The 57,184-nt window shown below is 71.7% G+C and carries 53 protein-coding genes and 3 pseudogenes (2 of these 56 cut by a window edge); 41 read left to right on the forward strand and 15 right to left on the reverse strand.

Translation table 11 applies throughout. The features are described 5' to 3' along the window. The 8 genes and pseudogenes from hemL to JK361_RS12850 form a co-directional block, all read left to right on the forward strand. On the forward strand, positions 1-912 hold the 3' portion of the coding sequence (gene hemL, locus JK361_RS12815) for a glutamate-1-semialdehyde 2,1-aminomutase (protein ID WP_201816350.1). The gene continues 405 nt to the left of window position 1, outside the view; only the last 912 of its 1,317 coding nucleotides appear in the window; its start codon lies beyond the left edge, outside the window; the stop codon is at positions 910-912. Continuing rightward, on the forward strand, positions 912-1,607 hold the full coding sequence (locus JK361_RS12820; protein ID WP_201816352.1) for a histidine phosphatase family protein: 696 nt from the start codon (positions 912-914) through the stop codon (positions 1,605-1,607). Before hemL ends, JK361_RS12820 begins: the two co-directional genes overlap by 1 nt. Before the next feature lie 167 nt (positions 1,608-1,774). Continuing rightward, positions 1,775-3,064 (forward strand): polysaccharide deacetylase family protein, encoded by a 1,290-nt coding sequence (locus JK361_RS12825; protein WP_201816354.1) that lies wholly within the window; start codon positions 1,775-1,777, stop codon positions 3,062-3,064. A gap of 119 nt (positions 3,065-3,183) precedes the next feature. Next, positions 3,184-3,774: a TlpA family protein disulfide reductase gene (locus JK361_RS12830; protein WP_201816357.1), complete on the forward strand. Its 591-nt coding sequence runs from the start codon at positions 3,184-3,186 to the stop codon at positions 3,772-3,774. 1 nt (position 3,775) lies between these two features. Continuing rightward, entirely contained in the window at positions 3,776-4,555 is a 780-nt protein-coding gene (locus JK361_RS12835) for a cytochrome c biogenesis CcdA family protein (protein ID WP_201816359.1), read from the forward strand. A 3-nt stretch (positions 4,556-4,558) separates the two neighbouring features. Continuing rightward, positions 4,559-6,280, forward strand: coding sequence for a cytochrome c biogenesis protein ResB (gene resB, locus JK361_RS12840; RefSeq protein ID WP_201816361.1), 1,722 nt, complete (start codon positions 4,559-4,561; stop codon positions 6,278-6,280). Beyond that, entirely contained in the window at positions 6,277-7,389 is a 1,113-nt protein-coding gene (gene ccsB, locus JK361_RS12845; protein WP_201816364.1) for a c-type cytochrome biogenesis protein CcsB, read from the forward strand. The genes resB and ccsB overlap by 4 nt, the downstream gene beginning before the upstream one ends. Positions 7,390-7,556: 167 nt before the next feature. Next, positions 7,557-7,940, forward strand: a pseudogene (locus JK361_RS12850) (SRPBCC domain-containing protein); the annotation flags it as partial. A gap of 309 nt (positions 7,941-8,249) precedes the next feature. On the opposite strand, the gene JK361_RS12855 reads toward JK361_RS12850, so the two are convergent. The 6 genes and pseudogenes from JK361_RS12855 to JK361_RS12880 form a co-directional block, all read right to left on the reverse strand. Then, positions 8,250-9,812 carry an ABC transporter substrate-binding protein gene (locus JK361_RS12855; protein ID WP_201816366.1) on the reverse strand — a complete coding sequence of 521 codons (1,563 nt, stop codon included), beginning with the start codon at positions 9,810-9,812 and terminating at the stop codon, positions 8,250-8,252. Further along, positions 9,812-11,929 carry a hypothetical protein gene (locus tag JK361_RS12860; protein WP_201816369.1) on the reverse strand — a complete coding sequence of 706 codons (2,118 nt, stop codon included), beginning with the start codon at positions 11,927-11,929 and terminating at the stop codon, positions 9,812-9,814. The genes JK361_RS12855 and JK361_RS12860 overlap by 1 nt, the downstream gene beginning before the upstream one ends. A gap of 71 nt (positions 11,930-12,000) precedes the next feature. Continuing rightward, positions 12,001-12,372, reverse strand: a pseudogene (locus JK361_RS12865) (condensation domain-containing protein); the annotation flags it as partial. Positions 12,373-12,742: 370 nt separating this feature from the next. After that, positions 12,743-13,735 (reverse strand): isopenicillin N synthase family dioxygenase, encoded by a 993-nt coding sequence (locus JK361_RS12870; protein ID WP_201816372.1) that lies wholly within the window; start codon positions 13,733-13,735, stop codon positions 12,743-12,745. Further along, a complete protein-coding gene (locus JK361_RS12875; protein WP_201816375.1) occupies positions 13,728-14,177 on the reverse strand; it encodes a nucleoside deaminase in 450 nt (149 codons plus the stop codon). Before JK361_RS12875 ends, JK361_RS12870 begins: the two co-directional genes overlap by 8 nt. Positions 14,178-14,245: 68 nt before the next feature. Next, positions 14,246-14,506: a hypothetical protein gene (locus JK361_RS12880; RefSeq protein WP_201816377.1), complete on the reverse strand. Its 261-nt coding sequence runs from the start codon at positions 14,504-14,506 to the stop codon at positions 14,246-14,248. Positions 14,507-14,667: 161 nt separating this feature from the next. Here JK361_RS12880 and JK361_RS12885 point away from each other — a divergent pair, with 161 nt between their 5' ends. The 11 genes and pseudogenes from JK361_RS12885 (at position 14,668) to JK361_RS12930 (ending at position 24,481) form a co-directional block, all read left to right on the forward strand. Continuing rightward, positions 14,668-16,917: a hypothetical protein gene (locus tag JK361_RS12885; RefSeq protein WP_201816378.1), complete on the forward strand. Its 2,250-nt coding sequence runs from the start codon at positions 14,668-14,670 to the stop codon at positions 16,915-16,917. 161 nt (positions 16,918-17,078) lie between these two features. Continuing rightward, positions 17,079-17,144 (forward strand): annotated as a pseudogene (locus tag JK361_RS42620) (pentapeptide repeat-containing protein); the annotation flags it as partial. A 139-nt stretch (positions 17,145-17,283) separates the two neighbouring features. Then, entirely contained in the window at positions 17,284-18,741 is a 1,458-nt protein-coding gene (locus JK361_RS12890; RefSeq protein ID WP_201816389.1) for a menaquinone biosynthesis decarboxylase, read from the forward strand. After that, entirely contained in the window at positions 18,738-19,640 is a 903-nt protein-coding gene (gene mqnP / locus JK361_RS12895; RefSeq protein ID WP_201816392.1) for a menaquinone biosynthesis prenyltransferase MqnP, read from the forward strand. Before JK361_RS12890 ends, mqnP begins: the two co-directional genes overlap by 4 nt. Positions 19,641-19,719: 79 nt before the next feature. Continuing rightward, a complete protein-coding gene (locus JK361_RS12900; RefSeq protein ID WP_201817581.1) occupies positions 19,720-20,370 on the forward strand; it encodes a UbiX family flavin prenyltransferase in 651 nt (216 codons plus the stop codon). Positions 20,371-20,418: 48 nt separating this feature from the next. Continuing rightward, positions 20,419-20,874, forward strand: a complete 456-nt coding sequence (locus JK361_RS12905; RefSeq protein WP_061928809.1) for an Lrp/AsnC family transcriptional regulator — start codon at positions 20,419-20,421, stop codon at positions 20,872-20,874. 38 nt (positions 20,875-20,912) lie between these two features. Then, on the forward strand, positions 20,913-22,076 hold the full coding sequence (mqnE, locus tag JK361_RS12910; RefSeq protein WP_201816402.1) for an aminofutalosine synthase MqnE: 1,164 nt from the start codon (positions 20,913-20,915) through the stop codon (positions 22,074-22,076). Positions 22,077-22,233: 157 nt separating this feature from the next. Continuing rightward, the gene (locus JK361_RS12915) at positions 22,234-22,896 is read left to right on the forward strand and encodes a UdgX family uracil-DNA binding protein (RefSeq protein WP_201816414.1); all 663 of its coding nucleotides are present in this window, start codon (positions 22,234-22,236) and stop codon (positions 22,894-22,896) included. 16 nt (positions 22,897-22,912) lie between these two features. Next, complete coding sequence (locus JK361_RS12920) at positions 22,913-23,437, forward strand: GNAT family N-acetyltransferase (RefSeq protein ID WP_201816417.1); 525 nt, start codon at positions 22,913-22,915, stop codon at positions 23,435-23,437. A gap of 75 nt (positions 23,438-23,512) precedes the next feature. Further along, complete coding sequence (locus tag JK361_RS12925) at positions 23,513-23,821, forward strand: DUF4229 domain-containing protein (protein ID WP_201816419.1); 309 nt, start codon at positions 23,513-23,515, stop codon at positions 23,819-23,821. A gap of 9 nt (positions 23,822-23,830) precedes the next feature. Continuing rightward, entirely contained in the window at positions 23,831-24,481 is a 651-nt protein-coding gene (locus JK361_RS12930; protein ID WP_201816422.1) for a TetR/AcrR family transcriptional regulator, read from the forward strand. Positions 24,482-24,626: 145 nt separating this feature from the next. Here the strand turns inward: JK361_RS12930 and JK361_RS41210 are convergent, their stop codons facing one another. Then, a complete protein-coding gene (locus JK361_RS41210) occupies positions 24,627-25,742 on the reverse strand; it encodes a MaoC/PaaZ C-terminal domain-containing protein (RefSeq protein WP_236052906.1) in 1,116 nt (371 codons plus the stop codon). A 295-nt stretch (positions 25,743-26,037) separates the two neighbouring features. Here JK361_RS41210 and JK361_RS12945 point away from each other — a divergent pair, with 295 nt between their 5' ends. Both JK361_RS12945 and JK361_RS12950 read left to right on the forward strand, forming a co-directional pair. Further along, on the forward strand, positions 26,038-27,978 hold the full coding sequence (locus tag JK361_RS12945; RefSeq protein WP_201816425.1) for an AMP-dependent synthetase/ligase: 1,941 nt from the start codon (positions 26,038-26,040) through the stop codon (positions 27,976-27,978). A 354-nt stretch (positions 27,979-28,332) separates the two neighbouring features. After that, positions 28,333-29,229: a LysR family transcriptional regulator gene (locus JK361_RS12950; protein WP_201816427.1), complete on the forward strand. Its 897-nt coding sequence runs from the start codon at positions 28,333-28,335 to the stop codon at positions 29,227-29,229. Here the strand turns inward: JK361_RS12950 and JK361_RS12955 are convergent. After that, positions 29,165-29,644, reverse strand: coding sequence for an ATP-binding protein (locus JK361_RS12955; protein WP_201816430.1), 480 nt, complete (start codon positions 29,642-29,644; stop codon positions 29,165-29,167). The two genes, JK361_RS12950 and JK361_RS12955, sit on opposite strands and share 65 nt — an antisense overlap. A gap of 107 nt (positions 29,645-29,751) precedes the next feature. Between JK361_RS12955 and JK361_RS12960 the strand changes: the two genes are divergently transcribed. From JK361_RS12960 to JK361_RS12975, 4 genes are all read left to right on the forward strand, one after another. After that, the gene (locus JK361_RS12960) at positions 29,752-30,609 is read left to right on the forward strand and encodes a helix-turn-helix domain-containing protein (RefSeq protein ID WP_372448708.1); all 858 of its coding nucleotides are present in this window, start codon (positions 29,752-29,754) and stop codon (positions 30,607-30,609) included. Further along, entirely contained in the window at positions 30,606-30,860 is a 255-nt protein-coding gene (locus tag JK361_RS12965) for a DUF397 domain-containing protein (protein WP_201816433.1), read from the forward strand. Before JK361_RS12960 ends, JK361_RS12965 begins: the two co-directional genes overlap by 4 nt. 397 nt (positions 30,861-31,257) lie before the next feature. Further along, complete coding sequence (locus tag JK361_RS12970; protein ID WP_201816435.1) at positions 31,258-32,910, forward strand: serine/threonine-protein kinase; 1,653 nt, start codon at positions 31,258-31,260, stop codon at positions 32,908-32,910. A gap of 124 nt (positions 32,911-33,034) precedes the next feature. Further along, positions 33,035-33,703: a DUF998 domain-containing protein gene (locus tag JK361_RS12975; protein ID WP_201816437.1), complete on the forward strand. Its 669-nt coding sequence runs from the start codon at positions 33,035-33,037 to the stop codon at positions 33,701-33,703. Between the two features lie 175 nt (positions 33,704-33,878). Here JK361_RS12975 and JK361_RS12980 read toward each other — a convergent pair whose 3' ends face one another. After that, on the reverse strand, positions 33,879-34,193 hold the full coding sequence (locus tag JK361_RS12980; protein WP_201816438.1) for an AzlD domain-containing protein: 315 nt from the start codon (positions 34,191-34,193) through the stop codon (positions 33,879-33,881). After that, the gene (locus JK361_RS12985) at positions 34,190-34,894 is read right to left on the reverse strand and encodes an AzlC family ABC transporter permease (protein WP_201816440.1); all 705 of its coding nucleotides are present in this window, start codon (positions 34,892-34,894) and stop codon (positions 34,190-34,192) included. The genes JK361_RS12980 and JK361_RS12985 overlap by 4 nt, the downstream gene beginning before the upstream one ends. Positions 34,895-34,963: 69 nt before the next feature. Between JK361_RS12985 and JK361_RS12990 the strand changes: the two genes are divergently transcribed. Beyond that, on the forward strand, positions 34,964-35,527 hold the full coding sequence (locus JK361_RS12990) for a helix-turn-helix domain-containing protein (RefSeq protein ID WP_201817584.1): 564 nt from the start codon (positions 34,964-34,966) through the stop codon (positions 35,525-35,527). Positions 35,528-35,619: 92 nt separating this feature from the next. Here JK361_RS12990 and JK361_RS12995 read toward each other — a convergent pair whose 3' ends face one another. Next, positions 35,620-35,823 (reverse strand): cold-shock protein, encoded by a 204-nt coding sequence (locus tag JK361_RS12995; RefSeq protein WP_004984723.1) that lies wholly within the window; start codon positions 35,821-35,823, stop codon positions 35,620-35,622. Between the two features lie 286 nt (positions 35,824-36,109). Here JK361_RS12995 and JK361_RS13000 point away from each other — a divergent pair, with 286 nt between their 5' ends. The 7 genes from JK361_RS13000 to JK361_RS13030 all read left to right on the forward strand — a co-directional run bounded on the left by JK361_RS13000 (position 36,110) and on the right by JK361_RS13030 (position 45,896). Next, positions 36,110-36,958 (forward strand): menaquinone biosynthetic enzyme MqnA/MqnD family protein, encoded by an 849-nt coding sequence (locus JK361_RS13000; RefSeq protein ID WP_201816444.1) that lies wholly within the window; start codon positions 36,110-36,112, stop codon positions 36,956-36,958. 50 nt (positions 36,959-37,008) lie between these two features. Further along, positions 37,009-39,084 (forward strand): serine/threonine-protein kinase, encoded by a 2,076-nt coding sequence (locus JK361_RS13005; protein WP_201816446.1) that lies wholly within the window; start codon positions 37,009-37,011, stop codon positions 39,082-39,084. A gap of 133 nt (positions 39,085-39,217) precedes the next feature. Continuing rightward, positions 39,218-41,782: an outer membrane protein assembly factor BamB family protein gene (locus JK361_RS13010; protein WP_201816448.1), complete on the forward strand. Its 2,565-nt coding sequence runs from the start codon at positions 39,218-39,220 to the stop codon at positions 41,780-41,782. Between the two features lie 441 nt (positions 41,783-42,223). After that, entirely contained in the window at positions 42,224-43,147 is a 924-nt protein-coding gene (locus JK361_RS13015; RefSeq protein WP_236052953.1) for a prepilin peptidase, read from the forward strand. A gap of 71 nt (positions 43,148-43,218) precedes the next feature. Beyond that, positions 43,219-44,418: a cyclic dehypoxanthinyl futalosine synthase gene (gene mqnC, locus JK361_RS13020; protein WP_201816460.1), complete on the forward strand. Its 1,200-nt coding sequence runs from the start codon at positions 43,219-43,221 to the stop codon at positions 44,416-44,418. Positions 44,419-44,425: 7 nt separating this feature from the next. Continuing rightward, entirely contained in the window at positions 44,426-45,091 is a 666-nt protein-coding gene (locus JK361_RS13025) for an imidazolonepropionase-like domain-containing protein (RefSeq protein ID WP_201816463.1), read from the forward strand. A 109-nt stretch (positions 45,092-45,200) separates the two neighbouring features. Continuing rightward, positions 45,201-45,896, forward strand: coding sequence for a demethylmenaquinone methyltransferase (locus tag JK361_RS13030; protein WP_201816466.1), 696 nt, complete (start codon positions 45,201-45,203; stop codon positions 45,894-45,896). On the opposite strand, the gene JK361_RS13035 is transcribed toward JK361_RS13030, so the two are convergent. Beyond that, positions 45,883-46,200: a PASTA domain-containing protein gene (locus JK361_RS13035; RefSeq protein ID WP_201816469.1), complete on the reverse strand. Its 318-nt coding sequence runs from the start codon at positions 46,198-46,200 to the stop codon at positions 45,883-45,885. The genes JK361_RS13030 and JK361_RS13035 overlap by 14 nt on opposite strands. Before the next feature lie 109 nt (positions 46,201-46,309). After that, positions 46,310-46,828, reverse strand: a complete 519-nt coding sequence (locus tag JK361_RS13040; RefSeq protein WP_201816472.1) for a GNAT family N-acetyltransferase — start codon at positions 46,826-46,828, stop codon at positions 46,310-46,312. A 47-nt stretch (positions 46,829-46,875) separates the two neighbouring features. Between JK361_RS13040 and JK361_RS13045 the strand changes: the two genes are divergently transcribed. Then, entirely contained in the window at positions 46,876-48,210 is a 1,335-nt protein-coding gene (locus tag JK361_RS13045) for a geranylgeranyl reductase family protein (RefSeq protein ID WP_201816475.1), read from the forward strand. Positions 48,211-48,476: 266 nt separating this feature from the next. On the opposite strand, the gene def is transcribed toward JK361_RS13045, so the two are convergent. Then, entirely contained in the window at positions 48,477-49,100 is a 624-nt protein-coding gene (gene def / locus JK361_RS13050; protein WP_201816478.1) for a peptide deformylase, read from the reverse strand. 270 nt (positions 49,101-49,370) lie between these two features. Further along, positions 49,371-50,219, reverse strand: coding sequence for a C40 family peptidase (locus tag JK361_RS13055; RefSeq protein ID WP_201816481.1), 849 nt, complete (start codon positions 50,217-50,219; stop codon positions 49,371-49,373). Positions 50,220-50,963: 744 nt separating this feature from the next. Between JK361_RS13055 and JK361_RS13060 the strand changes: the two genes are divergently transcribed. The 7 genes in view from JK361_RS13060 to JK361_RS13090 are tightly spaced (at most 15 nt apart) and all read left to right on the forward strand, a layout consistent with a single transcriptional unit that may run on beyond the window. Then, positions 50,964-51,323: an NADH-quinone oxidoreductase subunit A gene (locus JK361_RS13060; protein ID WP_003992243.1), complete on the forward strand. Its 360-nt coding sequence runs from the start codon at positions 50,964-50,966 to the stop codon at positions 51,321-51,323. A 15-nt stretch (positions 51,324-51,338) separates the two neighbouring features. After that, on the forward strand, positions 51,339-51,893 hold the full coding sequence (locus JK361_RS13065; RefSeq protein ID WP_007383964.1) for a NuoB/complex I 20 kDa subunit family protein: 555 nt from the start codon (positions 51,339-51,341) through the stop codon (positions 51,891-51,893). Continuing rightward, entirely contained in the window at positions 51,890-52,654 is a 765-nt protein-coding gene (locus JK361_RS13070) for an NADH-quinone oxidoreductase subunit C (RefSeq protein WP_201816484.1), read from the forward strand. The genes JK361_RS13065 and JK361_RS13070 overlap by 4 nt, the downstream gene beginning before the upstream one ends. Next, entirely contained in the window at positions 52,651-53,991 is a 1,341-nt protein-coding gene (locus JK361_RS13075) for an NADH-quinone oxidoreductase subunit D (RefSeq protein WP_201816487.1), read from the forward strand. Before JK361_RS13070 ends, JK361_RS13075 begins: the two co-directional genes overlap by 4 nt. Then, complete coding sequence (gene nuoE, locus JK361_RS13080) at positions 53,988-54,854, forward strand: NADH-quinone oxidoreductase subunit NuoE (protein WP_201816490.1); 867 nt, start codon at positions 53,988-53,990, stop codon at positions 54,852-54,854. The genes JK361_RS13075 and nuoE overlap by 4 nt, the downstream gene beginning before the upstream one ends. Then, the gene (gene nuoF / locus JK361_RS13085; RefSeq protein ID WP_236052908.1) at positions 54,854-56,200 is read left to right on the forward strand and encodes an NADH-quinone oxidoreductase subunit NuoF; all 1,347 of its coding nucleotides are present in this window, start codon (positions 54,854-54,856) and stop codon (positions 56,198-56,200) included. Before nuoE ends, nuoF begins: the two co-directional genes overlap by 1 nt. Next, positions 56,197-57,184, forward strand: the 5' portion of a protein-coding gene (locus JK361_RS13090; RefSeq protein ID WP_201816496.1) for an NADH-quinone oxidoreductase subunit G. 1,517 nt of this gene lie beyond the right edge of the window; 988 of the gene's 2,505 nt are visible here — the first part of the coding sequence; its start codon is at positions 56,197-56,199; its stop codon lies off the right edge, out of view. Before nuoF ends, JK361_RS13090 begins: the two co-directional genes overlap by 4 nt.

Consider the following 57,184-nt stretch of genomic DNA (forward strand, 5'->3'; position numbering starts at 1 on the left):
CGCGGCTTCACCCGGCGCTCCAAGGTGATCAAGTTCGCCGGGTGCTACCACGGGCACGTCGACTCGCTGCTCGCCGCGGCCGGGTCCGGCGTCGCCACGTTCGCGCTGCCCGACACCCCCGGCGTCACCGGCGCCCAGGCGGGCGACACGATCGTGCTGCCGTACAACGACCTGGAGGCCGTGCAGGAGGCCTTCCACCGGCACCCCGGTGAGATCGCGTGCGTGATCACCGAGGCCTCGCCCGGCAACATGGGCGTCGTGCCGCCGGACCCCGGCTTCAACCAGGGCCTGAAGGACGCCTGCGGCAAGAACGGCGCCCTCTTCATCTCCGACGAGGTCATGACCGGGTTCCGTACCAGCCGGGCCGGCTGGTACGGCGTGGAGGGCGTCAAGCCGGACCTCATGACCTTCGGGAAGGTCATGGGCGGCGGTTTCCCCGCCGCCGCCTTCGGCGGCCGCGCCGACGTGATGGCCCATCTCGCGCCCGCCGGTCCCGTGTACCAGGCCGGCACCCTCTCCGGCAATCCCGTCGCCACCGCCGCCGGTCTCGCCCAGCTGCGGCTGCTCGACGACGCCGCGTACGACACCGTCGACGCCGTCTCCGCGCAGATCCAGGGCCTCGTGACCGAGGCGCTGTCCAAGGAGGGCGTCGCGCACCGGCTCCAGACCGCCTCGAACATGTTCTCCGTGTTCTTCACGGACCGGCAGGTGCGCACCTACGAGGACGCCAAGCGGCAGGAGTCGTACCGCTTCACCGCGTTCTTCCACTCGTTGCTGGCGAACGGCGTCTACCTGCCGCCGTCGTCCTTCGAGTCCTGGTTCGTGTCCACGGCCCATGACGAGCGGGCCATCCAGAAGATCGCCGACGCCCTTCCGGCGGCGGCCCGGGCGGCTGCGGAGGCCACGGCGTAATGAGCCACGACAAGGACATCACCGTCGTCCACCTCATGCGGCACGGCGAGGTCGAGAACCCGGACGGGATCCTGTACGGGCGGCTGCCCGGCTACCACCTGTCCGAGCTGGGCCGGCAGATGGCCGAGCGGGTCGCCGAGCACCTCGCCTCGCGGGACGTGACCCACGTCTGCGCCTCCCCGCTGGAGCGCGCGCAGGAGACCGCCACCCCGATCGCCAAGGTCCACGGGCTGGACCTCGACACCGACGAGCGGCTGATCGAGGCCGACAACGTCTTCCAGGGCAAGACGTTCGGCGTCGGGGACGGCGCGCTGCGCAATCCGGACAACTGGAAGCACCTCGTCAACCCGTTCCGGCCGTCCTGGGGCGAGCCGTACGTGGACCAGGTCGTGCGGATGATGGGCGCGCTGAACGCGGCCAGGGACCGGGCGCGCGGGCACGAGGCGGTGCTGGTCAGCCATCAGCTGCCGATCTGGATCGTGCGGTCGTACGTCGAGCGCCGCCGGCTGTGGCACGACCCGCGCAAGCGGCAGTGCACCCTCGCCTCCCTGACGACTTTCACATATCAGGGCGACAGGATCGTGTCCGTGGGCTATAGCGAGCCCGCCATCGACCTCGTCCCGGTCCATCTGCGCGCCGGTGCCAAGCCCCAGAAGGGCAAGGGCACGGCCCAGGGGAAGGCCTTCGGGGCCTGACCGGTCGTCACCGGCGGCCCTGACCGGCCGTTACGGGCAGTCCGTTTACGGTGGCTTGGCGCGCCTTCGCGGCGTTCATTACGAAAAGCACACAAATCCACGGAACCTCCCCGATCGTCCCGCCCTCTGTCTGGGTGACCAGCAGGAAGCGACGATCGGGGATTTCCATGCGCACCTACTCGCGGACCCTCTCCCGGAGGGGAGTACTCGGCCTCGGCGCGGGCGCGGCCGCCGCCTCGCTCGCCGGCTGCGGAAGCCTCACGTCCTCGGACGGCAAGGGGCACGGGAACGGTTCCGGCGGCGGCAGGTCCGGGCGTGACGGCGGGAGCGGTGCGCACCCGGCGCGGCCCATCGGCGACGGCTCCACCTCCTTCACCGGCAGGCAGCCGCACCAGCCGGCCAAGCCCGAGCGGCTGGAGCCGGGACAGACCCCGCCGCAGTTCGTGATCTTCTCCTGGGACGGCGCCGGCGAGGTCGGCAACGGCCTCTTCCCGCGCTTCCTGGACCTGGCCAAGGAGCACGGCGCGAGCATGACCTTCTTCCTCTCGGGGCTGTATCTGCTGCCCGAGTCGAAGAAGCGGCTCTACGCGCCCCCGAACAACCCGCGCGGCGCCTCCGACATCGGCTACCTCAGTGACCCGCACATCAAGGCCACGCTGAAGAACGTGCGCCGGGCCTGGCTGGAGGGGCACGAGATCGGCACCCACTTCAACGGGCACTTCTGCGCGGGCACCGGCACGGTCGGCAACTGGACCCCGCAGCAGTGGGGCAGCGAGATCCAGCAGGCCAAGGCGTTCGTGAAGGAGTGGCGGACCAACTCCGGCTGGACCGATCTGCCGTCGCTGCCGTTCGACTACGACAAGGAGCTGGTCGGCGGCCGTACGCCGTGTCTGCTCGGCCAGAACAACCTGCTGCCCAAGGCCCGCGAGCTGGGCTGGCGCTACGACGCCTCCTCGCCGGGCGGCCGTCAGGTCTGGCCGGAGAAGCGCATGGGGATATGGGACCTGCCCCTCCAGCAGATACCTTTCCCCGGACGTTCCTTCGAGGTCCTGTCCATGGACTACAACATGCTCGCCAACCAGTCGGTCAACTCGACCAAGGCGCCCTCGTACAACTACCCGGGCTGGCGCAAGCAGTCCGCGCAGGCGTACATCCAGGGATTCCAGCGGGCATACGAGACAAACCGGGCACCGTTCTTCATCGGCAACCACTTCGAGCAGTGGAACGGCGGCATCTACATGGACGCCGTCGAGGAGGCCTTCAAGCACATCGCGCGCGAGAAGGAGAAGGGCGCCGACGTACGGCTGGTCTCCTTCCGGCAGTTCGTGGACTGGATGGACGTCCAGAAGCCCGAGGTGCTGGCCAAGCTGCGCACGCTCGGCGTCGGACAGCGGCCGGCCGGGGACTGGAAGCAGTTCCTGCGGGACACGAAATCGGCTTCCTCGGACGCGGCCTGAGCCGGCCGGCGCCGGGACGGATGCCGGAAATGTCCCAAGTAAATACGCCCTGAAATGCGGTTTTCCGCCCGGCAGGGGGGTGGGCGAAATCCCCGGAACAGGCATGCGAAACTTTTCACATGAGTACCCGTAGCCGCGCCGTCCTGCTCACCGCTGTGGCCGCCACCGCGGCCCTGACCCTGTCCGGGTGCGGCAAGGGCGGCATCTCCGGCGGCGGTGGCGACACCCACTTCGTCACCGGCGACAACGGCATCGACACCGTCCCGGCCGGCAAGCGCGCCGCGGCCCCGGACCTGTCCGGCAAGACCATCGACGGCAAGTCCCTCGACGTCGCCGACTACAAGGGCAAGGTCGTCGTCATCAACGTCTGGGGCTCTTGGTGCGGACCGTGCCGGGGCGAGGCCCGGTACTTCGCCGAGGTCTCCAAGCGGTACGAGGGCAAGGGCGTCCAGTTCGTCGGCATCAACACCCGGGACTCCAGCACCACCCCCGCGGTCGCCTTCGAGAAGGAGCACGGCGTCGAGTACCCGAGCCTGTACGATCCCACGGGCAAGCTGATGCTCCGCTTCAAGAAGGGCACGCTCAACCCGCAGCTCGTCCCCTCGACACTCGTCATCGACCGGCACGGCAAGGTCGCCTCGCGGGCCCTGGAGGCGCTCGACGACAAGGGCCTGCAAGACATGATCAAGCCGGTCCTCGCGGAGAAGTGACGTGAGCGCACTGCTGACGCTGGCCGCGGAGACGGGGCCGGGACGCAACCAGACCGTCCTGCACGGAGCCCTGCTGGTCGCCCTGCCGATCTCGCTGCTCGCCGGGCTCGTCTCCTTCTTCTCGCCCTGCGTGCTGCCGCTGGTCCCCGGCTACCTCTCCTATGTGACGGGCGTCGCGGGCACCGACCTGGCCGAGGCCAAACGCGGGCGGATGATCGCCGGCGCCTCCCTGTTCGTGCTCGGCTTCAGCGCCGTGTTCGTCTCCACCGGCGCGCTGTTCGGCTACTTCGGCTCCAACCTGCTCGAGTACCAGGAGACCCTGTCCCGGGTACTCGGCCTGCTCATGATCGCCATGGGCGTGTTCTTCATGGGGCTGATGCCCTGGTTCACCATGCGCGAGTTCCGCTTCCACAAGCGGCCGACGGGCGGCCTGCTGGGCGCGCCCGTCCTCGGCGCCCTCTTCGGCGTCGGCTGGACGCCCTGCATGGGCCCGACGCTCTCCTCGGTGAACTTCCTCTCCTTCCAGGAGTCCAGCGCCGCGCGCGGTTCGCTGTTGATGGTCGTCTACTGCCTCGGTCTCGGTGTGCCCTTCGTCATCACCGCGATCGCCTTCCGCAAGGCCCTCGGTGCCTTCGCCTGGGTCAAGCGTCACTATGTGTGGGTGATGCGCATCGGCGGCTCGATGATGATCGTGACCGGTGTGCTGCTGCTGACCGGCGCCTGGAGCGGCCTGATCCAGCAGATGCAGACCTGGTCCGACGGCTTCAATGTGGGGATCTGACCGATGAGCAAGACCGACACCGACAACAGCCGGGAGCAGGAGGACCTGGGAGCGGCCGGTTCCCAGCTGTCCACCGCCCCGCGGGAGGAACCGGCGAACCTGCCGGGCCTCGGTGTCATCGGCTGGACACGCTGGTTCTGGCGGCAGCTGACCTCCATGCGGGTCGCCCTGCTGCTGCTCCTGCTGCTCTCGCTCGGCGCGATCCCCGGCTCGCTGATCCCGCAGACCGGCGCGGACGCGGGCAAGGTCGAGGACTTCCGCGCCGCCCACACGACGCTGGCGCCGGTCTACGACAAGCTCGGCCTGTTCCACGTGTACAGCTCGGTGTGGTTCTCGGCGATCTACATCCTGCTGTTCGTCTCCCTCATCGGCTGCATCGTGCCGCGCACCTGGCAGTTCGTCGGCCAGCTGCGCGGCCGTCCGCCGGCCGCGCCCAAGCGGCTGACCCGGCTGCCCGCGTACACGACCTGGCGTACGGAGGCCGACCCGGAGCAGGTCCGCGAGGCCGCGCTCGCGCTGCTGAAGAAGCGCCGCTTCCGGGCCCATGCCGCCGGTGACGCCGTCGCCGCCGAGAAGGGCTATCTGCGCGAGCTGGGCAACCTGGCCTTCCACGTCGCCCTGATCGTGCTGCTGGTCGCCTTCGCCTCCGGCCAGCTGTACAAGTCGGACGGCACCAAGCTGATGGTGGAGGGCGACGGCTTCTCGAACGCGCTGCCGATGTACGACGACTTCAAGTCCGGCAGCCTGTTCCAGACCGACGACCTGGTCCCGTTCAGCTTCGACCTGACGGACTTCCGGGGCACCTACGAGGTCAGCGGCCCGAACAAGGGCACCCCGCGCACCTACGAGGCGAAGATCAAGTACAGCGAGGGCGCCTACGGCAAGGAGAAGGCGACCACCGTCAAGGTCAACGAGCCGCTGAAGATCGACGACGCCAAGGTCTACCTCGTCAGTCACGGCTACGCGCCCGTCATCACCGTCCGGGACGGCAAGGGCAAGGTCGTGTACCGCGACGCCGTGCCGCTGCTGCCGCTCGACGGCAACGTCACCTCGCAGGGCGTCGTCAAGGTCATGGACGGCTACCGCGACGCCAAGGGCGCGAAGGACCAGCTCGGCATCAAGGCCTTCTTCCTGCCGACCTACGGCGGGCCCGGCATGGAGATCGCCTCGGCTTTCCCCGCGCTGCTGAACCCGATGCTGAACCTGGAGCCCTACCACGGCGACCTCGGCGTCGACTCGGGTCTTCCGCAGAGCGTGTACCAGCTCGACAAGACCCACATGAAGGACTTCAAGGACGCCAAGGGCGCGCAGCTGAGGGTGAACCTCCAGCCCGGCGAGACCATGAAGCTGCCGGACGGCGCCGGGACCGTGACCTTCGAGAAGAACATCAAGGAATGGGCCGGCTTCGAGATCGTCCAGGAGCGGGGCAGCGGCTGGGCGCTCGGCGGTGCGGTCACCGCGATCTTCGGGCTCGCCGGGTCCCTGTTCATCCAGCGCCGCCGTGTGTGGGTGCGCGCGGTGCGTGGTGCCGACGGCGTCACGGTCGTCGAGATGGCCGGGCTCGGCCGCAGCGAATCCGCGAAGGTGCCCGAGGAACTGGGCGTCCTCGCCGGACACCTCTACGACCGGGCGCCGGGCGCCCCCGACTCCGGTGCCGCCTCCGACGCCGACCCCGCAGAAACCCCCGACCCTCAAGTCGTACCTGCCGAAGGGGCTGAGAAGTGACTCTCGCCGCCGCCACCAACGAACATCTCGCGAGCCTCAGCAACACGCTGATCTACTCGTCGATGGCCGTCTACACCCTGGCCTTCTTCGCCTACATCGCCGAGTGGCTGTTCGGCAGCCGCAGCAAGGTCGCCCGTACGGCCGCCGCGCTCACCGCCGACGCCGCGCGGACGGCGAGCGCGCCCGCCGTCACGGTGAAGCAGGCGGGGGGCACCACCGTGCTGGAGCGGCCCAAGGTCGTCGTCCGCTCGGCGTCCGGTGCCCGGGACGTGCCGGACGGCCCCGGCGCGCACGGCGGTGACGAGCAGGGCGACCTCTACGGGCGGATCGCCGTCTCTCTCACCGTGCTCGCGTTCCTGGTGGAGCTGGGCGGTGTCGTCACCCGCGCGGCCTCCGTGCAGCGGGCGCCGTGGGGCAACATGTACGAGTTCAACATCACCTTCTCCACGGTCGCCGTCGGCGTGTACCTGGGGCTGCTGGTCCTGCGGAAGAACGTGCGCTGGCTCGGGCTGTTCCTGATCACGACGGTCCTGCTCGACCTGGGGCTCGCGGTCACCGTCCTCTACACGGCCAGCGACCAGCTGGTGCCGGCCCTGCACTCGTACTGGCTGTACATCCACGTCTCCACCGCGATCTTCTGCGGCGCGGTGTTCTACGTCGGCGCGGTCGCCACGGTCCTGTACCTGTTCAAGGACTCTTACGAGAACAAGCTCCAGACCGGCGGCAAGCCCGGCCGGTTCGCGTCCTCGGTGCTGGAGCGGCTGCCCGCCTCCGCCTCCCTGGACAAGTTCGCCTACCGGGTGAACGCGGCCGTCTTCCCGCTGTGGACGTTCACGATCATCGCGGGCGCGATCTGGGCGGGCGACGCCTGGGGCCGGTACTGGAACTGGGACCCGAAGGAGACCTGGTCCTTCATCACCTGGATCGCCTACGCCTGCTACCTGCACGCGCGGGCCACGGCCGGCTGGAAGGGCCGCAAGGCCGCCTACCTGGCGATGATCGCGTTCGCCTGCTGGCTGTTCAACTACTACGGCGTCAACATCTTCGTGAGCGGCAAGCACTCGTACGCCGATGTCGGCCTGGGCGTGCTCCGGACCGCCGGGTTCTGATCCCCGTACGGCGAAGGCCGGTTTCCCGTGACCGCGAGTCATGGGGAACCGGCCTTCGCCGTGCCGGCCGGGAGCGGCGTGGACCGGGCCGACGGGCCGGGGCCGACGGGCCGGGGGAGCGCCGGCAACCGCGTGCGCATCCCCGGCCCCGGGGGCAGGCTGGTGACATGAGGGGTTCCATCGCACAGGGCACCAGTCAGACCCACGGGAACACGCACATCCTGCACTTCGTGGTGCGGATCCCGCGGCGCATGGAGGACCTCTGGCCGGCGGTGTCCACGCCGGAGGGGCTGGCGGCCTGGTTCACCGCCGCCGAGGTGCTCGAACCCCGGCTCGGCGGTGCGGTCACCCTGCACGGCCTGGGCGGCGGGGAGGTCACCGCGTGGGATGTGGACCGGGTCGCGGAGTACACGGTGGAAGGCGGCGGCCGGATCCGTTTCCACCTGGAGCGGGACAGCGAGGGCGGCACTGCGCTCCGCTTCACGCACGAGTTCCAGGGCGAGGAGGAGGTGGAGCAGCGCTGGCGGACCCGCTTCGAACGCTTGATCGAAATCACGGAGTCCCCGGAGGGCCTCCCGAAACCCGAGCCCGCGCCGCCCACCGAGCCCGCGCCGCCCGCGCCGCCCACCGAGCCCGCGCCGTCCGCGCCGTCCGCGCCGCCCGCCGGGCCCGGAGCGTCGTCCGAGCCCGTCGAGCCCCTTCCCGGACAGTTCACCTAGTGACCTGAGTCAGAGATTCCTCGTCAGATCGGCGGCCACCAGCCGGATGCTGTGCGGCTGCCCGGCCCGGCCTGCTGGCCTCCGGCCGCTGGCACGCCGGGCAGCTCGCGAGAACTACCCGAAAATCTCCGACTCAGGTCACTAGGGGCGGTTCGCCTGGGACGGTGGCAGGCACTCCTTCCCCGGCGGCTTCCCCTCCGGCCAGGCGATCCGCACGAACCGGGAGCCGCCCTCGGGGGTCAGCTCCACGATCGGCACCGCCTTGTCGTACGGGTTGCCGTGCACGTCCAGACAGATCCAGCCGCTCGCCCCGTTCACCCGCAGCGAGCCCTTGACCTGCGGCCACTGCAGGCCGACGTCCGTGAGCGCCGGAACGGTCCGGTCGGCCGGCACCGCCTCGCGGATGCCGTGCACCGCGAGCTGCACGGTGTCGTAGCCGATGATCAGCTGCCCGTCGTCCAGGGCGGTCGAGCCGATCGGCCCCACCGGCTCCCGGGCCGCGTCGGTCAGCAGCTGCCGCAGCGTCGCGAAGTCCGCCGCCGAACCGCCCGTCGGCCTCGGATCCTTCGTCCAGGCGTCCGGATGGGCGAGCGAGGTGTAGCGGACGGAGAGGTTGTGCCGCAGCGCGCTGCGGTCCAGGTCCTTCTCGTGGGTCAGGTACGAGGCCTCGTCACCGGTCAGCAGCGTGAACTTACGGTCCTGGCAGCCGCGTCCGCCCAGGGCGTTGATGAACTGGCGCAGCTGGGTGTGCCGGCCCGCGAACAGGATCGTGTCCGTCTCCTTGGAGGTGTCGCACACCAGGTGCGTGATCTGCCGGAACGTGTTCGCGGTCGTGCCCTCCTCGCTGCGGTCGTCGGGCGGCGTGAACGGCTGCGGCTCGTACGGCGAGCCCTTGATCAGCGCCGCGAACGACTGCTGGAGGGTCCGCGTGTACGGGTCACCGGGCTTGTCGTACACCAGCAGCGCCTTGCCCGCGCCCACCTTGGCGAAGGAGGCCAGCGCGCGCGCCTCGTCGGTGTTGGTCGGCGCCACCCGGGCGAGCCCCGGGAACGGATCCTTGCCCTGCTGCCCGTTGGCGAGGTCGTCGGCGGTGATGGAGGAGCCGATCACCGGGATGCCCTGCCGGGTCAGTTCCCGGACGGCCTGCTTGTTGGCATAGGTGCTCTGCCCGATGCCCGCGACCGCCCGCAGCCGGTCCGTGCTCGCCGTCATCGCGGCCAGCTGCCCGACCGTCCGCCGCCAGTGCGCGCCGGTCGCCCCCGGGTTGGCGAGCAGCAGCCGGATCTGCGGGCGCTCCCCGTTGGAGTCGTGGTTGGCCCGGTACTGGGCCAGATAGGCGCCCTGGAGCTGGTGGCGGATGTCGTTCAGACTGGTCGGCGACGTGGAGGTGTACGGCAGCATCACCGCCACCGTCACATAGCTCCCGGGCGCCAGCCGGCCGTTCTCCCGGTCGATCGCCCGGACCACGTCCCGCAGCTGGGGCTGCCCGAAGTCGTACGGGCCGGTCGCCACGCCCACGCACTCGTCGCTGCCCTCGGGCCGGGCCACCCCGGGCCCGCAGGACCGGTCCTCGTGGAGCAGCACCCGGACCCCGAGCACCAGGCCGGCCACCAGGGCCGCCGCCACCAGCAGGGCGGTGTAGCGGCGCAGCGGGATCTCCCACACGCCCTCGCGTATCCACGTGCCCACACCCCTGCGCGCCATCACGCCTCCCCGCTCCGGTCGTCCGGGTCGTCCGGGCCGTCCGGGCCGTCCGCGTCGTCCGCGGAGCCGGGGGCGTCCATCGGGCGCCCGGCCAGCGCCGCCGCCGGCCAGTCCCGGGAGGCCCGCCACAGCAGTGCGTTGCCCGCCGGCCGCAGGTTGGACAGCTGCTCCAGCTCGAACCGGAGCCGGTCGCACACCTGCGGGTCGGGCAGCACCAGGGGGTCCGCCAGCAGCCACACCGCGTGCAGCAGCCGCCGTATCCGCAGGTGCAGTACGGCGTCCACGCCCTCCGGTACGGCCTGTCCGGCGTCCGTGCCGCCGAGCGCGACCGCGACCCGCCGGTCGGCGCGGCCGGTGAAGTCGCGGCCCTCGGCGTCGTGCGCGTGGAAGTAGGGCGCCGACGCGATGAAGCGCAGGGTGCGCAGCCAGGCCCGGGGGTCCGCGGTGGGGAAGGTGTCGCGGAGGTGGCCGACGGCCGCCCCCGTCTCCCCGAGCGCGAGTTCGTGGTGCAGCCGGTACCGGGCGTGCTCGGCCCCTGGGTAGTGGGCGATCAGCGTCTCGTGCGCGGTGCGCCAGGACGCGTGGTCGGCGTCCCGCAGATGCAGCCGGAGCAGCAACAGGGTGCGCACGAACGGGTCGCCGACGAACCGGCCCGGCACGTCGGGCAGCCCCTCCTCGGCGAGCAGCGTCTGAAGCGCCCGGACGCTCGCCGGGCCGAAGGTGTCCGGCAGCAGCGCCGCCGCCAGCGCGCAGGCCGAGCCGTGGTCGTGGGCGGCGGCCAGCACGGTCAGCTCGTCCAGGTACTCGGCCGGCGCCAGCCGCTCCAGCAGCGCCTCGTAGGCGGGCACGGTGGGCCCGTCCTCCGCGGTCCGCAACCCCGCCGTGAGGAGTTCACCCAGTGCCGACACCCCGGGCACGGCCTGTGCGGCCGACTCGGCGAGCAGCACGATGCCCAGCGGGTTCCCCCCGGTCAACCGGTGCGTGGCATGGGACAGTTGCGGCGGGACGGCGGTGTCCGCGCAGACCGCGCCGACGATGTGCAGGGTGTCGTCCGGGCTCAGCGGCGGCAGCGCGAGCACCAGCGCCCGCGAGGAGGGGGCCGTGTCCGGCGCCCAGTCGCAGCGCCGGGCCACCTCCGGCAGCTCCCGCCGCACCGCGCCCGGCAGCTCCTCGTGACCCTCCCCGCGCCGGGCCGCGACGAACGCCACCCGGTCCGCGATGCCCTCCGTGCGGTCCCGCAGCACGGCCGCCACCAGCCCCGGGCCGGGCGCCGACTGCGCGTTGTCCAGCAGCACCAGCGGCCGGCCCAGCCGCTGCATCCGCGGCAGCATCCCCGCGTAGGCCTCCGTCAGGTCGGCCAGCAGCGCCCGCACCAGATACCGCTCGGCGTGCTCGCGGGAGCTGCCGCCGTCCCGGAAGTGCTGGGACAGCAGGATCAGTCCGCGCTGGGCGTTGCCGCCCGCGTTCGGATAGGTCCGGTACCACACCGACGCCTTCTGGTGCCGGCGGCTGGTGAACCCCTCGGCGACCGACTCCAGGGTCGCCTCGATGGCGCCCGACACCAGCGGCCCGGTGCCCGTGGCGGCGGCGACCACCTTGGCCGCCACCTTCCCGGCCCAGCGCCCGGCCACCCCCCTGACCCACGAGCCGCCCTCGTTCAGCAGCAGGATCCGCTCGACCTCCCGGCGGATCCGCTCCGAGTCGGCGTCGCCCCAGCCGCCGGCGGCCACCGCGACCAGGCCCGACATCAGCCGCGGGAAGGTGATCCGCCCGGCGCCCGTGACCGGCGCGGCCAGCTGTTCGGCGATCACCAGCAGCGCCTGGCCGAGCGGCGACCAGGAGGCGGCGGGCCGGTCCGCGGGCGGAGCCCGGAACTGGTCCTCCGCGCAGTCGACCAGCGCGACCGGCGTATGCCCCCGGTAGGCCTCCCGCAGCTCGGCGAGGACCGCACTCTTACCGAGCCCGCGCGCCCCCGCGAGCACCACGAACGGAGGTTCGTCCGGATGCTCGTACGGATGTGCGCGGTGCTGGTGCGGGCGCAGGCCCACGAGCCGCGGCGCGAGCCCGGCCGGATCGACGTCTAACAGTGCTCCCCGCCCGTGCAACCGTCTGTGCACCGCATCTCCCCCTCAACAGCAGTGTAGAAAGGGAGAGTTGCTTCGGACCAGGGCCCGTGGTGACCGTTGTGTCACGAAACCGCGGGGAGGCTCCCGTGGGCCACCGAGGCGATCCGGTCCCGCAGCCGCTCGACGTACAGCCGCATGTTCTTCGCCGCGACGTCCGTGTCCGGATGCCGGCTCGCCAGCCACAGCCCCTCGGGCAGCCGGTTCACCCACACGCACACCTGGTCCCCGTACGACACCCGGAGCAGCCCGTACGCCTTCAGCTCCGCCCACCGCTCGGCGCCGGCCGTGGCGCGGGTGTCCACGTAGGACACGATCGAGTACAGGTCCGGGGAGGTCGGCCGGAAGTCCGCGCCGAGCAGGTCCAGCACCCGGGGCAGCGGCATCCGGGCCAGCGACCGGTTCGCCTGCAGCTCGGCCCGTACCGCCCGCAGGGCCTCCTGGCCGCTGCGGCGGCACACTGCCGGGGTTCCCGGTCGGCCTGGGGCTGGCCCCGGGCGGCCCGCTGCCCCGGCAGCGGATGCTGTGCGAGCCGCTGACGGACGCGGCCCTGGATGTAGGCGGGCCGCCGGGAGTCGTCCGGGAGCGCCGCCGCGGCCGCGACGGTCGCGGGGCTCAGCGTCCACTCGACGAGCCGTCCCGGCCGGACCTCGCAGCGCTGGATGTCAGTGATTCGCACGCGTCTCCCATCGCAGAAGGGGGCCCTGGATACGGGCCCCCCTTCAAGGCAATGCCGTGGGACGCGGCCGGGACATGCCCGTCCGGTTCATTTCAACGGAACGGGTGGCGGGCCGAACGCGGAAGTGATTAACCGTCGGTGACCGGGCCGGGGAGCCGGTCGACGGCGATCGAGTCGAGCTTCTCGCGCAGGTACACGTGCGAGTCGACGGGCGGGTACGCCACCCGCCCCACGGGCGCCGGCACGGACTCCACCAGCGTGCCCGGGGTGCACTCGCCGAAGTAGACGAGGGACATCAGCTCCTCGGCGGGCGCGTCCACGGGCGGCGGCAGCACCCGGTGCCGCCCCGACCGCCACCGGTCCCCGGTCCAGCGGGCCAGCAGGTCACCGATGTTGACGGTGAACGCGGCCGGATCGTACGGGGCGTCCGCCCAGCCGCTCTCGTCGGTGTACACCTGGAGGCCGCCCTTGCCGGCCTGCCGGTCCAGGATGGTGACGGTCCCGAAGTCGGTGTGCGGCCCGATCCGGTACTGGCCCGGCCGCGGCTCCCCGACGACCTCCGTCCCCGGATACCAGTTGATGTTGAAGCCGTACGTCGGATGGTCCATGTGCCGGGAGAAGAAGTCGGTTCCCAGCCCGAGGGCGCAGCCCAGCAGGGACAGCAGCTCCTTCTCCAGCGCGGCCATCCGGCGCAGGTACTCCTCGCACAGCCCGCGCAGCTCCGGGACCTCCGCGGGCCAGACGTTGGGCGCGTACCACTCGGCGTTGACCACCGGGTCCTCGAACGGCTCGTCGGTCGCGAAGGTGAGCGACTCCTTCAGGTCCGGCGGGGTCTCGGTGCCCTCCGCGTACCCGTTGGCCTCGGCGCCGGGGCCGAGCCAGCCGCGTCCGCCGACCCTCGCCGCGTACCGCTGCTTGACCTCGGCGGGCAGCAGGAAGAACGCGCGGGCGGCCGACCGGATCCCGGCCCGCAGCCCGGGCTCCACCCCGTGCCCGGTGACCAGCAGGAACCCGGCGGACCTAAGGGCCCGGTCGACGGTGACGGCGAGAGCGGCGCGCATCTTTGCATCGCCCGAGAGCCAGGGGCGCAGGTCGACGGTGGGGATGGGGGAGTCACTCACCGATGTCCTCGTTCCACAGAGCAGGGTCGTTCTCGATGAAGGCGCGCATCAACTCCACGCACCCGGGATCCTCCAGCAGCACGATCTCCACGCCGTGCCCGGCGAGCCAGTCGTGGCCGCCGCGGAAGGTGACGGCCTCGCCGATCACCACCCGGGAGATGCCGAACTGGCGGACCAGGCCGCTGCAGTACCAGCAGGGCGAAAGCGTGGTCACCATGGTCGTGCCGCGATACGTCCGCTGCCGTCCCGCCGCCCGGAAGGCGGCCGTCTCCGCGTGCATCGAGGGGTCGTCGTCCTGGACACGGCGGTTGTGGCCGCGGCCGAGCAGTGTGCCGTCGGGGCCGTAGAGGGCCGCGCCGATCGGGATGCCGCCCTCGGCGAGCCCGGTGCGCGCCTCGGCGACGGCGGTGGCGAGCCAGGCACGGGCCTGTTCCTGATCCATGCGTTCACTGTTCCCCGCGGGGGGCACCGGGGCAACGCGTGACCCCCACGGCAGTACAGGACCACGCGTCAGCGCTCCCCGGGGCCACCGGGTCCGTGCCCGTCCTCCGCGGAGCCGTGGCTTCCTATCCCGCGGGGCCCGGGGGACCGGTCGGCGCCGCCGCCGGGCACGGCCGGCTCGGCGCGCTCCTTGGAGGCGGACCGTCGCTTGGCGTACCGCCACGCCGCGGCCGCGGCGGCCATCAGGGCCGCCGTCGTCAGCTGGGCGGGCAGCTCTGTGAGCAGGCCGTGTGCGACGAGCGACAGTACGTGGTTGAGTTGATCCGTCATGAGGGACTCCTCGAGATCGGTGAGACGGGCGTCCTGTGAGCCGCGGGCGGCTGCGGACGGCCCGTCGAGCGACACACCCAGCGTGCTGAGCGGCCGGTCTCGTCTCCACTAGTCCAGGCAGTCCCGTGTACAAGTCCGGACAAGTACGGGGCCGTCAGCGCGTGAGTGGGCGAAAAGACGACGAAGAACGGGGCGTCGGGGCGGGCAGGGGGCGCCGGACCCGTCCGTGGGCACGGCTGCGCGGACCCTCGGAGGAGGCCGACCGGCTCGCGGTGGAGCTGCGCGGGTGGCTGGACGCGGCCGGTCTCCGACTCGACGATCTGATGGGGGAGTTGACCCCCGATCACTTCGAGAGCGAGACCGTTCCGTCCCGTACGACGGTCGCTGACCGGCTGGCCGGGGTGAACCTCGGATGGGACTTCGTGGAGGCGGTGGCCGACGTCTGCTCCCGGGACACGGCCGAGCGCGAGCGGTGGACGGCCGCGGCGCGACCGCTCTTCGAGGCGGCCGAGCGGGCGAAGCGGTCCGGTGCGCGGCCGCACGGCGGAAAACGGCGCGGCGGCGGTGCCACGGCTCCCGACGCGGCCGCCGACGAAGCCGCCCTGGCGGCGGAACTCGTCGGCGTGCAACGGCAGTCGCTGGCACTGTCGGACCAGCTCTTCCGGGCGTTGCAGCGGGCCGCCGAACTGGAGAAGGCGCGCAACGACGCGAACCACATGGTGCTGATCCTGCTGACCCTCGTCGACAAGCTCCAGCGCGACATCCGCACGCTGACCGCGCAACGGGACCGCGCGCACGCCCGGTCGGCGGGGTCGGACGACGTCGAGCGCCTCCAGGAGCGGCTTCAGCGCAGCGAGACGCAGCGCACGCAGGCCGAGAGCGAACTCGCGCGGGCCCGCGCCGAGCGGGAGAAGGCGGACCGGCTCGCGGAGCAGCAGGCCGAGCAGGTGCGGCAGCTCGCCGACGAACTCGCCCGCCTGCGCAGCGTCCACCACGGTCCGGGGGCCGGTCCGGACACCGCCGGCGAGGAGGGCCTGCCGGTACCGGCAGGGGAGCCGCAGACGGTCGAGGCGGACGACGTGGAGACGGCGCTGGAGAAGGCCTCGCGCATCCTGGACAACGGTGCCGAGCGCCTGGACCGGCTGGCGGAGGAGATCCAGGAGCAGTCCGACGAGTTGTCCGGCCCGGACAACTCCGGGAGCAGCGCCGGGGCCGTGCCGGACACGACGGACAACCGGCCGGCCACCGCACCGCAGGCCGGACCGCGGAAGCCGGCGGACAACTCCCCGGACAAACCGGGGGGCCGGACGGAGGAGGCCGACCGCCCGGACGGTCCGGGGGATCGCGGGGACGGTGTGGGGGATCGCGGGGACGGTTCGGGCGACCGCGGGGACGGTGTGGGGGATCGCGGGGACGGTTCGGGGGATCGCGGGGACGGTTCGGGGGATCGCGGAGACGGTGCAGGGGATCGCGGGGACGCCCCACGGGAACGTGCCGCGGGGCCAGGGGACCGGGGCGTGGGTCCGGAGGGTCGTGCGGCCGGACCAGGGGACCGGGGCGTGGGTCCGGACGGCCGTGCGGTCGGGCGGGGTGACCGTGCCGAGGGTCCGGAGGGTCGTGAGGACGAGCCGTACGACCCCGACCCGGTCCTCGATCAGCTCACGGACGTGGTGCACCCGGGAAGCGCCCGGTACGAGGCGCTCATCGAACTGATCGGCCGGGACAAGGCCCCGCACACGCTCGTGACCGCCGTCGAGAAACTCCGGGCGGCGGGCGCCTTCGACACGGCCCGGCGCGTGCTGTACCAGGCGGGTGCGGGGCGCCCGAGCCGCAGCCTGCTCGCCTGCCTGGCCCTGCTCCCGCCGGAGGACGCCCGCCTGGTGATGGCGGGCGTCGGAGCCGAACGGCCGGCCGGCCCCCTCAACGAGGTGGTCGTGGCGCTGCGCGAGGAGGGACACCGGGTGCTGGCCGCAGCCGCCCTGCGGGCCGCCGGCCTGCTGCGCGCCGTCCACAGCCTCCCGTTCCTGCTGTGGCCGATCCGGTTGGGGAGCGCGGACACGGTGCTGATCCTCAAGGGCGTCTGCGAGCGGCCGCCGACGGAGATCGCGGCGGTCTCCCGTCACCTGGCCGCGGTCGGCATGCGCCAGGAGTCGGACTTCCTCGCCGTGATCTCCGCACGCGAGGGGGGAACGGCCGCGGACGGCGAACCGCTCGGCAGGTGGGGGCAGGCCCGCTGGTTCCCCGAGCAACGCCCCCCGTCGGCTCCCGCGTCCCGGCCCACGGCGCGGACCCTGACCACACGCGTCCACATCAAGATCCCCGGCTCCCGGCAGTTGCCGCCCATCGTGGTGCGCAGGCCGCAGACCCCGCCCGGCGACGAAGACCGCCCCCAGGACTCCGGCCCGCGGTAGCGGCCCGCACGATCCGGGGCCGGCCGGCGCGTGACTCCGGGCACCGGCGGGCCGGAGGGCGCTCCCGGGCCGGCCGGGATCATGCCGCGCCTCTCCCCCCGGCTCCTCGGCCGCCGCCCGCGAGCCCGCTCCGTACCCTCACCCCGCCCTGACCCGACCCGACCCGAGCCGATGCGATCCGAGCCGACCTGACCCAAGCCGACCTGACCCGAGCCGACCCGACCTGACCTGACCCGACCCGATCCGATCCGGGCAGACCCGATCCAGACCCGACCCGGCCCGCCCCGCCCACCGCGGTACGCCCCGACACTGCCAGGGCGGGGGTGGGCGCGTGGACAAAGCGGTACGTCGGCGATACTTGGCCCCATGGCTTACGACGATCTTCGCTCCCTGCTGCGGGCGCTGGAGCGCGAGGGAGACCTCAAGCGCATCAAGGCCGAGGTCGACCCTCATCTGGAGGTCGGTGAGATCGTCGACCGGGTGCAGAAGTCCGGCGGCCCGGCACTGCTCTTCGAGAACGTGCGCGGCTCGGACATGCCCCTCGCCATGAACGTGTACGGCACCGACCGCCGCCTGCTGAAGGCGCTGGGCCTGAAGTCGTACGGCGACATCTCCGAGAAGATCGGCGGCCTGCTGCGGCCCGAGCTGCCGCACGGTTTCGTCGGTGTGCGGGAAGCCTTCGGGAAGCTGGGCGCGATGACCCACGTCCCGCCGAAGAAGGTGAAGTCCGACAACGCGCCGGTGCAGGAGGTCGTCCTGCACGGTGACGAGGTCGACCTCGACCGGCTCCCGGCGCTCTTCACCTGGCCCGAGGACGGCGGCTCCTTCTTCAACCTCGGCCTGACCCACACCAAGGACCCCGAGACCGGCATCCGGAACCTCGGCCTGTACCGCCTCCAGCGCCACGACAAGCGCACGATCGGCATGCACTGGCAGATCCACAAGGACAGCCGGAACCACTACCAGGTCGCGGCACGACGAGGCGAGCGCCTCCCGGTCGCCATCGCCTTCGGCTGCCCGCCCGCCGTGACCTATGCCTCGACCGCCCCGCTCCCCGGCGACATCGACGAATACCTGTTCGCCGGGTTCATCGCGGGCAAGCGGATCGAGATGGTCGACTGCAAGACCGTTCCGCTCCAGGTGCCCGCGAACGCGGAGGTCGTCCTGGAGGGCTGGCTGGAGCCGGGCGAGATGCTGCCCGAGGGACCCTTCGGCGACCACACCGGCTTCTACACCCCGCAGGAGCCCTTCCCGGCCCTGAAGATCGACTGCGTGACGATGCGGAGGCGCCCGCTGCTCCAGTCGATCGTCGTCGGCCGCCCGCCGACGGAGGACGGCCCGCTCGGCCGCGCCACGGAACGCTTCTTCCTCCCCCTGCTGAAGATCATCGTCCCGGACATCGTGGACTACCACCTGCCCGAGTCCGGCGGCTTCCACAACTGCGCGATCGTCTCGATCGACAAGAAGTACCCGAAGCACGCGCAGAAGGTGATGCACGCGATCTGGGGGGCGCACATGATGTCCCTCACCAAGCTGATCGTGGTCGTCGACTCCGACTGCGACGTCCACGACCTGCACGAGGTCGCCTGGCGGGCCCTCGGCAACACCGACTACGCCCGCGACCTCACCGTCGTCGAAGGCCCCGTCGACCACCTCGACCACGCCTCCTACCAGCAGTTCTGGGGCGGCAAGGCGGGCATCGACGCCACCCGGAAGTGGCCGGAGGAGGGCTACACCCGCGACGGAGGGTGGCCGGAGATGGTCCTGTCGGACCCGGATACGGCGGCCCTGGTGGACCGCCGCTGGAAGGAGTACGGACTGTGAGCTCAGCGTCCGCCGCCATCCCGCAGCCCGGACGCACCAAGGCGTTCCTGCGCCTGGTGATGATCGAGCACTCGGTCTTCGCGCTCCCCTTCGCGTACATCGCCTCCCTCACGGCGATGTACGAGTGGGACGAGAACATCCACTGGGGCCGCCTGCTCCTGGTCACGGTCTGCATGGTCGGCCTGCGTACGTTCGCGATGGCGGTCAACCGGATCATCGACCGCGAGATCGACGCCCGTAACCCGCGCACGGCCCACCGCGAGCTGGTGACCGGCGCGATGTCCGTGAAGCACGCCTGGACCGGCGCCCTGATCGCCCTGGTGGTCTTCCTCGGCTCCGCGGCCCTGCTCAACCCGCTCTGCCTGGCCCTGGCCCCGGTCGCGGTGATCCCGATGGTGGTCTACCCCTACGGGAAACGGTTCACCAACTTCCCGCAGGCCATCCTGGGCCTCGCCCAGGCCATGGGCCCGATCGGCGGCTGGCTGGCGATCAGCGGCGAGTGGTCCTGGACGGCGGTGATCCTCGGCCTGGCCGTCGGCATCTGGATCGGCGGCTTCGACCTGATCTACGCCTGCCAGGACGTCGAGACCGACCGCGAGATCGGCGTCATGTCGGTCCCGGCCCGCTTCGGCATCCCGGCCGCGATCCGGGGCGCGCGCGTCTGCCACACGGTCACCACGGCCCTGTTCGTCTGGTACGCCCTGGCCACCCACGCCGGCGCGTTCTTCTGGCTGGGTCTGGTGATCGTCGCGGGCGCCTTCGTCTACGAGCACCGCATCGTCCGCCCCCATGACCTGTCCCGCCTCAACAGGGCGTTCTTCTCGGTCAACGGCTTCATCGGCATTGCCCTGTTCGTGTGCGCGCTGCTCGATCTCCTCGTGCGCGGTCTGACTGTCTGAGGGACCGGGCGCCACCCGGCCTGAGGACAGCCGAACTCGCCGGTACGCTCAAGGTGTGAACGCAGGAGAAACGCAGCGCGTGCCTTGGATCGTGGGGGTGTCCGGAGCTTCCGGTACGCCGTACGCGGCTGCCGTGCTGCGGGCGTTGCTGGAGGCGGGGGAAGCGGTGGACCTGGTGGTCAGCCGGGCCTCGCGGCTGACGCTGCTGGACGAGACGGGAATCTCGTTCCGGGACGCCCACTGGCAGGACGACCTGCGGGAATGGCTGGCCCGTGGCGCCGACGGCAAGCCCGGGACCTTCGACGTGGACGTCAGCGGGGTGCGGTACTGGAACGCGGGCGACCTCGCGGCCGGCCCGTCCTCGGGCTCGTATCCGGCCAAGGGGATGCTCATCGTGCCCGCCTCCACCGCCTGCGTGGCCGGTGTGGCGCTCGGGCTGTCCAAGGATCTGCTCCAGCGCGTGGCGAGCGTCACGCTCAAGGAGCGCCGGACGCTGGTCGTGGCCGTACGGGAGACCCCCTTGAACGGCCAGACGCTGCGGCACCTCGTCGCGCTGGACGACGCGGGCGCCACGGTCGTGCCGGCCTCGCCGGCCTTCTACGCGGGAGCCACCCACATCCAGGACCTGGTGGACTTCGTCGCCGGACGGGTGCTGGACGCGGCGGGCGTCGAGCACGGCCTGTACCGGCGGTGGCGGGGCGAACTGGGCGGCGGCACAGCGGGCAAGTAGCAGTACCTCTCATCACTTCAGGAACTTTCACCGGAAGGCTTCGATCGCATGGACGCGGTGGACAGGCAGCTCATCCAGGCCCTGAGGGAGAACGGCCGGGCCTCGTACGCGGAGCTGGGACGCCTTGTCGGCCTGTCGGGCCCCAGCGTCACCGACCGCATCAACCGGCTGGAGGCGGCCGGTGTCATCACCGGCTACCGCGCGACGGTGAACGCGGCCTCGCTCGGTCTCGGCGTGACCGCGCTGATCGGCATCTCGCTCTCCGACGCGGCCGACCACGAGGACGTCGCCCAGCGGCTGCGGGACCTGCCGGAGATCGAGGACTGCTGGTTCATCGCCGGCGACGACTCCTACATGCTCAAGGTGCGCTCGACGGACGTCGACGGCCTGGAGCGGACCATCCGGCGGCTGAGCGGGACCAAGGGCGTCTCGCGGACCCGTACCACCATCGTGCTGTCCACGAAGTGGGAGAACCGGGTCGGAGAGCTGCCGGAAGAGGTCTAGGGATACCGTTGGTCGGGCTGTCGTAGAAAGGTGTTGGCATGGACGTCGGGCTGAGGCGCGAGCTGGAGGAGAAGGTCCGCTCCGGTGAGCGGCTGACCCGCGAGGACGGCATCGCGCTGTACGAGTCGGACGACCTGGCCTGGCTCGGTGGACTCGCCCACGAGGTGCGCACCCGCAAGAACGGTGACGTCGTGCACTTCAACGTCAACCGTCACCTCAACATGACGAACGTGTGCACGGCGTCCTGCGCCTACTGCTCGTTCCAGCGCAAGCCGGGCGAGAAGGACGCGTACACGATGCGCATCGAGGAGGCCGTCAAGCTCGCCAAGGCGATGGAGTCGGAGAACCTCACGGAACTCCACATCGTCAACGGCCTGCACCCGAACCTGCCGTGGCGCTACTACCCGCGTTCCCTGCGGGAGCTGAAGGCCGCCCTGCCGGGCGTCTCGCTGAAGGCGTTCACGGCGACGGAGATCCACCACTTCGAGACGATCTCCGGTCTGTCGGCCTCCGAGATCCTGGACGAGCTGATCGACGCGGGCCTGGAGTCCCTCACCGGCGGCGGCGCGGAGATCTTCGACTGGGAGGTCCGGCAGCACATCGTGGACCACCGCACCCACTGGGAGGACTGGTCCCGGATCCACCGCCTGGCGCACGAGAAGGGTCTGAAGACCCCGTGCACCATGCTGTACGGCCACATCGAGGAGCCGAGGCACCGCGTCGACCACGTTCTGCGTCTGCGTGAGCTCCAGGACGAGACGAACGGCTTCCAGGTCTTCATTCCGTTGCGCTACCAGCACGACTTCGTGGACATGAAGGACGGCAAGGTCCGCAACACGCTTCAGGCCCGGACCCAGATGGCGACGGGCGCGGAGGCGCTGAAGACGTTCGCGGTCTCCCGCCTCCTCTTCGACAACGTGCCGCACGTCAAGGTCTTCTGGGTGATGCACGGCGTGCAGACCGCCCAGCTGGCGCTCCAGCACGGCGCCGACGACATGGACGGCTCGGTCGTCGAGTACAAGATCACTCACGACGCGGACAACTACGGCACGCCGAACAAGCTGACCCGCGAGGACCTGCTGGAACTGATCCGCGACGCCGGCTTCCGCCCCGTGGAGCGCAACACGCGCTACGAGATCATCCGCGAGTACGAGGGCCCCGACCCCTCCCGCCGGGACTCCCCCCAGCCCATGCGACTCTGACGCACGACCGCAACCGGTCCAGCGGACGTCGAGTGGCCCAGCCCCCCAGAGCAGGGGGCTGGCGCAGGCGCGACCAGCCACGACGGACCCGCAGCCGACGGCAGGCCACGCACCCCCCATTCGTTCGTCGGCGCTCACCCCGGGGTACTCGTCCGCCATGCCCACCAAGGCCCCCGAGGACCAGTACACGGCGGAGCCCTTCGTCCCCGACGGCGCCGACCTCTCGGCCCTGCGCCGCGCGGCGGCCGGCTGTCGCGGTTGCCCTCTGCACCGCGACGCCACCCAGACCGTCTTCGGCACCGGAGACCCGCACGCCCGCGTCATGCTCGTCGGCGAGCAACCCGGCGACCAGGAGGACCGCCAGGGCACGCCGTTCGTCGGTCCGGCCGGCAAGCTCCTCGACCGGGCGCTCGCGGAAGCCGGTATCGACCCCGCCGAGTCCTACGTGACCAACGCGGTGAAGCACTTCAAGTTCACCCGGGCCGAACCCGGTAAGCGCCGGATCCACAAGGCACCCAGCCTGCGGGAGATGACGGCCTGCGGGCCCTGGCTGGCCGCCGAGCTGGCGCTGGTGGAGCCGGAACTGATCGTGATCCTCGGCGCCACGGCCGGCAAGGCACTGCTGGGGTCGTCGTTCCGGGTGAGCCAGGTGCGCGGCACCGTGCTGGAGGAGGAGATCCACGGCCGCCCGGAGCGGCTGGTACCCACCGTCCATCCGTCGGCCGTGCTCCGCGCGGACGACCGCGAGCAGGCGTACCGGGGCCTGGTCGGCGATCTGGAGGTGGCCGCACGAGTCCTCGCACGGGAGGCAAGTTCGTAATAGATACACTGGCTCGGTGCCTCTTACCTTCACCCTGGATCCCGCCATCACCCCCGCCCTCCGCGACGGCGTCCTCGAGCTGTGGACCGACGTCTCCAACGCCGGCGGCTCCGTCGGCTTCGTGGCCCCGGTGACCCGCGAGGAGATACGGCCGGAGCTGGTGCGGCACTTCGTACAGATGGCCGAGGGCCGCACCCGCCTGCTCGTCGGCCACGACGAGGACGGCCGGGTGGCCGCGACCGCCTTCCTCACCCACAACAGCCACCGGCTGATGTCCCACTGGATCTGGCTGTACACGGTGATGGTCCACCCCCGGCACCAGGGCCGGGGCTACGGCCGCGACCTGCTCGCCGCCGCCGAGGGCGCGGCCCGCGGAACCGACGGCGTCGAGGCGATCCGGCTGACCTGCCGCGGCGGCCACGGCCTGGAGCGGTTCTACGCCTCCTGCGGCTACAAGGAGGTCGGCCGCGTCCCGGACGCCATCCGGGTCGCGCCCGGCGACGACCGCGACGAGGTCCTCATGCTGCTGTCGCTCGGCTGACCCCCGTGCAAGATCGCCCCGCGGTCGTGCTTCACTGGACGATGACCCCTTTTGGAATCGGACGAGTGGATTGAGATGCTCCGCTACACGCTGATGCGCCTCGGTATCTTCGCGGGCTGCCTCGTGATCGTCTGGGGAGCCGTCTACTCGGGCATCTTCCCGCGCGGCTTCGGCGACTCCAACCTCCTCTGGGTCCTGCTGCTCTCCCTGGTCCTCTCGGCGCCGATCAGCTGGGTGGTGCTGCGCAAGGAGCGGGACAGGGCCTCCGTGCAGATCGTGAACAGGGTCGACCGGATGAAGGCCAACCTCGACGCCAACCGCGGCCAGGAGGACCTGGCCGACGACGCGTCGCGGGCACAGGGCGGGGCCGCCGCGCCCAACTAGTCTTGCCCCATGGGTGCCGTCAAGACCAAACGGATGCCGAGGGCGGTACGGGAGCAGCAGATGCTCGACGCCGCCGTACGGATCTTCGGACAGCGCGGGTACATGGCCGCGTCGATGGACGAGATCGCCGAACTCGCGGGCGTGTCCAAGCCGTTGGTCTACCTGTACCTGAACTCCAAGGAAGACCTCTTCACCGCCTGCATCCGCCGCGAGGCCACCGCGCTCACGGCGGCCGTCCGCGCGGGCGTCCGGCAGGGGCTGCCCGCCGACCGGCAACTGTGGGACGGCCTTCGGGCGTTCTTCGCGCACACCGCAGAGCACCCCGACGGCTGGTCGGTGCTGCACCTCCAGGCCCGTACGCACGGTGAGCCCTTCGCGGCCGAGGTCGCCGCGATGCGCACCGAGATCGTCGCCTTCGTGACCCGGCTGGTCGCGGTGGCGGCCCGGGAGGCGCACCGGGATCCCGGCCTGCCCGAGCACGAGGTGGCCGGGCTGGCCGAGGCGCTGGTCGGTGCCGCCGAGTCGCTCGCCGCCTGGGCCAACGCCACGCCCGGCGTCACCGCCCGGCAGGCCGCGGCCACGCTGATGAACTTCGCCTGGTCCGGTCTCGGCGACCTGATGCGGGGTCACATGTGGGCCCCGCCCGCCGACGAGTCCTGAGGCCCGGTCGGCGACCGCGGTGCTCCCGCAGGTCCGCCATCACCCGCTCGAACCGTTCGCTGCCTACTTCGGCGGGGCGTCGGCTCCCGGTATCGGGCGCACCTCCGCCACATGTCCCATCATCCGTGGCGGCGTACGAGCATGGTCACGCCGGTCGACTGTGCCGAGCGGTACGGGAGTCGCCCCGACGCGGTGACCCGCCCGGGGTCCTCCGGGCGCCGGGCGGTGGCCGGACCTCACCGGACACGTGGAGCCTGCCGTCCGGACCCCGCAGGGCGAAGCGCCCGGTGCCGTCCGCCTCGTAGGCCACCGTGCCCGGCAGCAGCACCGGCGCCCGGAACCGCGCCCGGACCTCGGTCGCGTCGGGTGTCCCGTGGGCGGCCAGGCAGCGGGCCACCGTCCACATGCCGTGCGCGACCGCCCGGGGGAAGCCGAAGAGCCGGGCGGTGAGGGGGTGCAGGTGGATGGGGTTGCGGTCCCCGGATGCGGCACCGTACCGCCGCCCCACGTCCCCGCCGAGCCGCCACTCGGCCGTGGTGGCCGGCGGCAGGCCCCCGCCTCCCGCCGGTGCCTCCCCGAACTGCCCCGCCGGTGCTTCTCCGAGCTGCCCTGCCAGTACCTTCCCGGCCTGCTCCGCCGGTGTCTCTCCGGCCCGACCCGTGCCGGCCGGGCCGGCCGTGCCGGCCTCCGGGAGCCGGGGTGGAGCGCCGTGCGGGCCGCCCTGCGGCTCGGTGCGCCGGACCGGCGGGCGGGGCGACCGCCCGGTGGCGGCCGGACCGTGCCGGGCCAGGTACGTGCTGCGCGACTCCCACACCACGTCACCCCCGAGCCGCAGCCCGGTCACCACCGTCGCCTCCGTACCGCGCCGGTGCTCGGCCAGCCCCTCGACGCGCACCGACAGGTCGTACGCCGCGTCGGCCGGCAGCACGCCCCCGCGGACGATCTCGATCGACGTGTGGACCAGCCCCGGCAGCGGCAGTGGGAAGTCCCGGCCGCTCATCAGCCGCATGGCCAGCGGGAAGCCGAGGACGTGCGGATAGGTGACCGGGAGGTCGGGCTCGCCGGTCGGGAAGCCGCAGACCCGCTCGTAGGCGGCGAGCCGCACCAGGTCCACACGCAGACCGGGCAGCAGGAGCCGGGTGCGGGGGAAGGCCGCGTCCGGGGCCGGCCGTCTGAAAGGTGAGCGCAGGGCGCCCCGGAGCAGCAGCGGGGTCAGCGCCGGTGCCGCGGTGAGGGTGACGGTGTCCGTCGGGCCGGCCATGGGCGACTCCCGCGCGAATCGGGTCCGAATTGCTTACCGGGGAGTAAGGTTACCGGAGGTAAGCCCAGTGCGCACAAGGGGTGACGGAGATCCCGCACGCCCCCGGCCGGCCCGCCCCGGGCCGAAGCTGAACGCCCCTCACCAAACTCCCGAGGCTGCACACCCCCGGCCCCGGACCATCCCCGAACCCGCACAACCCCCTCACAGCGGAGCCGTACGATCACCTGCCTGACCAGCGGTAACCCCTTCTCGACAAGGACCCACCGCGGGGAGACGCACGCCAGAGGAGCCGCCCGTGTCCACGCCGTACCCGAACGCCCCCGTCTCCTCAGACGCCCCCGTCTCCGCCGTCGACTACGACGGCCACCCGGTCCTCGTCGCACCCGAGACCCGGCGGCTGGACGGAGCGGTACGCGAGGCGTACGTGCCGCCGTTCGCACCCCCGGTCAAGCACGGCTCCCTCGCCGACCTTCCCTACGAGAACGCGGAAGCGGCCCCCGACACGGTCGTACTCAGCCGCAAGCTGCCCGGCGGCCGCTGGACGGACGTGACGGCCGCCCGGTTCGCCGCCCAGGTGCAGGCGGTGGCCAAGGGCCTGATCGCCGAAGGCCTGATGCCCGGCGACCGGATCGCCGTCATGGCCCGTACGACCTACGACTGGACGCTCCTCGACTTCGCCGCCTGGGCGGCCGGCCTGGTCACGGTCCCGGTCTACCCCACCTCGTCCGTCTTCCAGACCCGCTGGATCCTGCACGACTCCGGTGCGGTCGCCCTGGTCACGGAGACCGCCGCCCAGGCCGCCGCCGTCGGCCCCGAACTCCCGCACCTGCCCGACCTGCGCCACGTGTGGGTGATGGAGAAGGACCACGTGGCCCGCCTCGCCGACGCGGGCGCACCGGTGCCGGACGGCGAGGTGGACGTACGCCGGGGCATGCTCGGCCCCGACACGCTCGCCACGCTGATCTACACCTCCGGCACCACCGGCCGCCCCAAGGGCTGCGCCCTCTCCCACGGCAACTTCTTCGCCGAGGTCGACAACGCGATCGAACTCCTCCACCCGGTCTTCAAGGCTCAGGGCGAGGAGCCTTCGGTGCTGCTCTTCCTCCCCATGTCCCACGTCTTCGGCCGGATGGTGGCCATCGCCTGCGTCCGCGCCCGGGTCCGCCTCGGCCACGCCCCCAGCCTGGCCCCGGACGACCTCCTCCCGGACCTGGCCGAGTTCCGGCCGACCGCGCTGCTGACCATCCCCTACATGCTGGAGAAGATCTACAACTCGGCCAGGGCGAAGGCGGAGGCGGGCGGCCGGGTGGCGGCCTTCGACCGGGCCGCGGCCGTCGCCCGGCGCTACGGCGAGGCACTTCAGGCCCGGCAGACCGGCACCGGCAGCGGCCCGAGCCGCGCCCTGAAGACACAGCGCACCTTCTACGACCCCCTCGTCTACCGGCGTCTCCGCGCCGCCATGGGGGGCCGCGTCCGCTACGCGATCTGCGGCGGCTCCCCGCTCGGCCGGCGCCTCGCCGCGTTCTACGCGGGCGCGGGCATCGAGATCTTCGAGGGCTACGGGCTCACCGAGACCACCGGCGCGTCGACGGTCACCCCGCCCCTCAAGCCCCGCCTGGGCACGGTCGGCTGGCCGATGCCCGGGACCCGGGTGCGGATCGCGGCGGACGGCGAGATCCTCCTGGCCGGCGACCATGTGCTGCGCGGCTACTGGGACCCGCAGGCGGGCGGAGTGGTGCCCGCGACCCGCGACGGCTGGCTGGCCACCGGTGACATCGGTGAACTCGACGACGAGGGCTATCTGACCATCACCGGCCGCAAGAAGGAGCTGCTGATCACCGCGGGCGGCAAGTCGGTGGCACCGGCCCCGCTGGAGAACTGGCTGCGCCAGCATCCGCTGATCTCCCAGGTGATGCTGGTGGGCGATGGCCGCCCGTACGTCGCCGCCCTCATCACGCTCGACCCCGACGGCATCACCCACTGGCGCCAGATGATCGGCAAGCACCCGGTACCGCCGGAGTTCCTCGTCGACGACGCGGAATTGGCGGCGGTCCTCCAGCGGGCCCTGGACGAGGCGAACAAGCTGGTGTCCCGCCCCGAGTCCATCCGCCGCTTCGCCGTACTACCGGTGGACTTCACGGAGGAGGCAGGCCACCTGACCCCCTCCATGAAGCTGAGACGAGAACAGATCCAACAGGACTTCGAGAAGGAAGTGGAGAGCCTGTACGACCGGTGACCACGCGCCATACCCGACCGCGGAGAAGCCACACCGCCGGCCCGGAGGAGCGGCGGGCACGCGACGGCAGAGATCGGCAGAACTGTTCCTGCGGCCCTCCCGCTGACCAGGCCTTTCGCCACCGGAATTCCGAAAGCCGTGACACACATCTGCCAATCACTATGTGGACCGGTTGGGGTCGGTACCGCGAGGGTCGGCACCCGCTCCTCGCGGGTTCCGCCTCGTCCGGACTCGGCGGGGCGGGGAGCGGGTTGCCGCCTGGGTCGAATGCGGCCCACCTCGATCCTCGTACGGCCCCATAACCCAGTCAATCCTTGGGTTCCCTCGCCAAATCCAAGCGTTAGCTTGGGTGTTGTGACCCTCGACGACCTCCGCGTATTCGTGGCCGTATGCCGCGCGGGCAGCCTGAGTTCGGTCGCCCGCGACCTCGGCTGCACCCAGTCCGCAGTCAGCCAGCACGTCAAACGGCTGGAACGCGAGACAGGCGTCGCACTCCTCGAACGCCGGCCACGCGGCGTCGTCCCGACCCAGGCCGGCCGGATACTGGAAGCCGCCGCGGCCGAGGGCATCTCCGGCCTCGACCTGGCGGTCCGACAGCTGCGCGACCTGGTCGACGGCCACAGCGGCTACGTCCGCGTCGCCACCGGCGCGACCACCGTCCGGCACTTCATGTCCGACGCCGTCGTCACCTTCCGCCGCCGCCACCCCAAGGTCAACCTCGAATTCCACACGGTCAGTTCGGGCCGCGGCAGCTTCGACGCCCTCTCCGACGGCACCCTGGACCTGGCCTGGATCACCATCGGCCCCCCGGTCCGCGGCATCGAGCAGCGCACCGTCGTCGAGCTGCCGTGGCTCCTCGCCGTCCACGCGGCCGACCCCCTGGCCGGCCGCCCGCACCTGGACCCCACGGAACTGGCCGGCACCCGGCTCATCCGGCTCCCGCCGAACTCCACGTCCGCCGCCCACCTCGAAGCGGCGTGCGCGGAGCGGGGCGTACGGTTCGCCCACGAGCCGAGCGTGGCCGACTGGGACACGGCACTGCTGCTGGCCGAGCTGGGCATCGGCAGGGCGGTCGTACCCGCCGTACCCCGCCTTCCGGTCCCCGGTGACGGTCCGTTGCGGCTGGTGCCGCTGCCCGGCCTGCGTCCCCTGCCCGTCGGCTGGGCCGTACGCCGCTGGGACGCGCTCAGCCCGCCGGCCCGGGCCTTCGCGGACACGGTCGTGGAGTGCAGGGTCGCTGCCGCGGGCTGAGCGACAGCTCCACCCAGACGGTCTTGCCGACGTCCCGCTCGGACACGCCCCAGAGCGCGGCCAGTACCTGTACGACGATCAGCCCGCGCCCGCTTTCGTCCTCCAGTCGCCCGTCCAGGAACCGTAGCTTCCGGTCCCCCCGGGCATCGCTCACCTCGATACGCAAGGTGGCCTTCTCCCTCAGCAGGCCGAGCCGCAGCTCGAAGTCCAGGCCCGGGACGCGACCGTGGGTGACTGCGTTGGCGGCGAGTTCGGCGACGACCAGCTGCGCGCTGTGGCTCAGGTCGCCGTCGTGCGGGTATCCCCAGGTGGCCAGCGTGGTGCCGGTCAGCCGACGGGCCAGCCGGGCACCCCGCGGAGTGGCGCTGAGCCGCTGGACGAGTTCGGTTGTGGGGGTGGAGATTTCTACGTTCACGTCACCGAGCGTGCTGACTTCTCCCTACGCTGACCAGGGGAGACCTGGCGACTGTACGTAGTCGTACGGGTGCGATGTGTGTGGCGTACGGGCTGTCGGAGGGTGGCGTGACAGAGGAACGGAGGCCGGAGACCCCGGCGGAGGAGAACGGGTCGGCGGCGGTCTTCGTCGTGCTCGGGAAGCAGCTGAAGTTGCTGCGCGAGCGGGCCGGACTGAATCAGCGGGAGTTCGGCAGTCTGGTGGGGTACGGCCCCGATCTCGTCTCGGCCGTGGAGAGAGGGGTACGGACGCCGAGGCCGGAGTTCCTGCAGAAGGCGGACGAGATCCTCCAGGCAGAGGGCCTGTTCACAGCGGTCATCCCGCAGGTCGAGGAGGCGATGTCCAGGGCGCGTACGCGGCATCCCGAGTGGTATCGGGGTTATGCCGCACTGGAGGCACAGGCCGTTTCCCTGCACGACTACAGCACCATGGGTGTGCTGGGCTTGCTGCAGACCGAGGACTACTCACGCGCGGTGTTCACCCAGCGGCACCCTCCTCTGGACGAGGAAACCATCGAGAAGCGAGTGGCGGACAGACTCTCGCGCCAGCAGATTTTCGAGCAGTGGCCCCCGCCGGAGTTCAGCTTCGTCATGGAACAGGCCGTGCTGGAACGGCCCATCGGGGGGCCGAAAGTACACAAGGAACAGCTTCGTCAGTTACTGCGTATCGGCCGTCTGCGTAACGTGCAGCTACAGGTGATGCCGACAGGCCGACACGAACACCCTGCGCTCGACAACTCGTTCAGCTTGTTGACGCCGAAGGGGAAGGAGCAGGTTGGCTACATGGAGAGTCACGGCTACCCGCGCCTGATCACTAGCAGGGAAGAGGTCCGCATCCTCACTGCTCGCTATGGGATCATCCGGGCGCAAGCCCTCAACCCGCACGAGTCCTTGGACCTGATCGACAGGATGCTGGAAGAGCGATGACCATAGAGCAGTTGAGCTGGTTCAAGAGCAGCCACAGCAGCGGCGAGGGTGGGCAGTGCCTCGAACTCGCATACACCTGGCGCAAGTCCAGCCACAGCGACGGTGAAGGCGGCGATTGCGTAGAGGTCGCCCCTCACCCCGCCGCCATCCACATCCGTGACTCGAAGCGGCCCGCAGCACCGCACCTCACCGTCGGTCCGGCCGCATGGTCGGCCTTTCTTCTGGGGGAGAAGGAACGCCTGCGGGGGTGATTCGCCCTGTGCCTCCGCCGGCTCGCGCCCGGTGCCGGAGCGGGGTGCGAGTCCTGACCGTGATGACAGCTCGGCCGTCCGCTCGGGGCGGCGTCGGTGGAAGTCCTCGGCGACGGTGTCGTAGAAGGTGCGGGCGGCGGTCGGAAACTCTTCGAGGCCGGTCCTGAAGCCCTCGGTGCCGGTCGTGAAGTCCAGGGTGCCGGTCGTGAAGTCCTCGGTGTCGGTCGGGAAGTCCATGGTGCCGGCCGAGAAGTCCTCGGTGCCGGTCCCGAAGTCCTCGGTGCCGACCGGGAAGTCCTCGGTGTCAGTCATGGGCGGGGACCGTGGCGGGGCTCTTCGGCAGCCCCCCTTAGGCTGCTGCCCTTGGCCAAAGCATCACACCGGGGGGTAAGGGCCGATGAACCCTGCGACGGACGTCTTCCAGCCACTCCAGGCGGACGACCCGCCGGTGGTGGCGGGTTACCGGCTCGCCGCCCGGCTGGGCGCGGGCGGCATGGGCCGGGTCTACCTGTCGCACACACGGGGCGGACGGCCGGTCGCGATCAAGGTGGTGCGCCCGGAGCTGGCGGACGACCCCGACTTCCGGCGGCGGTTTTGCCGGGAGGTGAAGGCGGCCCGGCGGGTCCGGGGCGCGTACACCGCCGAGCTGATCGACGCCGATCCGGACGGCGTGCCGCCCTGGCTGGCCACGCTGTACGTGCCCGGCCCGTCGCTGACCGAGGCCGTGACCCGCAGTGGTCCGCTGCCGGTGCCCGCGGTGCTGTGGCTGATGGCGGGCGTGGCGGAGGCGTTGCAGGCCATCCACGCCGAAGGCGTCGTGCACCGGGACCTGAAGCCGTCGAACGTGCTGCTGGCCGCCGACGGGCCCCGCGTGATCGACTTCGGTATCGCGCTGGCCGCGGACGGGACGTCGTACACGGCGACGGGGAGCACGATCGGCACGCCCGCGTTCATGGCTCCGGAGCAGGCCACGGGGGGCGAGGTCACGGCGGCCACCGATGTCTTCGCGCTCGGCCAGACGGCGGCGTTCGCGGCGCTGGGCCGGCCGCTGTACGGCGAGGGTCCTGGCGTCAACGTGCTGTACCGGATCGTGCACTCCGCACCCGGGCTGGCCCTGCTGCCCGAGCCGCTGCGGCCGCTGTTCGCCCGGTGCCTGGCCGCCGACCCCGCCGAGCGGGCCACCCCGGCGGAGATCGTGGAGTGGTGCCGGCAGCGGCTGGGGGCCGACGCCGACGCGGGCGGGGGACCGGCCGTGTGGCGGGAGATCACCGGGCCGGAGGTCGCGGTACCGGCTCCGGTCTCCGAACCGACGCCGGTCCACCCGCAGCCGCCGGTGCCCGCGCCCACCCCGGCGTACCCGCAGGCACGGCACGGGTGGCCGCAGCCGGCGCCGGAGCAGCGCAGGACCCGCAGGCGGCGGGCCGCGCTGATCTCGGCGGCCGGTGTGGTGGGAGGCGCGCTGCTGGTGGGGCTGCTGGCGTGGCAGGTCATGGACCCGAAGGGCCGGTCGGCTGCCCGGGGCGCGGCGGCCGCTTCCACGGCGTCCACGGCCTTTGGCGGGGGAGGGCCCGCACGGTCGTCGGCGTCCTCCCCGGGCTCCTCCTCGGACGCCTCGGGCGCGTCGGAGCAGGGGGCCGGTGACGGTGCGGCCTCGCCCCGGGACCCGCGGCCGGAGGGGTTCCCCCAGGTGCGGCTGGACGCGACGACCTCGCTGAGCCTCACGGACGAGGAGCCCGGCCGGGACGACCGCAAGGGCGACATCCGCTTCGACTGCCGGGCGTCCGGCTGCGAGCTGACGAGCGACAGCGCCGTGCTGATGCAGATGATGGGCGCGCACGGCACCACCCTCGACGAGTGCCGGCTCATGCTCCGCAGTGGCACGTACCACCGCTGGACGCTGGCCGCGGCGGCGGCCGGCAGCGAGTTCTGCATGAAGGACACCGAGGGGAACATCGGGCTGTACGTGATCCAGGTCAAGTCCACCGCGCTGCCGGACGTCGCCTTCCTGACGGGCGATCTGACGGTCTGGCGGGACGCGGCCCGAAGTTGACGAGGCGAGGTCTTCGGCCGGATCGCGGGCGGCGAGTGAGCCAGGCCACAACGCCGGGGGCGATGACTTCGCTGTCTGCCGCCGGTCATATCAGCGTCAGCATCGACGCACGGAAGGCCCGGCCATGACTCACACGCTCAGCGCTTCCCAGCAGGTCACCGCAGCCCCGCCCGCGCCGCGTGCGGCGCGGCGTGCCGCCCTGGCCGGCGGGGTGGTGGCGGGCCCGCTGTTCCTCGCGGCCGGAATCGTCCAGGGCTGCACGCGGGACGGGTTCGACTTCACCCGCAACGCGATCAGCCAGCTCGCCCTCGGCGAGGCGGGCTGGATCCAGACGGTCGACTTCCTGGTCGCCGGCGCCCTGTTGATCACCGGTGCCGTCGGACTGCGCCGGGAGCTGCGCGGTGGGGCGGGTGGCACCTGGGCGCCGGTATTGACGGCCGTCTTCGGTGCCTCGTTCTGGGCCGCAGCGGCCTTCCGGGCCGACGCCGGGGCGGGCTTCCCGGCCGGTGCCCCGGACACGACGACGCTGAGCGGGCACGGCACCGTCCACATGGCCGCCGGGATGGTCGGCTACCTCGCCCTGTGCGCCGCGCTCGTCGTCCTGGCCCGCCCGCTCGCCGCGCGCGGCCATCGCGGCTGGGCCGTCGCCTCGCGTCTGGTACCCGTGGCCGTCCTGGCCGGCTTCATGGCCTCCGCCGCCTCCGTCCTGGCCTTCACCGCCGGCGCGGGTCTCGGTCTGCTGTGGCTGGCCGCGGTGACGGCCAAGCTCTCCGCCGGGCCGGCGAAGCACTGACCGGCTGCCGCCGAGGACACGTCGGCGCGGACCGCTCCTGGGCCTGTCCGACGATTCCCGTCCGGACCGCTCCTGGGCTTGTCCGACGATTTCCGTCCGGACCGCTCCCGGGCCTGTCCGACGTTTCCCGTCCGCCCCGCCTCCGGGGCCGGGACGGGAATCGGCGGGCGGGCCCTTAAGCCACTCCCGCCAGCCGCAGCAGTGCCGTCGTCGTCGCGGCGCCGAGGACGACGACGGGGAAGGGCGCCCGGCGCCAGGCCAGGACGGCGCCGGCCAGCACCCCGGCGGGGCGGGCCCAGCCGGCGAAGCCGCCGGACTCGGTCAGGGCGCCCGTGGCCAGCAGGGCGACGAGCAGGACCACCGCACCGGCCGAGGCCAGCTCCTGGATCCGGGGCGGGACGGTCACCCGGCCGTGCAGCACCGGGCCGACCAGCCGGAACGCATACGTTCCCACGGCCAGGGCGAGGATCACGACGAGCGTCGCGTTCACGCGGCGGCTCCCGAGGCGGCGGCCGGGCCGCGGTGCAGGAACAGGCCGGCGAGCGCGAGCAGCACCGGCACCCCGGCCGGGACGGCGGGCGTGACCGCGAGTGCCAGGGCGGCGCCGAGCAGGGCACACCGCCGTACCGCCGCGTCGGCGCGCAGGGCGGGCAGGACCAGGGCGACGAGGACGGCGGGGAAGGCGGCGTCCAGGCCGTAGCGGGCGGTGTCGCCGAGGGCGCTGCCCGCGAGGGCGCCCGCCAGGACGCCGGTGTTCCACACGGCGAACAGGCCGAGCCCGGATATCCAGAACGCCCGCCGCCGCCGTGCGGGGTCCGGCTGGGCCAGGGCGAAGGCGACCGTCTCGTCGGTGACCAGATGGGCGCCGAGGAAGCGGCCGGCGCGGCCGGTGCCGAGGATCTCGGCCACGGCCAGGCTGAAGGCCGCCGTCCGGGTGTTGAGCAGCAGCCCCGTGGCCACTGCGGCGGCCGGCCCGCCCCCGGCGAGCAGCACGCCCACCGCGCTGAACTGGGCCGATCCGGCGTACACCACCAGTGACATCAGCACCGGCACCCACACCGGGAGGCCGCCGGCGACGGAGACGGCACCGAAGGAGACGCCGACGACCCCGCTGGCGAGCCAGACGAGCGAGCTGTCGCGGATCAGGGAACGGTCCTCGACCGTGCTGGTTGTTCGCTGTACCGAACGCATGTTTTCTACAATGAACAGTCAGCCCGTTGTTCGTCAAGGCGAACGATCGTACCGATGGAGCGAACGAACATGTCCGAGGTGCCCAGCCGGCTGCCCATGGAATGGATCGCCGCGTCCCTGAAGCGGGAGCGCGGCCGCGCCGGTCTGTCCCTGTCCGAACTGGCCAAGCGCGCCGGCGTCGCGAAGTCCACGCTCTCCCAGCTGGAGGCGGCGAGCGGGAACCCGAGCATGGAGACCATCTGGGCGCTCGCGGTCGGGCTCGGGGTGCCGTTCAGCGCGCTGGTGGAGCCGCCCGCCCAGGCGGTCCAGGTGATCCGGGCCGGACAGGGGCCCGCGGTCCACTCCGAGCAGTCCAGCTACCTCGCCTCACTGCTCTCGGCCTGTCCGCCCGGGGCCCGCAGGGACATCTATTACGTCTGGCTGGAACCGGGGTCCCGGCGGGATTCCGAGCCGCACATTCCCGGGACCACCGAGCACATCGTGGTCACCGAGGGGAAGGTCGAGGCGGGGCCGCGCGGGGAGGCGGTCGAGCTGGGGCCGGGGGATTACATGTCGTACCGCGGGGACGTGCCGCACGCCTACGAGGCGCTCGCCCCCGGAACGAAGTTCGTACTGATCATGCAGCACATGTGAACCGGAAATGAACGGGAAAAGGCAGGAGCCCCGTTGCCGTACGGCGCGGGGCTCCTTGGGTACTGCACTCAGGTTCTGCGATCAGGCAGTGATCAGACGGGAGTGACGTTCTCCGCCTGCGGACCCTTCGGGCCCTGCGTCACGTCGAAGCTCACCTGCTGGTTCTCCTCAAGGGAGCGGAAGCCGGTGGCGTTGATCGCGGAGTAGTGAACGAAGACGTCGGGGCCGCCGCCCTCCTGGGCGATGAAGCCAAAGCCCTTTTCGGCGTTGAACCACTTAACGGTTCCGGTAGCCATAAGCCCTCCTTGGGCTCAAAAGGGTTGCCCTGCTCCAGAACCTGCACGTGCGAAACGGTGCTGCACAACTGCATTCGTCTGAAAACGACGAGAGCCCGCGGTCACATGCTCCGCAGGCTCTGTACTGCAAGGGAAACCAAACTGCAACTTGCGGCGAGCCTAGCATGCGGGCAGCCGAAAGCAATAGGGATCAAGATCACGTCACCCGGATGTTTGAACCTTCGCTAGCCCGTTTGGGGGCGGGGTCGGTCCCAGCACCGTACAGCACGGGGTCTAGTCTCGCGATGTGGACAATTCTCGCACCCGGCCGCGCGTCGGCCACATCCAGTTCTTGAACTGCCTGCCCCTGTACTGGGGGCTCGCGAGAACCGGCACCCTCCTCGACTTCGAGCTGACCAAGGACACCCCGGAGAAGCTCAGCGAGCAGATCGTGCGAGGCGACCTGGACATGGGGCCTGTCACGCTCGTCGAGTTCCTCCGCAACGCCGACGACCTGGTCGCCTTCCCGGACATCGCCGTCGGCTGCGACGGCCCCGTGATGTCCTGCGTGATCGTCTCCCAGGTCCCGCTGGACCAGCTGGACGGCGCCCGGGTCGCCCTCGGCTCGACCTCCCGCACCTCGGTCCGGCTCGCCCGGCTGCTGCTCGCCGAGCGGTACGGGGTCCAGCCCGACTACTACACCTGTCCGCCCGACCTCAGCCTGATGATGCAGGAGGCCCAGGCCGCCGTCCTCATCGGGGACGCCGCCCTGCGCGCCAACCTCGTCGACGGCCCCCGCTACGGCCTGGAGGTCCACGACCTGGGCGCGCTGTGGAAGGAGTGGACCGGCCTGCCGTTCGTCTTCGCGGTCTGGGCGGCCCGCCGGGACTATGTGGAGCGGGAGCCGGTCATCACCCGCAAGGCCCACGAGTCCTTCCTCGCCTCCCGCAACCTCTCCCTGGAAGAGGTCGACAAGGTCGCCGAACAGGCGGCCCGCTGGGAGGCGTTCGACGAGACGACCCTGGCGCAGTACTTCACCACCCTCGACTTCAGCTTCGGCGCCCCGCAGCTGGAGGCCGTCGCCGAGTTCGCCCGCCGGGTCGGCCCGACGACCGGCTTCCCGGCGGACGTGAAGGTGGAGCTGCTGCGGCCGTAGCCCCTCGTCACTACGCTGCTGTCCACCAGGCGTTGGGGGGAGAGTGCGCCATGCAACCGCTGGAAGTCGACGAGCCGGCCACCGTAGGGCCGTACCGGCTGCTCGGCCGGCTCGGTTCCGGCGGCATGGGCCGGGTGTATCTGGGCCGCAGCGCGGGCGGCCGTACGGTCGCCGTGAAGATCGTGCACCCGCACTTCGCGCTGGACGAGGAGTTCCGCGCCCGCTTCCGGCGCGAGGTGGAGGCCGCCCGGCGGGTCGGCGGCGCCTGGACCGCGCCCGTCCTGGACGCCGACCCCGGCGCGCCGGTGCCCTGGGTCGCCACCGCCTACGCGGCCGGCCCCTCCCTCGCCGCGGCCGTCGGCGACGCCGGCCCGATGCCCGCGCACACCGTACGGGCGCTGGGCGCGGGCCTCGCCGAGGCGCTGACGGCCGTCCACGAACAGGGTCTCGTCCACCGGGACGTGAAGCCCTCCAACGTCCTGCTGACCCTGGACGGGCCGCTGCTGATCGACTTCGGCATCGCGCGCGCCATGGACGGCACGGCGTCCCTCACCTCCACCGGCGTGTCCATCGGCTCCCCGGGTTACATGTCGCCCGAGCAGATCCTCGGCAAGGGCGTCACGGGCGCCGCGGACGTCTTCTCCCTCGGCGCCGTCCTCGCCTACGCGGCCACCGGCGAACCGCCCTTCCGCGGGGACTCCTCGGCCGCGCTGCTGTACAAGGTCGTCCACGAGGAGCCCGAACTGGGCGGCCTCGACGGTGAGCTGCGGGAGCTGGCCGCGGCGTGCCTGACCAAGGACCCCGCCGCCCGGCCGGGCCCCGCCGAGGTGAGCCGGCGGCTCGCCCCGGACGGCGCCGCCCGCCTGGTCGCGGGCGGCTGGCTGCCGGGCACCCTGGTGGAACAGGTCAGCCGCAGCGCCGTACGACTGCTCAACCTGGACACGGAGGAGACGGCGCCCTCCGGACCGGTCACCTTCACCAGCCCCTCGACGACGGGCCCGCCCACGGGAGCCGGTCCCTCGACGGGCGGACAGCCGATCCCCGGTCCTTCGGTGGGCGGGCCGGCGGTTGCGGGGTCCGGTCCTTCGGTGGGTGGGCCGGTGGCTGCGGGGCCTTCGGTGGGTGGGACCGCCGATCCGGGTTCTTTCATGGGTTGGGGTGCGGATCCGAGTTCTTCGACGGGCGGGGGTGCCGTTCCGGTCGACGGGTCTTCGGGGGCCGGAGGCGTCGGGTTCGGGCCCGCGCCGGTGATGTACCCGGGCGGGGGGACGGCCGGGGGCCCCGGTGACGGGACCGCCGGAGTCTTCGGCTCGGCGGCGACCGGCGTGGACGGGTCTCCCGCCGGGGCTCCCGCCGGGGCTCCGGCCGGGGTTCCCGCCGGGGCTCCGGCCGGGGTTCCCGCCGGGGCGACCGTCGTGCCCGGGCCGCGGGACGTGCCGCCGCCCGGCCGGGTCTCCGTCAACGTCACGGCGGCCTCCGCCCCCGCGGAGGGCGGCCAGGGCCGCCGGGTGAGCTGCACGGTCGTGCTGGCGGTCGCCGGCGCGCTCGCCGCGGTGTCCGTGGGCATCGGCTTCCTGGTTCGGCCCTGGGCCGACGGAGGCGGCAGTGACACCGCGGCGGGCGGCGGCACCACCCGCTCTCCGGCACCCGGCGTGACCACGGGCAGCCCCACCACGGGCGATCTCCCCGGGGGCGTCCCCACCACCGGCGGACCCACCCCGGGCGGCTCCTCCGCGGGCAGCCCGTCGGCGGGCAGCCCCACCGCCGGGCCCGGCGCGATCCCCGACCGCTACCTCGGCACCTGGGAGGGCCAGGCCGCCGGCCTCGGCGGCAGCCTGCCCATGGGCACCTTCCGCGTGACCGTCCGTCAGGCCGCCGTGGGCGAGGAACTGGGGCGGCTCCGGCAGACCGATCAGATCGGCGCCGTATGCACCGACATCCTCACCCTGAAGAAGGTGACCCGGACGCAGATCCTCGCGACCTCGGTCGGCGCCGCCGGCAACCACGCCGGCTGCAACCCCGCCCCCCACCAGGTCGAGTTGACCCCGGCCGGCGACGACCTGACGTACACGTCGGACAGTTCGGAAGAAGGCAACCCGACTTCGCGTATGTCAAGGGTCGACTGACCCGCTCCGCCCAGCCCCTGTCGCCCCACCGTCCCCCGCCGTCACTACTGTGTCCGCGTTGGCGAACACCAGCCCACACGTATCGGCCACGCCGAGCGCAGCACGCGACGGGGAAGGACGGGAAGATCCCGCCATGGAGACACTGGAGCCGGACGATCCACGGGAGTTGGGCAGCTATCGGATGCTGCGCAGACTCGGAGCCGGTGGCATGGGCCGGGTGTACCTGGCCCGCTCACCCGGCGGGCGGACCGTGGCCGTCAAGGTCGTACGGCCCGACCTCGCCGCCGACGCGGGCTTCCGCGAGCGCTTCCGGCACGAGGCCGAGATCGCCCAGGCCGTCTCCGGCCAGTACACCGCCGCGGTCGTGGACGCCGACCCCGGGGCGCCGCTGCCCTGGCTGGCCACCTCGTACGTCCTCGGGCCGGACCTGACCGAGGTCGTCGCCGCGCACGGTCCGCTTCCCGAGCACACCGTGCGCGCGCTCGGCGCCGGGCTCGCCGCCGCCCTCCAGGAGATCCACGCGGCCGGTCTCATCCACCGCGACCTCAAGCCGTCGAACGTGCTGCTCGCCGCGGACGGCCCGCGCGTCATCGACTTCGGCATCGCCCGCGCCGTGGACGGCACGCGGATGACCCAGACCGGGGTCGTGGTCGGCTCGCCCGGCTACATGCCCCCGGAGCAGGCCATGGGCAAGGACGTCGGCCCGGCGGGCGACGTCTTCTCCCTCGGCGCGGTCCTCGCCTTCGCGGTCACCGGGCGCAGCGCCTTCGGCGACGGGGCCGCCTCGCACGCGGCGATGCTCTACCAAGTCGTCCACGGTGAAGCCGACCTGACGGGCATACCCCGCTCGCTCCTCGGCCTGGTCCGTGCCTGTCTGCTGAAGGATCCGGCCGGCCGGCCCGCTCCGGCCGAGATCGTCGCCGCGCTGGCCCCGCAGGGCGTCGAGGGCCTCCTCCGCGACTGGCTGCCGTCGGCCGTCGCCTCCACGATCGCCACCCACGCGGCCGGGATCCTGGACCTGGAGGCGCCGGAGGCCCAGCCGCCGGCGGCGGGCGGCACGGGTGCCGGTGCCGGCGCTGGTGCCGGCGCTGGTGTCGGTTCGGCTGCCGGCGGTGCCGGGTTCGGTCCCGCGCCGACGATGCTCGACGGGGCGGGGACGCCGGCGGCGGGAGGCGCCCCGGTCGGCGGGACCCCGGCGGGCGGCACGCCGGTGGGCGGTACCCCGGTCGCCGGCAGTCCCGCGGCCGGATACGGGTATCCGCCCGCGCAGCCCGCCGGCTACGGCACGCCTCCCGGCGGAACTCCGCAGTCCACGCCCGGCTACGGCACGTCTCCCGGCGGAACGGCGCAGTCCACGCCCGGCTACGGCAGGTCTCCCGGCGGAACCGCGCAGTCCACGCCCGGACACGGCACGCCCGCGGGCGGTACCGCCGTACCCGGCACCGTGCAGCTCGGCGCCTCCGGTTCGTCGGGCTCCTCCGCCGCGCGCCCCACCCGGCGCCGTGCCCTGTCCCTCGCCCTCGGCGGGGCCGCCGCCGTCGCGGCCGTCGGCGGGGGCACCGCCTGGTGGCTCGGCAGAGACACCGGGGCCGACGGCACACCGGCCGGCGGCAAGGGCGGTGCCTCGGCCGAGCCCGCCGCCGAGAACTTCACCACCCCGCCCGCCGGAGTGGCCCCCCAGCCGCTGTGGCACCGGGAACTCGCCGACGACGGCACCAGCGCCGTACCCCTGCTCGTCCACGACGGCCTGCTGCTGATCAGCGGCGACCCGCTGGTGGCGTACGACGTGAAGACCGGCAAGTCCCGCTGGTCCAAGCCGGACCTCGTGGTCCCCGGCTCCCAACTGCTCTACCGCGACGGCCGGATGTACCTGCCGGACGGCGAGTACGACGGCGTCCTCATCGCCCGTGACGCGGCGACCGGCGAGGAGGTGTGGCGCAGCCGGCTCGGCAAGCGCATCGACATCGAGGACACCATCGCCATCGACGACCAGCACGTCTACGTCGCGGCGAGCGACTTCAGCGAGTCCAAGAGCGCCACCGACTACCGCACGGCGGTCGCGGCCGTCAGCCTCGCCACCCGCAAGACCGTGTGGATCCAGAAGCGCGACTGGGGCACCGACGACTACGACGTCGAGGGCTCCGTCTCCGGCAAGTACCTGGTCTACGCCGACTCCAAGTTCAACCTCACCGTCCGTGACACCGCCACCGGCGCCCAGCTGTGGACGAAGAAGATCGGCGACGACTGGTTCTGGCGGCCCACCGCCTCCGACGGCCTGGTCTTCCTGCCCGGCGACGAGCTGACCGCCGTCGACCTGAAGACCGGGGCGACCCGCTGGACCCTGTCCCCGAGCGGCCGCCGCGGCTTCTACACCCCCACCGTCATCGACGGCGTCCTCTACGTCGGCGACCACGACCGCGGCATCTGGGCCGTCGACGTCCACACCGGCAAGCGGATCTGGCTCTGCGAGGACAACGACCGCGGCGCACCCGAGGTGTTCCTGAAGTCCGGCACCACCCTGTACTGCGGCGCCCAGGCCATCGGCGGCGGCGTCGTCGCGCTGGACGCGAAGACCGGCCGCAAGCGGTGGAGCTGGACCGACAACAAGGGCACCGGCGACCAGTGGCAGATCGCCCTGTCGGGCAGCAGGCTGCTGATGGCCAACGGCTCGGACGTCTATGCGATGCCGGCCGTCTGAACCGAGGATGCCTCCGTGACGCCGGCCGCCCGACGGACCGGGCGCGGATGCCCTCGTGATGCCGGCCGTCCGAAGGACCGGGTGAGGATGCCCTCGTGATGCCGGCCGTCCGAAGGACCGGGTGAGGATGCCCTTGTGATGCCGGCCGTCCGACGGACCGGGCGCGGATGCCCTCGTGATGCCGGCCCGGGTGAGCATGGCCGTCCGACGGACCGGGCGGGGATGCCTTCATGGAGCCGGCCGCCCGGGCCGGGTGACGATGTCTTCGTGACGCCGGCCGCCCGGACCGGGTGAGGATGTCCATGCGCGGGCCGGCGAACCGGGTGAGGATGTCTCCGCGGTGCCGGCCGTCCGAACCGGGTAGAGGTTCGGGCGGGTACAGGGGTGATGGCGGTGGAAGGTGTGGGTGGGGTGACCACGGGGCTGCTGGTGCTCGTCGCCATGGTGTGGGGCGCGTCGGCGGGTGCGCTGCTGCCCCGCGCCGCCTACCGCTTCACCGTCCCGTCCGGCGAGCCCTGGCGGGACCGGTGCCCCGGCGGCCACCCGGTCCGCGGCTGGCTGGGCCGGGCACGATGCGGGGAGTGCGCGCGCGGCGGGACACACGCCGGCGCCAACCCGCAGCCGCACGCCCCCTCCACGTCCCCCACCCCCTCCACGTCCCCCACCCCCTCCGCATCCTCCGCCCACTCCACGTCCCTCACCCCCTCCGAGCCGCCGCCCTCCCCCCGTCCTCCCTCCGCGTCCCCCACCCCCTCCGAGCCGCCGCCCTCCCCCCGCGCTCCCTCCACGTCCCCCACGCCCTCCGAGCCGTCGCTTCCCTCACGGCCCCCCTCAGCCGTCCCCCTCGCCGCAGCCACCGGCCTCGTCTGCGGTGTCCTCGCCGCAGCCACCGGCACCCGGCCCGAGTTGGCGGTCTGGCTGCTGCTCGCGCCCGTCGGCGTGCTGCTCGCCGCCGTGGACTTCCGCGTGCGGCGGCTGCCCGACCCGCTGACCCTCCCGCTCGCCGCGTCCGCTATCGCCCTGCTGGGCCTCACCGCCCTGCTCCCCGAACACGCCGGCCACTGGCCCACCGCGCTCTACGGCGCCCTCGCGCTCGGCGCCGGCTACTACGTGCTCTTCCTCATCAACCCCGGCGGCATGGGATTCGGCGACGTGAAGCTGGCCCTGGGGGCGGGCGCCGTACTCGGCTGGTACGGCTGGCCCACCGTGCTGCTCGGCACCTTCGCCGCGTTCCTGCTCGGCGCGCTGTACGGCGGCGCGCTCGTCCTCGCCCGGCGGGCGAGCCGGAAGACGGCCGTACCCTTCGGCCCGTTCCTCCTCGCCGGCACCCTCCTCGGACTGCTGATCGGCGCGTACGCGGCCTGACGTCTTCGGCCCGAAACGGCTGGCGTAGGCTGGTTCGGTCTGCCCCCACCGCTTGACGAAAGGGACGCCCGGTGACCGAGAAGGCCGACCTCCAGTCCGTGCTCGACCGAGCCGCAGCGGGCGGACGCATCACACCCGAGGAGGCGCTCGACCTCTACCGCGACGCGCCCCTGCACGCCCTGGGCGCCGCCGCCGACGCCGTACGCCGCCGCAGGTACGCCGGCACCGAGCACATCGCCACGTACATCATCGAGCGGAACATCAACTACACGAACGTGTGTGTCACGGCGTGCAAGTTCTGCGCCTTCTACGCGGCCCCCAAGGACAAGGACAAGGGCTGGACCCGCGACCTCGACGACATCCTGCGCCGCTGCGCGGAGACCGTCGAGCTGGGCGGTACCCAGATCATGTTCCAGGGCGGCCACCACCCGGACTACGGCGTCGAGTACTACGAAAAGCACTTCAAGGCCATCAAGGACGCCTTCCCCCAGCTGGTGATCCACTCGCTGGGCGCGTCCGAGGTGGAGCACATGGCCCGGATCAGCGGTGTGTCGGTCGAGGAGGCCATCACCCGCATCCACGAGGCAGGACTGGACTCCTTCGCCGGTGCCGGCGCGGAACTCCTGCCCGAGCGGCCCCGCAAGGCCATCGCGCCCCTCAAGGAGAGCGGCGAGCGCTGGCTGGAGATCATGGAGGCCGCGCACAGGCTGGGCGTGGAGTCCACCTCCACCATGCTGATGGGCACCGGCGAGACCAACGCCGAGCGCATCGAGCACCTGCGGATGATCCGGGACGTACAGGACCGCACGGGCGGCTTCCGCGCGTTCATCCCGTACACCTACCAGCCGGAGAACAACCACCTGAAGGGCCGTACCCAGGCGACCCTCTTCGAGTACCTGCGGATGATCGCCATCGCCCGGCTGTTCATGGACAACGTCCAGCACATCCAGGGCTCCTGGCTCACCACGGGCAAGGAGGTCGGCCAGCTCTCGCTGCACTACGGCGCGGACGACCTCGGCTCGATCATGCTGGAGGAGAACGTGGTCTCCTCGGCCGGTGCCAAGCACCGCTCCAACCGCATGGAGATCATCGACCTGATCCGCAAGGCGGGCCGCGTCCCGGCGCAGCGCTCGACGACGTACGAGCACCTCGTCGTCCACGACGACCCGGCGAACGACCCCGTCGACGCCCGTGTGGCCTCGCACATCTCCTCCACCGCCATCGAGGGCGGCACCGCCCATCCCGAGCTGAAGCTGCTCGCGTCGAACTGAGCGCTCCGTGCTGACGATTCACGCCGCCCCGCTGGTCCTGCCGGTGGGCGCGGCCCCCGTCGTGGACGGCGCCGTCCTGGTGGAGGGCGACCGGATCACGGCCGTCGGGCCGTACGCGGAGACCGCCGCCGCGGCGCCGGGCGCGCGGGTGCGGCGCTGGCCGGGCGTGCTCACGCCTGGCCTGCGCCAGTGGCACGCCCTGTGGCTGCTGCGCCGCTGCTACCACCCCGACCCGCGCGAAGCCGACGAGCTGGGCGAACTGCCGTTGTACGGCGAGCGGCTGGCCGCCCTGGGTGACCTCGGTGAGACCCGCTGGGCGGGCAGCGTACGGCGTGGCGTGCAGCGGATGCTGCGGTACGGCACGACGGCGGTCGCGTCCCCGGGGGCCCGCTTCCACGATCCGCTCGTGTCCACGGCCGTCGCCCGGTCCGGGCTGACCGTCGTGGGCATCACGGGCGCCCCCGGCAGCATGCTGCTCGGCGAGCGGCCCGACCTCGACCCGTTCGCCGAAGGGTACGACCTTCCCGGCACGGTCCACGGCCCGTTGACCGTCGGCGGCCGGGCCGACCTGGCCGTGTTCGACGTAGCCGACGAGGCGGCCCTGACCGAACGCGGCGCGGCGGCCTGCGTGGCAACGGTGCTGGCCGGCCGCCTGGTGTACCGACGGCACTGACCGCACCTCCCCGGCCCCTCGGTCCTGCGCCCCCTCAGCCGGCGAACGCCTGCCCGAACGCTTACGGCCCCTGGGCCACCCCACGAGAGGGGGCTGCAAGAATGAGCGGGTGACCCGCGCTTCCCTGAACAAGCAGCCGCACGAAGTCGCCTCGATGTTCGACGACGTGGCGGAACGGTACGACCTGACGAACGACGTGCTGTCGCTCGGCCAGGACCGGCGCTGGCGCAAGGAGGTGGCGAAGGCGGTCGACGCGCGCCCGGCGCAGAAGGTCCTGGACCTCGCCGCCGGCACGGCCACCTCCTCGCTGCCCTTCGCGCGGACGGGCGCGTACGTCGTCCCCTGCGACTTCTCCCTGGGCATGCTCCAGGTCGGCAAGAAGAGGCACACCTGGCTGCCGTTCACCGCGGGCGACGCGACGAAGCTGCCCTTCAAGGACGACACCTTCGACGCGGTGACGATCTCCTTCGGGCTGCGCAACGTCCAGGACACGGACGCGGCCCTGCGGGAGATGTACCGGGTCACCAGGCCCGGCGGACGCGTGGTGATCTGCGAGTTCTCCCACCCGACCTGGGCGCCGTTCCGCACCGTCTACACCGAGTACCTGATGCGCGCCCTGCCGCCGGCCGCGCGCGCCGTGTCCTCCAACCCGGACGCGTACGTCTACCTCGCCGAGTCCATCCGGGCCTGGCCCGACCAGCCCGCGCTCGCCGAGAAGCTGCGCGAGGCGGGCTGGTCGAAGGTGGCGTGGCGCAACCTCACCGGCGGTGTGGTCGCGCTGCACCGGGGCTTCAAGGCGAGCTGAATCCGGCCACCGCGTACGGGTCGCCGGGCTGGTCCAGCTCCCGTCGCAGTCCCCCTCCGGGCGGTCGCGGGACGCGTGGTTCACGCACGCCCCCGCCGCCCTCGCCCTCCCCGAAGTCGAACCACACGTACACCATCGATTCCCGCGGCACCTCGGCACCGGGCTGCGGGTACTGGCGCACGACGTAGTCGACGACGGCGAGGTGGAAGTCCGGGCGGTCCGGCGCGTTGAGCAACAGGCCTTGCGCCCGGGCCGTTTCGCGCGCGTCCACGGCCATCAGACCGACGAGGCGGGGGACGCGCACTTCGGGTGTTTTGGGTGTTATACGCACAGATGTCACCCCCAGCGGTACTGGCAGGGTAACTCCCGTACGGCCCGCCCGGAAGGCGCCGGTGTCTTTCCGTGACAGATGACTACTGTGCGTTATTAAGGGCGAGTCGGAAGCAGAGCGCCGACTCGTTCAGCCTGGGGTGCGGGTAGCTCTCCGCCTGCTCCATGCCGAGCCGTCGCGCCACCGAGATCGACCGCTCGTTGCCCGGCCGCACCATCGCCACCACACCCGGCACGCCGGCCGCCCGCACCCGCCGGACCGTCTCGCGCGCCGCCGCGGTGGCGTACCCCTTGCCCCAGTACGCCCGCCCGAGCCGCCAGCCGATCTCCGTCTCGCCGACCGGCCCCCACTGAGGCCGCCACGGCTGCGCACCGGTGAAGCCGGCGACCTCACCGGACTCGTCCAGCAGGGTCCACAGGCAGAAACCGAGTTCCGCGTCGTGCCGCCGCTGGCGCGCGGTGAGTTCCTCGTACACCGACAGCGCCGCGGGCTTGCCGCCGTGGAACTCCATGACCTCCGGATCGGCGAAAACCCGGTGCCAGGCGACCGCGTCCTCGTGAGTGGGGACGCGCAGCCGTACCGCGGGGAGAGGTGCGTTCACAGGGCAGCCCTTCAGCCGGGTGATCAATTCTGCTGAATAGACTGCCCATGTCCAGTGCCGGTCGGCACGCAGATTTCGAACCTTGGGGAGATCCCGCCGTGACCGAGCCCCTCTCCGACCACACCGCCGATGTGATCGTCGTGGGCGCGGGGCCAGCCGGCTCCACGACCGCGTACCACCTCGCCAAGGCCGGCCTCGACGTCCTGCTCCTGGAGAAGACCGAGTTCCCGCGCGAGAAGGTCTGCGGTGACGGCCTCACCCCGCGCGCGGTCAAGCAGCTCGTCGCCATGGGGATCGACATCTCCGAGGAGGCCGGCTGGCTGCGCAACAAGGGTCTGCGCATCATCGGCGGCGGCAGCCGTCTCCAACTGGACTGGCCGGATCTCGCCTCCTTCCCGAACTACGGACTCGTCCGCAAGCGCGACGACTTCGACGAGCAGCTCGCCCGCAACGCCCAGAAGGCCGGCGCCCGCCTCCACGAGCGCTGCAACGTCTCCGGCCCCGTCATCGACGACCGCACCGGCCGCATCACCGGCGTCACCGCCAAGCTCGGCGAGGAGAAGCGCGAGGTCACCTTCCACGCGCCGCTCGTCGTCGCCGCCGACGGCAACTCCACCCGCCTCTCCCTCGCCATGGGCCTGCACCGCCGCGAGGACCGCCCGATGGGCGTCGCGGTGCGCACCTACTTCACCTCGCCCCGCCACGAGGACGACTACCTGGAGTCCTGGCTGGAACTGTGGGACCGGCGCGGCGCCCAGGACCGCCTGCTGCCCGGCTACGGCTGGATCTTCGGCATGGGCGACGGCACGTCCAACGTGGGGCTCGGTGTGCTGAACACCTCCGCCTCCTTCAAGGAGCTGGACTGGCGCGAGATCCTCAAGGCGTGGTGCGCCTCCATGCCGGAGGACTGGGGCTACACCCCGGAGAACATGACCGGCCCGATCCGCGGCGCCGCCCTCCCCATGGCCTTCAACCGCCAGCCGCACTACACGCGCGGGCTGCTGCTCGTCGGCGACGCCGGCGGCCTGGTGAACCCCTTCAACGGCGAGGGCATCGCCTACGCCATGGAGTCCGGCCAGATCGCCGCCGACGTCATCGTGCAGGCCCACGCGCGCGCGACGCCCGCCCAGCGCGAGATCGCCCTGCAGCGCTACCCGCGCGTCCTCAAGGACACCTACGGCGGCTACTACACGCTCGGCCGCGCCTTCGTGAAGCTCATCGGCAACCCGAAGGTCATGCAGATCGCCGCCCAGCGCGGCCTGACCCACCCGATGCTGATGAAGTTCACCCTGAAGCTCCTCGCGAACCTCACCGACCCCACGGGCGGCGACGCGATGGACCGCATCATCAACGGCCTGAGCAAGGTGGCCCCGAAGGCGTGACGGACCCCCGAGACCCACTCGGACGCCTTCCGGGTCCGCTCGGGTGCTTTGGGGTCCGGTCGTCCGGTCGGGTGCCTTCCGGGTCCGGTCGGGTGCCTTCCGGATCCGGTCGGGCGCTTCGAGTCCGTTCGGGCGCCTTCGGGGGTCCGGTCGGGCGCCGAGGGCCGGTCGCGCCGCTTCGGGGTCCGGCCGGGCCTCTGAGGCCCGGCCGCGCGCCTTCGGGGCTCGGCCCGGCCTTGAGGCCCGGCCGAGCCGCCGAGGGCCGGTCAGGCGTCGAGAGCGGCGGCCTTGGCGGCCCGGCGGGCGAACACCTCGTCCCGCCGGGCCGACATCTGCCGCAGTGCGTCCTTCTTGTCCCGGTTCGAGAGGCGGTCCAAATAGACGTACCCGTCCGTGTGGTCGGTCTCGTGGGCCAGGCACCGCGCGAAGTACCCGGTGCCCTCGACGGCGACCGGGTTGCCGTCCTTGTCCTGGCCGCGCACGACGGCCCGGTCCGGCCGGGGAACGGCCATCACGGCACCCGGCACCGACAGGCAGCCCTCACCCTCGTCCAGCAGCCGTCGCTCGGTGGTGGGCGTTTCGAGCACCGGATTGACGATGTGCCCGACATGTCGGACACCGTCGTCGTCAGGGCAGTCGTACACGAACAGCCTTAGGTCCACCCCCACCTGATTCGCCGCCAGACCCGCTCCGTCGGCGACGTACATGGTGCGGAACATGTCGTCGACCAGCGCGGCGAGATCGGGCCCGAACTCCGTGACGTCCCGGCACGGCCTGTGCAGCACCTCCTCGCCGACCTCGGTGATGCGGCGCACCGCACCGCGCCCGGCCTCGGGGGCGTACCGGGGGAACCGTTCGACGGGGCTGCCCTGAACGAAGACGCGTGGCATCGCGTTTCCTCCTTCGCTGGTGAACGGACCGCCGTACGGCGGCCCGACCCGAGCATGTCAGGGAAGACACCGGGCACGCGGAGGAGCACCCGAACACACGGGCGTGAGGCGCCGGAGGGCCGGGCGCACGGAGAGGGACGCCGGGCGCGCGCCGGGGGAGGTGCTGGGCGTGCAGGGCGGGGGCCGGGGTGTGCTTCGGGGACGACGCAAGGGCCGCTGCCCCCGAGCGGCTGCGGCCCTTACGTGTGGTGTGCGAGGTGCGGGATGCGCTCAGAGCACCCGCACGGCGCCGGTGGGCGGGTCGTAGGACAGCGGACGCTCCACGACGCCGGTGGAGGGGTTCTGCGCGCCCACGAACATGCCGTCGCCGACGTACACCGCGACGTGGTACGCGCTGCCCGCGCTGCCCCAGTACAGGATGTCGCCCGGCTGAAGGTTGCTCAGCGAGACCTGGGTGCCGGCGGTCGACTGGTCCTGGGAGACGCGCGGCAGGCTGACGCCGACCTGCTTGAAGGCCGTCTGCACCAGGCCGGAGCAGTCGTAGGCGGAGGAGCCGGTGGCGCCGGAGATGTACGCCTTGCCGATCTGCGCCTTGACGAAGCTGACGACCGCGGCGGCCGAGCCGGTCGCCGTGGACGTGCCGGTGGAGTCGGACGTGGACGTGGACGTGGAGGTGCCGGTGGAGCCGGAGCCGCTGTCCGCCGTGGTGGAGAGCGTGGTCCGCGCCGCACTGCGCGCCGCGCGGGCGGCGGCCTCCCTGCGGGCCTCCTCCTGCGCCTTCTTCTTGGCCTCTGCCGCCTTCTTCTTGGCCTCGGCGAGGTCCGCCTTCGCCTGCTTCGCGGCCTTTGCGGCGGCCGCGTCGCGCTCGGCCTGCAACTGGTAGTGCGCGGCGGCCTGCTCGGTGGCGTCCGCGGACTGGGCCGTCTGGGCGGCCAGGTCGGCGGTCAGGGTGGGCAGTTCGAGGGTCTGCGTCACCGGCTCGGCCGCGTTCGCCGAGCCGGACGCCCCGGCGACTGCCAGGGTGCCGAGGACGCCACCGGCGACTCCGGCCCGCACGGCGAGGGTCGACGCGCTGCGGCGGGGCTTCCGGTGGCTGCGTATGTGAGCGGTGTGGGACATGGGGATAACCGGTACCAGGGGCTCCTTCATATCTACAAGAAACGTGTGCTGCGCCACAGTTGCTCAATCGAGACGTGGAATCCCGGGCGTGTCGCTCTTTATTGACGCCGTAACGGACATTGCGGACGCCCGTGATCAAGCCCTTGATCACGGTCTTTGATCATTACGTCCGAATTGCCCCCCGCCTACCACCGGTTGGGATGGTTGGCCAAGCCCGGTTCTCATGGACCTCTCATGGATGTGGCGGAGGTCACGGAACGGTCACCGGAATCCCCGCGTCCCGCGCATGCGTACTTCGTGAACGCGCGCACGCGCCCCGGCCCGCGTCCACATCCGCACCGCGCCTCCCTCTGATGTGTGAACGAGGTCCCCTATCAGGCGGTTGCGTCCAACACCAATTTGCATGCAACGGAAGTCTCTTGATATTGAGACGACCCCTCCGGCCTGGGATGACAAGCAAGAATGTCACTTCTGGTGATCAAGTGAACGCTTCGCGTATGAAGATCACTCATCATCCGACTTCATGATCCTTCGTCAGGTGGTGGAGATCACAAAGCTTGTGGAATACCCCGTGTCGCAGATCACAGAGCGGCGGGCATAAGATGCGAGGCAGTTGGGCTTGTGACCTGCTTCACATGTTCTCGATCTTCGCCCGGGACGAGCGGGGCTCGTGGGACCGGTGAGGCGGGTGTGAGCCCAGTGCAACCGCCAGCAGTCAGTGCCGACTGAGAGGAGCGAGGAGCGGTGAACGCGTATGCGCCCATCCTCGTACTGGGAGCCCTCGGGGCAGGCTTTGCGATCTTCTCCGTGGTCATGGCCACGCTGATCGGTCCGAAGCGGTACAACCGCGCGAAGCTCGAAGCCTACGAATGCGGCATCGAGCCGACCCCCACGCCGGCCGGCGGCGGGCGCTTCCCCATCAAGTACTACCTGACGGCGATGCTCTTCATCGTCTTCGACATCGAGATCGTCTTCCTCTACCCCTGGGCCGTCACCTTCGACGCCCTGGGGATCTTCGGGCTCGTGGAGATGCTGCTCTTCGTGCTCACCGTCTTCGTCGCCTACGCGTACGTCTGGCGGCGCGGCGGTCTGGAATGGGACTGAGGGGCCTTTAACGACATGGGACTCGAAGAAAAGCTGCCGAGCGGCTTCCTGCTCACCACCGTCGAGCAGGCCGCGGGCTGGGTGCGCAAGGCGTCCGTCTTCCCGGCCACGTTCGGCCTGGCCTGCTGCGCCATCGAGATGATGACCACCGGCGCCGGCCGCTACGACCTCGCCCGCTTCGGCATGGAGGTCTTCCGCGGCTCACCGCGCCAGGCAGACCTGATGATCGTCGCCGGCCGGGTCAGCCAGAAGATGGCGCCCGTCCTGCGGCAGGTCTACGACCAGATGCCCAACCCCAAGTGGGTGATCTCCATGGGTGTCTGCGCCTCGTCGGGCGGCATGTTCAACAACTACGCGATCGTCCAGGGCGTCGACCACATCGTCCCGGTCGACATCTATCTCCCCGGCTGCCCGCCCCGGCCCGAGATGCTGATGGACGCGATCCTCAAGCTCCACCAGAAGATCCAGTCCTCCAAGCTCGGCGTGAACGCCGAGGAAGCGGCCCGCGAGGCGGAGGAGGCGGCGCTCAAGGCCCTGCCCACGATCGAGATGAAGGGGCTGCTGCGGTGAGCGACGCGAACGGCACCAACGGCGTGAACGGGTCCGCGAACGGGGTGAACCCCGAGAAGGACCTCTCCGCCTCCAACCTGCCCGGCCAGCGCGGGCAGGGAGGCGAGGAGATCCGCGTCCAGCGCGGCATGTTCGGCGCCGACAACGGCGGCGACACCTCCGGCTACGGCGGCCTGGTCCGCTCGGTCCGACTCCCGGGACCGGCGGCACGCCCCTACGGCGGCTGGTTCGACGAGGTCGCCGACGAACTGGAAGGCGCCCTGGAGGAACAGGGACTCCTTCCCGAGAACGCCATCGACAAGACGGTCGTCGACCGCGACGAGCTGACCTTCCACATCGAGCGCGAGCACCTGGTCCGCGTCGCCCGCACCCTGCGCGACGACCCGGCCCTGCGTTTCGAGCTGTGCACCGGCGTCAGCGGCGTCCACTACCCGAACGACAAGGGCCGCGAGCTGCACGCCGTCTACCACCTGCGCTCGATCACCCACAACCGGCTGATCCGCCTCGAAGTCAGCGCCCCCAACAGCGACCCCCGGGTCCCCTCGCTGGTCGCCGTCTACCCGACCAACGACTGGCACGAGCGCGAGACCTACGACTTCTTCGGGATCGTCTTCGACGGTCACCCGGCCCTGACCCGGATCATGATGCCGGACGACTGGCAGGGCCACCCGCAGCGCAAGGACTACCCCCTCGGCGGCATCGCCGTCGAGTACAAGGGCGCCCAGATCCCGGCTCCGGACCAGCGGAGGTCGTACTCGTGAGCACGCAGTCAGCATCCGCCGCGTCGGCCGCGTCCGCACGCGAGACCACCGAGGGCACCGTATATACGGTCACCGGCGGCGACTGGGACGAGGTCGTCCAGTCCGCGGCCCGCGCCGACGACGAACGCATCGTCGTCAACATGGGTCCCCAGCACCCGTCCACCCACGGAGTGCTCCGCCTGATCCTGGAGATCGAGGGCGAGACGGTCACCGAGGCCCGCTGCGGCATCGGCTACCTCCACACCGGCATCGAGAAGAACCTCGAATACCGCACGTGGACGCAGGGCACCACCTTCGTCACACGCATGGACTACCTGACGTCCTTCTTCAACGAGACCGCCTACTGTCTCGCCGTCGAGAAGCTCCTCGGCGTCGAGGACCAGATCAGCGAGCGCGCCAAGATCATCCGAGTGCTCCTGATGGAGCTGAACCGGATGTCCTCCCACCTGGTGTGCATCGCCACCGGCGGCATGGAACTGGGCGCCACCACGATCATGATCTACGGATTCCGTGATCGTGAAATGATTCTCGACATCTACGAGCTGGTCACGGGCCTGCGCATGAACCACGCGTACATCCGGCCCGGCGGACTCGCCCAGGACCTGCCGCCCGGCGCGGTGGACCAGATCCGCGAGTTCGTGAAGAAGATGAAGAAGAACCTCCCGGAGTACGACAAGCTCGCCACCGGGAACCCCATCTTCAAGGCCCGCATGCAGGACATCGGCTATCTCGACCTCGCCGGCTGCATGGCCCTCGGCGCCACCGGCCCGATCCTGCGCTCCACCGGCCTGCCGCACGACCTGCGCAAGACGCAGCCGTACTGCGACTACGAGACGTACGACTTCGACGTCCCGACCGCCGACACCTGCGACGCCTACGGCCGCTTCCTCGTCCGCCTGGAGGAGATGCGCCAGTCGCTCAGGATCGTCGAGCAGTGCCTGGACCGGCTCCAGCCCGGCCCGGTCATGGTCGCCGACAAGAAGATCGCCTGGCCCGCCCAGCTCGCCCTGGGACCGGACGGACTCGGCAACTCCCTCGACCACATCAAGAAGATCATGGGCACCTCCATGGAGGCCCTGATCCACCACTTCAAGCTGGTCACCGAGGGCTTCCGCGTCCCGCCGGGACAGGCGTACGTGGCCGTCGAGTCACCCAAGGGCGAACTCGGCGTGCACGCCGTCTCCGACGGCGGCACCCGCCCCTACCGGGTCCACTTCCGCGACCCGTCCTTCACCAACCTTCAGGCCATGGCGGCGATGTGCGAGGGCGGCCAGGTCGCCGACGTCATCGTCGCCGTCGCGTCCATCGACCCCGTGATGGGAGGCGTCGACCGGTGACCACCTCTTCTTCCGAGCGGGGCGTCAGCCTGGGCATGCCCGGACTGCCCGCGCCCGCCTACCCGGACGACGTCCGGGCCCGGCTGGAGACCGACGCGCGCGAGGTGATCGCGCGCTACCCGGACTCCCGGTCCGCCCTGCTGCCGCTGCTCCACCTCGTGCAGTCGGAGGAGGGCCATGTCACGCGCACCGGCATGCAGTTCTGCGCGGACATGCTGGACCTGACCACGGCCGAGGTCACCGCGGTCGCCACCTTCTACACCATGTACCGGCGCAAGCCCTCCGGTGACTACCAGGTCGGGGTCTGCACCAACACGCTGTGCGCGGTGATGGGCGGCGACGCGATCTTCGAGACCCTCCAGGAACACCTGGGCGTCGGCAACGGCGAGACCACCGACGACGGCAAGGTCACCCTGGAGCACATCGAGTGCAACGCGGCCTGCGACTTCGCGCCGGTCGTGATGGTCAACTGGGAGTTCTTCGACAACCAGACCCCGGCGAGCGCCAAGCGCCTGGTCGACGACCTGCGCGCGGGACAGCCCGTCGAGCCCACGCGCGGAGCCCGGCTCTGCACGTTCAAGGAGACCGCCCGGATCCTGGCCGGCTTCCCCGACGAGCGGCCCGGGGCCGTCGAGGAGAGCGGCAGTGCGGGACCCGCGTCACTGGTGGGCCTTCGCCTGGCAAGGGGAGAGGCCGCACCCGCGCGCGTGGTCCATCCGCGCGGAGGTCCGCATGAGGAGCCGCAGGACAGGGTGCACGAGCCCTCGCCGGCCGAGCACCTCAGCTCCCATGACGCGCCGCAGGACACATCGGCCTCCGACCCAGCCCACCCGGCAGGGCCTACCGCTGAGGAGGGGGAGTGATGACCGTGGTACCCGAGGTCAAGGACACGAGCCCGGAGAAGCTGCTCGCACCCGTGCTGTCGGCCTTCTGGGACGAGGACCGGTCCTGGACTCTGGACGTCTACCGGAGGCACGAAGGGTACGAGGGGCTCCGCAAGGCGCTCGCCATGTCACCGGACGACCTCATCGCCTACGTCAAGGAGTCCGGGCTGCGAGGCCGCGGCGGCGCGGGATTCCCGACCGGAATGAAGTGGCAGTTCATTCCGCAGGGTGATGGAAAACCGCACTATCTAGTTGTCAACGCCGACGAGTCGGAACCGGGCACCTGCAAGGACATCCCGCTCCTCTTCGCGAACCCGCACAGCCTCATCGAGGGCATGATCATCGCGTGTTACGCCATCAGGTCGTCGCATGCCTTCATCTATCTGCGTGGTGAAGTCGTCCCCGTTCTGCGGCGGTTGCACGAGGCCGTGCGCGAGGCCTACGCGGCGGGCTACCTCGGCGAGAACATCCTGGGCAGCGGACTCGACCTCCAGCTCACCGTGCACGCGGGTGCGGGCGCGTACATCTGCGGTGAGGAGACCGCACTGCTCGACTCGCTCGAAGGCCGCCGTGGTCAACCGCGGCTGCGTCCCCCCTTCCCTGCGGTGGAAGGCCTCTACGCCTGTCCGACTGTGGTGAATAACGTCGAGTCGATCGCGTCAGTTCCCGCCATCCTGAAAAACGGCAAGGACTGGTTCAGGTCGATGGGCAGCGAGAAGTCCCCGGGCTTCACGCTCTACTCGCTCAGCGGCCACGTCGCGAGCCCCGGCCAGTACGAGGCGCCGCTCGGCATCACCCTGCGCCAGCTCCTCGACATGAGCGGCGGCATGCGGCCGGGCCACCGCCTGAAGTTCTGGACACCGGGCGGCTCGTCCACGCCGATGTTCACCGACGAGCACCTCGACGTCCCCCTCGACTACGAGGGCGTCGGCGCCGCCGGCTCCATGCTCGGCACCAAGGCCCTGCAGTGCTTCGACGAGACGACCTGCGTGGTGCGGGCCGTCACCCGCTGGACCGAGTTCTACGCCCACGAGTCCTGCGGCAAGTGCACGCCCTGCCGCGAGGGAACGTACTGGCTGGTGCAGTTGCTGCGGGACATCGAGGCAGGCAAGGGCGCCATGTCCGACCTCGACAAGCTCGCCGACATCGCCGACAACATCAACGGCAAGTCCTTCTGCGCCCTCGGCGACGGCGCCGCATCCCCGATCTTCTCCTCGCTGAAGTACTTCCGCGAAGAGTACGAGCAGCACATCACGGGCCGGGGCTGCCCCTTCGACCCGGCCAAGTCGACGGCCTGGGCGGACCGCCCGGAGGTGAACGCATGACCGTGACCACCAGTGCTCCCTCCGGAGGGGGAGAGGCGGCGGTCCCGCCGGAAGACCTCGTCACGCTGACGATCGACGGCGCCGAGATCAGCGTGCCCAAGGGCACCCTGGTCATCCGGGCCGCCGAACAGCTCGGCATCGAGATCCCGCGGTTCTGCGACCACCCCCTGCTGGACCCGGCCGGTGCCTGCCGCCAGTGCATCGTCGAGGTCGAGGGCCAGCGCAAACCGATGGCGTCCTGCACGATCACGTGCACCGACGGCATGGTCGTGAAGACCCACCTCACCTCGCCGGTCGCCGAGAAGGCCCAGCACGGCGTGATGGAACTGCTCCTCATCAACCACCCGCTCGACTGCCCGGTCTGCGACAAGGGCGGCGAGTGCCCGCTCCAGAACCAGGCCATGTCGCACGGCAACGCCGACTCCCGGTTCGAAGGCAAGAAGCGCACCTACGAGAAGCCCGTGCCGATCTCCACGCAGGTGCTCCTCGACCGCGAGCGCTGTGTGCTCTGCGCCCGCTGCACCCGCTTCTCCAACCAGGTCGCCGGCGACCCGATGATCGAGCTGATCGAGCGGGGCGCCCTCCAGCAGGTCGGCACCGGCGAGGGCGACCCGTTCGAGTCGTACTTCTCCGGCAACACCATCCAGATCTGCCCGGTCGGCGCGCTCACCTCGGCCGCCTACCGCTTCCGCTCCCGCCCCTTCGACCTCGTCTCCTCGCCGTCGGTCTGCGAGCACTGCTCCGGCGGCTGCGCCACCCGCACCGACCACCGGCGCGGCAAGGTCATGCGGCGCCTCGCCGCGAACGACCCCGAGGTCAACGAGGAGTGGATCTGCGACAAGGGACGCTTCGCGTTCCGGTACGCGCAGACGAAGGACCGCCTGGAGACACCCCTCGTACGCAACGCCGACGGCGTCCTGGAGCCGGCTTCCTGGCCGGAAGCCCTGGACGCGGCCGCGCGAGGCCTGACCGCCGCCCGCTCCC

Source organism: Streptomyces musisoli, from assembly GCF_016741855.1.
Taxonomy (GTDB): Bacteria; Actinomycetota; Actinomycetes; order Streptomycetales; family Streptomycetaceae; genus Streptomyces; species Streptomyces musisoli.

Bases quoted from the DNA above. Each gene is read 5' to 3' on its own strand.
- JK361_RS12820 (WP_201816352.1), top strand. From the start codon at position 912: ATGAGCCACGACAAGGACATCACCGTCGTCCACCTCATGCGGCACGGC.
- JK361_RS12825 (WP_201816354.1), top strand. From the start codon at position 1,775: ATGCGCACCTACTCGCGGACCCTCTCCCGGAGGGGAGTACTCGGCCTC.
- JK361_RS12830 (WP_201816357.1), top strand. From the start codon at position 3,184: ATGAGTACCCGTAGCCGCGCCGTCCTGCTCACCGCTGTGGCCGCCACC.
- resB (WP_201816361.1), top strand. From the start codon at position 4,559: ATGAGCAAGACCGACACCGACAACAGCCGGGAGCAGGAGGACCTGGGA.
- JK361_RS12855 (WP_201816366.1), bottom strand. From the start codon at position 9,812: ATGGCGCGCAGGGGTGTGGGCACGTGGATACGCGAGGGCGTGTGGGAG.
- JK361_RS12875 (WP_201816375.1), bottom strand. From the start codon at position 14,177: ATGGATCAGGAACAGGCCCGTGCCTGGCTCGCCACCGCCGTCGCCGAG.
- JK361_RS12880 (WP_201816377.1), bottom strand. From the start codon at position 14,506: ATGACGGATCAACTCAACCACGTACTGTCGCTCGTCGCACACGGCCTG.
- JK361_RS12890 (WP_201816389.1), top strand. From the start codon at position 17,284: ATGGCTTACGACGATCTTCGCTCCCTGCTGCGGGCGCTGGAGCGCGAG.
- JK361_RS12905 (WP_061928809.1), top strand. From the start codon at position 20,419: ATGGACGCGGTGGACAGGCAGCTCATCCAGGCCCTGAGGGAGAACGGC.
- mqnE (WP_201816402.1), top strand. From the start codon at position 20,913: ATGGACGTCGGGCTGAGGCGCGAGCTGGAGGAGAAGGTCCGCTCCGGT.
- JK361_RS12915 (WP_201816414.1), top strand. From the start codon at position 22,234: ATGCCCACCAAGGCCCCCGAGGACCAGTACACGGCGGAGCCCTTCGTC.
- JK361_RS12925 (WP_201816419.1), top strand. From the start codon at position 23,513: ATGCTCCGCTACACGCTGATGCGCCTCGGTATCTTCGCGGGCTGCCTC.
- JK361_RS12930 (WP_201816422.1), top strand. From the start codon at position 23,831: ATGGGTGCCGTCAAGACCAAACGGATGCCGAGGGCGGTACGGGAGCAG.
- JK361_RS41210 (WP_236052906.1), bottom strand. From the start codon at position 25,742: ATGGCCGGCCCGACGGACACCGTCACCCTCACCGCGGCACCGGCGCTG.
- JK361_RS12965 (WP_201816433.1), top strand. From the start codon at position 30,606: ATGACCATAGAGCAGTTGAGCTGGTTCAAGAGCAGCCACAGCAGCGGC.
- JK361_RS12970 (WP_201816435.1), top strand. From the start codon at position 31,258: ATGAACCCTGCGACGGACGTCTTCCAGCCACTCCAGGCGGACGACCCG.
- JK361_RS12975 (WP_201816437.1), top strand. From the start codon at position 33,035: ATGACTCACACGCTCAGCGCTTCCCAGCAGGTCACCGCAGCCCCGCCC.
- JK361_RS12985 (WP_201816440.1), bottom strand. From the start codon at position 34,894: ATGCGTTCGGTACAGCGAACAACCAGCACGGTCGAGGACCGTTCCCTG.
- JK361_RS12990 (WP_201817584.1), top strand. From the start codon at position 34,964: ATGTCCGAGGTGCCCAGCCGGCTGCCCATGGAATGGATCGCCGCGTCC.
- JK361_RS12995 (WP_004984723.1), bottom strand. From the start codon at position 35,823: ATGGCTACCGGAACCGTTAAGTGGTTCAACGCCGAAAAGGGCTTTGGC.
- JK361_RS13005 (WP_201816446.1), top strand. From the start codon at position 37,009: ATGCAACCGCTGGAAGTCGACGAGCCGGCCACCGTAGGGCCGTACCGG.
- JK361_RS13010 (WP_201816448.1), top strand. From the start codon at position 39,218: ATGGAGACACTGGAGCCGGACGATCCACGGGAGTTGGGCAGCTATCGG.
- JK361_RS13015 (WP_236052953.1), top strand. From the start codon at position 42,224: ATGGTGTGGGGCGCGTCGGCGGGTGCGCTGCTGCCCCGCGCCGCCTAC.
- JK361_RS13045 (WP_201816475.1), top strand. From the start codon at position 46,876: ATGTCCAGTGCCGGTCGGCACGCAGATTTCGAACCTTGGGGAGATCCC.
- def (WP_201816478.1), bottom strand. From the start codon at position 49,100: ATGCCACGCGTCTTCGTTCAGGGCAGCCCCGTCGAACGGTTCCCCCGG.
- JK361_RS13055 (WP_201816481.1), bottom strand. From the start codon at position 50,219: ATGTCCCACACCGCTCACATACGCAGCCACCGGAAGCCCCGCCGCAGC.
- JK361_RS13065 (WP_007383964.1), top strand. From the start codon at position 51,339: ATGGGACTCGAAGAAAAGCTGCCGAGCGGCTTCCTGCTCACCACCGTC.
- nuoF (WP_236052908.1), top strand. From the start codon at position 54,854: ATGACCGTGGTACCCGAGGTCAAGGACACGAGCCCGGAGAAGCTGCTC.